The sequence below is a fragment of the Pseudomonas sp. WS 5503 genome, assembly GCF_012985385.1.
Lineage (GTDB): Bacteria > Pseudomonadota > Gammaproteobacteria > Pseudomonadales > Pseudomonadaceae > Aquipseudomonas > Aquipseudomonas paracarnis.
This window is the reverse complement of the sequence record NZ_JAAQWI010000001.1, coordinates 960,584-1,018,254: the sequence shown is the minus strand read 5'-3', so window position 1 is coordinate 1,018,254 and position 57,671 is coordinate 960,584. Positions and strand designations below refer to the sequence as shown.

The 57,671-nt window shown below is 60.8% G+C and carries 50 protein-coding genes, 1 other RNA gene and 1 pseudogene (1 of these 52 cut by a window edge); 33 read left to right on the top strand and 19 right to left on the bottom strand.

The window, feature by feature from the left end:
* Positions 1–101: 101 nt before the first annotated feature.
* A pseudogene (locus HBO10_RS04765) lies at positions 102–260 on the top strand (cell envelope biogenesis protein OmpA); the annotation flags it as partial.
* Positions 261–420: 160 nt separating this feature from the next.
* Here the strand turns inward: HBO10_RS04765 and HBO10_RS04760 are convergent.
* The 4 genes from HBO10_RS04760 to HBO10_RS04745 all read right to left on the bottom strand — a co-directional run bounded on the left by HBO10_RS04760 (position 421) and on the right by HBO10_RS04745 (position 3,868).
* Complete coding sequence (locus HBO10_RS04760; RefSeq protein WP_003188655.1) at positions 421–1,002, bottom strand: BON domain-containing protein; 582 nt, start codon at positions 1,000–1,002, stop codon at positions 421–423.
* On the bottom strand, positions 999–1,592 hold the full coding sequence (locus HBO10_RS04755) for a phosphoheptose isomerase (RefSeq protein ID WP_007904374.1): 594 nt from the start codon (positions 1,590–1,592) through the stop codon (positions 999–1,001). Before HBO10_RS04755 ends, HBO10_RS04760 begins: the two co-directional genes overlap by 4 nt.
* Positions 1,593–1,685: 93 nt before the next feature.
* A complete protein-coding gene (locus HBO10_RS04750) occupies positions 1,686–2,057 on the bottom strand; it encodes a YraN family protein (protein ID WP_034126335.1) in 372 nt (123 codons plus the stop codon).
* On the bottom strand, positions 2,057–3,868 hold the full coding sequence (locus HBO10_RS04745) for a penicillin-binding protein activator (RefSeq protein WP_034126336.1): 1,812 nt from the start codon (positions 3,866–3,868) through the stop codon (positions 2,057–2,059). The genes HBO10_RS04750 and HBO10_RS04745 overlap by 1 nt, the downstream gene beginning before the upstream one ends.
* A gap of 176 nt (positions 3,869–4,044) precedes the next feature.
* Here HBO10_RS04745 and rsmI point away from each other — a divergent pair, with 176 nt between their 5' ends.
* The 18 genes from rsmI (at position 4,045) to lpxC (ending at position 23,636) form a co-directional block, all read left to right on the top strand.
* Positions 4,045–4,950: a 16S rRNA (cytidine(1402)-2'-O)-methyltransferase gene (gene rsmI / locus HBO10_RS04740; RefSeq protein ID WP_152612704.1), complete on the top strand. Its 906-nt coding sequence runs from the start codon at positions 4,045–4,047 to the stop codon at positions 4,948–4,950.
* A 96-nt stretch (positions 4,951–5,046) separates the two neighbouring features.
* Positions 5,047–5,400: RNase P RNA component class A (gene rnpB / locus HBO10_RS04735), an RNA gene on the top strand.
* A 356-nt stretch (positions 5,401–5,756) separates the two neighbouring features.
* Positions 5,757–6,212, top strand: a complete 456-nt coding sequence (gene mraZ / locus HBO10_RS04730; protein ID WP_004371993.1) for a division/cell wall cluster transcriptional repressor MraZ — start codon at positions 5,757–5,759, stop codon at positions 6,210–6,212.
* A gap of 2 nt (positions 6,213–6,214) precedes the next feature.
* Positions 6,215–7,156, top strand: coding sequence for a 16S rRNA (cytosine(1402)-N(4))-methyltransferase RsmH (gene rsmH, locus HBO10_RS04725; protein ID WP_087149552.1), 942 nt, complete (start codon positions 6,215–6,217; stop codon positions 7,154–7,156).
* Positions 7,153–7,446 (top strand): cell division protein FtsL, encoded by a 294-nt coding sequence (ftsL, locus tag HBO10_RS04720; RefSeq protein ID WP_003188663.1) that lies wholly within the window; start codon positions 7,153–7,155, stop codon positions 7,444–7,446. Before rsmH ends, ftsL begins: the two co-directional genes overlap by 4 nt.
* Positions 7,446–9,188, top strand: a complete 1,743-nt coding sequence (locus tag HBO10_RS04715; RefSeq protein WP_019816949.1) for a penicillin-binding protein 2 — start codon at positions 7,446–7,448, stop codon at positions 9,186–9,188. The genes ftsL and HBO10_RS04715 overlap by 1 nt, the downstream gene beginning before the upstream one ends.
* Positions 9,188–10,651, top strand: coding sequence for a UDP-N-acetylmuramoyl-L-alanyl-D-glutamate--2,6-diaminopimelate ligase (locus HBO10_RS04710; protein ID WP_034126337.1), 1,464 nt, complete (start codon positions 9,188–9,190; stop codon positions 10,649–10,651). Before HBO10_RS04715 ends, HBO10_RS04710 begins: the two co-directional genes overlap by 1 nt.
* Positions 10,644–12,014, top strand: coding sequence for a UDP-N-acetylmuramoyl-tripeptide--D-alanyl-D-alanine ligase (murF, locus tag HBO10_RS04705; RefSeq protein WP_034126338.1), 1,371 nt, complete (start codon positions 10,644–10,646; stop codon positions 12,012–12,014). Before HBO10_RS04710 ends, murF begins: the two co-directional genes overlap by 8 nt.
* Positions 12,014–13,096, top strand: a complete 1,083-nt coding sequence (gene mraY, locus HBO10_RS04700; protein WP_003188670.1) for a phospho-N-acetylmuramoyl-pentapeptide-transferase — start codon at positions 12,014–12,016, stop codon at positions 13,094–13,096. Before murF ends, mraY begins: the two co-directional genes overlap by 1 nt.
* Positions 13,097–13,102: 6 nt before the next feature.
* Positions 13,103–14,449: a UDP-N-acetylmuramoyl-L-alanine--D-glutamate ligase gene (murD, locus tag HBO10_RS04695; protein ID WP_034126339.1), complete on the top strand. Its 1,347-nt coding sequence runs from the start codon at positions 13,103–13,105 to the stop codon at positions 14,447–14,449.
* Between the two features lie 8 nt (positions 14,450–14,457).
* Positions 14,458–15,669 carry a putative lipid II flippase FtsW gene (gene ftsW, locus HBO10_RS04690; RefSeq protein ID WP_161793210.1) on the top strand — a complete coding sequence of 404 codons (1,212 nt, stop codon included), beginning with the start codon at positions 14,458–14,460 and terminating at the stop codon, positions 15,667–15,669.
* A complete protein-coding gene (murG, locus tag HBO10_RS04685) occupies positions 15,659–16,729 on the top strand; it encodes an undecaprenyldiphospho-muramoylpentapeptide beta-N-acetylglucosaminyltransferase (protein ID WP_003188675.1) in 1,071 nt (356 codons plus the stop codon). The genes ftsW and murG overlap by 11 nt, the downstream gene beginning before the upstream one ends.
* Positions 16,722–18,170, top strand: coding sequence for a UDP-N-acetylmuramate--L-alanine ligase (gene murC, locus HBO10_RS04680; RefSeq protein ID WP_003188677.1), 1,449 nt, complete (start codon positions 16,722–16,724; stop codon positions 18,168–18,170). The genes murG and murC overlap by 8 nt, the downstream gene beginning before the upstream one ends.
* Positions 18,167–19,123: a D-alanine--D-alanine ligase gene (locus HBO10_RS04675; RefSeq protein WP_014716974.1), complete on the top strand. Its 957-nt coding sequence runs from the start codon at positions 18,167–18,169 to the stop codon at positions 19,121–19,123. The genes murC and HBO10_RS04675 overlap by 4 nt, the downstream gene beginning before the upstream one ends.
* Positions 19,124–19,127: 4 nt before the next feature.
* On the top strand, positions 19,128–19,997 hold the full coding sequence (locus HBO10_RS04670) for a cell division protein FtsQ/DivIB (RefSeq protein WP_019816943.1): 870 nt from the start codon (positions 19,128–19,130) through the stop codon (positions 19,995–19,997).
* Positions 19,998–20,012: 15 nt separating this feature from the next.
* Positions 20,013–21,275: a cell division protein FtsA gene (gene ftsA, locus HBO10_RS04665; protein ID WP_003188682.1), complete on the top strand. Its 1,263-nt coding sequence runs from the start codon at positions 20,013–20,015 to the stop codon at positions 21,273–21,275.
* A gap of 140 nt (positions 21,276–21,415) precedes the next feature.
* Positions 21,416–22,612: a cell division protein FtsZ gene (ftsZ, locus tag HBO10_RS04660; protein ID WP_003188685.1), complete on the top strand. Its 1,197-nt coding sequence runs from the start codon at positions 21,416–21,418 to the stop codon at positions 22,610–22,612.
* 112 nt (positions 22,613–22,724) lie between these two features.
* Entirely contained in the window at positions 22,725–23,636 is a 912-nt protein-coding gene (gene lpxC, locus HBO10_RS04655; protein ID WP_003171886.1) for a UDP-3-O-acyl-N-acetylglucosamine deacetylase, read from the top strand.
* 173 nt (positions 23,637–23,809) lie between these two features.
* Here the strand turns inward: lpxC and HBO10_RS04650 are convergent, their stop codons facing one another.
* Entirely contained in the window at positions 23,810–25,306 is a 1,497-nt protein-coding gene (locus HBO10_RS04650; protein WP_034126340.1) for a diguanylate cyclase, read from the bottom strand.
* A 102-nt stretch (positions 25,307–25,408) separates the two neighbouring features.
* Entirely contained in the window at positions 25,409–26,731 is a 1,323-nt protein-coding gene (locus HBO10_RS04645; RefSeq protein ID WP_034126341.1) for an OprD family porin, read from the bottom strand.
* A 461-nt stretch (positions 26,732–27,192) separates the two neighbouring features.
* Here HBO10_RS04645 and tssI point away from each other — a divergent pair, with 461 nt between their 5' ends.
* Genes tssI through HBO10_RS31655 form a run of 6 tightly spaced genes read left to right on the top strand, consistent with a single transcriptional unit; the run spans position 27,193 to position 35,283 of the window.
* Positions 27,193–29,130, top strand: a complete 1,938-nt coding sequence (gene tssI / locus HBO10_RS04640; protein WP_034126342.1) for a type VI secretion system tip protein TssI/VgrG — start codon at positions 27,193–27,195, stop codon at positions 29,128–29,130.
* Positions 29,131–29,175: 45 nt separating this feature from the next.
* Positions 29,176–29,604 carry a DcrB-related protein gene (locus HBO10_RS04635; protein WP_034126343.1) on the top strand — a complete coding sequence of 143 codons (429 nt, stop codon included), beginning with the start codon at positions 29,176–29,178 and terminating at the stop codon, positions 29,602–29,604.
* Positions 29,605–29,658: 54 nt separating this feature from the next.
* Positions 29,659–30,642 (top strand): PAAR domain-containing protein, encoded by a 984-nt coding sequence (locus HBO10_RS31225; protein WP_034126344.1) that lies wholly within the window; start codon positions 29,659–29,661, stop codon positions 30,640–30,642.
* Positions 30,587–34,297, top strand: a complete 3,711-nt coding sequence (locus HBO10_RS04630) for an RHS repeat-associated core domain-containing protein (protein WP_346343133.1) — start codon at positions 30,587–30,589, stop codon at positions 34,295–34,297. Before HBO10_RS31225 ends, HBO10_RS04630 begins: the two co-directional genes overlap by 56 nt.
* Positions 34,294–34,776 (top strand): hypothetical protein, encoded by a 483-nt coding sequence (locus HBO10_RS04625; protein ID WP_169921938.1) that lies wholly within the window; start codon positions 34,294–34,296, stop codon positions 34,774–34,776. The genes HBO10_RS04630 and HBO10_RS04625 overlap by 4 nt, the downstream gene beginning before the upstream one ends.
* Before the next feature lie 36 nt (positions 34,777–34,812).
* Positions 34,813–35,283, top strand: coding sequence for an RHS repeat domain-containing protein (locus HBO10_RS31655; RefSeq protein WP_146469929.1), 471 nt, complete (start codon positions 34,813–34,815; stop codon positions 35,281–35,283).
* A 29-nt stretch (positions 35,284–35,312) separates the two neighbouring features.
* Here the strand turns inward: HBO10_RS31655 and HBO10_RS04615 are convergent, their stop codons facing one another.
* The 4 genes from HBO10_RS04615 to HBO10_RS04600 are packed head-to-tail and all read right to left on the bottom strand — an operon-like array spanning position 35,313 to position 41,625.
* Entirely contained in the window at positions 35,313–36,677 is a 1,365-nt protein-coding gene (locus HBO10_RS04615) for a heavy metal sensor histidine kinase (protein ID WP_034126347.1), read from the bottom strand.
* Positions 36,667–37,359: a heavy metal response regulator transcription factor gene (locus HBO10_RS04610; protein ID WP_003188690.1), complete on the bottom strand. Its 693-nt coding sequence runs from the start codon at positions 37,357–37,359 to the stop codon at positions 36,667–36,669. The genes HBO10_RS04615 and HBO10_RS04610 overlap by 11 nt, the downstream gene beginning before the upstream one ends.
* A 7-nt stretch (positions 37,360–37,366) precedes the next feature.
* The gene (locus tag HBO10_RS04605; RefSeq protein ID WP_034126348.1) at positions 37,367–40,462 is read right to left on the bottom strand and encodes a multidrug efflux RND transporter permease subunit; all 3,096 of its coding nucleotides are present in this window, start codon (positions 40,460–40,462) and stop codon (positions 37,367–37,369) included.
* On the bottom strand, positions 40,459–41,625 hold the full coding sequence (locus HBO10_RS04600) for an efflux RND transporter periplasmic adaptor subunit (protein WP_034126349.1): 1,167 nt from the start codon (positions 41,623–41,625) through the stop codon (positions 40,459–40,461). The genes HBO10_RS04605 and HBO10_RS04600 overlap by 4 nt, the downstream gene beginning before the upstream one ends.
* Positions 41,626–41,839: 214 nt before the next feature.
* Here HBO10_RS04600 and HBO10_RS04595 point away from each other — a divergent pair, with 214 nt between their 5' ends.
* Both HBO10_RS04595 and HBO10_RS04590 read left to right on the top strand, forming a co-directional pair.
* Complete coding sequence (locus HBO10_RS04595) at positions 41,840–42,073, top strand: hypothetical protein (protein WP_034126350.1); 234 nt, start codon at positions 41,840–41,842, stop codon at positions 42,071–42,073.
* A 162-nt stretch (positions 42,074–42,235) separates the two neighbouring features.
* Complete coding sequence (locus HBO10_RS04590) at positions 42,236–43,018, top strand: transporter substrate-binding domain-containing protein (protein ID WP_034126351.1); 783 nt, start codon at positions 42,236–42,238, stop codon at positions 43,016–43,018.
* 262 nt (positions 43,019–43,280) lie between these two features.
* On the opposite strand, the gene HBO10_RS04585 is transcribed toward HBO10_RS04590, so the two are convergent.
* The 5 genes from HBO10_RS04585 to HBO10_RS04565 form a co-directional block, all read right to left on the bottom strand.
* On the bottom strand, positions 43,281–44,024 hold the full coding sequence (locus HBO10_RS04585) for a YkgJ family cysteine cluster protein (RefSeq protein ID WP_034126352.1): 744 nt from the start codon (positions 44,022–44,024) through the stop codon (positions 43,281–43,283).
* Between the two features lie 108 nt (positions 44,025–44,132).
* On the bottom strand, positions 44,133–44,615 hold the full coding sequence (locus tag HBO10_RS04580; RefSeq protein WP_034126353.1) for a GNAT family N-acetyltransferase: 483 nt from the start codon (positions 44,613–44,615) through the stop codon (positions 44,133–44,135).
* A gap of 3 nt (positions 44,616–44,618) precedes the next feature.
* A complete protein-coding gene (locus HBO10_RS04575; RefSeq protein ID WP_014716988.1) occupies positions 44,619–45,521 on the bottom strand; it encodes a chemotaxis protein in 903 nt (300 codons plus the stop codon).
* Between the two features lie 196 nt (positions 45,522–45,717).
* The gene (locus HBO10_RS04570) at positions 45,718–46,692 is read right to left on the bottom strand and encodes a D-glycerate dehydrogenase (protein WP_034126354.1); all 975 of its coding nucleotides are present in this window, start codon (positions 46,690–46,692) and stop codon (positions 45,718–45,720) included.
* Between the two features lie 144 nt (positions 46,693–46,836).
* A complete protein-coding gene (locus tag HBO10_RS04565) occupies positions 46,837–47,796 on the bottom strand; it encodes a LysR family transcriptional regulator (protein WP_034126355.1) in 960 nt (319 codons plus the stop codon).
* Positions 47,797–47,977: 181 nt separating this feature from the next.
* Between HBO10_RS04565 and HBO10_RS04560 the strand changes: the two genes are divergently transcribed.
* Genes HBO10_RS04560 through HBO10_RS04545 form a run of 4 tightly spaced genes read left to right on the top strand, consistent with a single transcriptional unit; the run spans position 47,978 to position 52,738 of the window.
* A complete protein-coding gene (locus HBO10_RS04560; RefSeq protein WP_034126356.1) occupies positions 47,978–49,489 on the top strand; it encodes an efflux transporter outer membrane subunit in 1,512 nt (503 codons plus the stop codon).
* Between the two features lie 10 nt (positions 49,490–49,499).
* Entirely contained in the window at positions 49,500–51,677 is a 2,178-nt protein-coding gene (locus tag HBO10_RS04555; protein WP_169921937.1) for an FUSC family protein, read from the top strand.
* Complete coding sequence (locus HBO10_RS04550) at positions 51,667–51,867, top strand: DUF1656 domain-containing protein (RefSeq protein WP_005784982.1); 201 nt, start codon at positions 51,667–51,669, stop codon at positions 51,865–51,867. Before HBO10_RS04555 ends, HBO10_RS04550 begins: the two co-directional genes overlap by 11 nt.
* Before the next feature lie 10 nt (positions 51,868–51,877).
* Entirely contained in the window at positions 51,878–52,738 is an 861-nt protein-coding gene (locus HBO10_RS04545; RefSeq protein ID WP_020301246.1) for an HlyD family secretion protein, read from the top strand.
* Between the two features lie 183 nt (positions 52,739–52,921).
* Here HBO10_RS04545 and HBO10_RS04540 read toward each other — a convergent pair whose 3' ends face one another.
* The gene (locus HBO10_RS04540; RefSeq protein WP_034126358.1) at positions 52,922–53,323 is read right to left on the bottom strand and encodes a hypothetical protein; all 402 of its coding nucleotides are present in this window, start codon (positions 53,321–53,323) and stop codon (positions 52,922–52,924) included.
* A complete protein-coding gene (locus HBO10_RS04535) occupies positions 53,316–54,503 on the bottom strand; it encodes an MFS transporter (RefSeq protein ID WP_034126359.1) in 1,188 nt (395 codons plus the stop codon). The genes HBO10_RS04540 and HBO10_RS04535 overlap by 8 nt, the downstream gene beginning before the upstream one ends.
* A 111-nt stretch (positions 54,504–54,614) precedes the next feature.
* On the opposite strand from HBO10_RS04535, the gene HBO10_RS04530 reads away from it, so the two are divergent.
* The gene (locus tag HBO10_RS04530) at positions 54,615–55,472 is read left to right on the top strand and encodes a LysR family transcriptional regulator (protein WP_034126360.1); all 858 of its coding nucleotides are present in this window, start codon (positions 54,615–54,617) and stop codon (positions 55,470–55,472) included.
* Here the strand turns inward: HBO10_RS04530 and HBO10_RS04525 are convergent.
* On the bottom strand, positions 55,469–56,281 hold the full coding sequence (locus HBO10_RS04525; protein ID WP_034126361.1) for an SDR family oxidoreductase: 813 nt from the start codon (positions 56,279–56,281) through the stop codon (positions 55,469–55,471). The genes HBO10_RS04530 and HBO10_RS04525 overlap by 4 nt on opposite strands.
* A gap of 14 nt (positions 56,282–56,295) precedes the next feature.
* On the bottom strand, positions 56,296–56,760 hold the full coding sequence (locus tag HBO10_RS04520; protein ID WP_034126362.1) for a hypothetical protein: 465 nt from the start codon (positions 56,758–56,760) through the stop codon (positions 56,296–56,298).
* 170 nt (positions 56,761–56,930) lie between these two features.
* On the opposite strand from HBO10_RS04520, the gene HBO10_RS04515 reads away from it, so the two are divergent.
* A protein-coding gene (locus tag HBO10_RS04515) for a Tc toxin subunit A (protein ID WP_169921936.1) crosses the window boundary here: on the top strand, positions 56,931–57,671 show its start. It continues 3,444 nt past the right edge of the window; the window shows 741 of its 4,185 coding nt (coding positions 1–741); it begins with the start codon at positions 56,931–56,933; its stop codon lies beyond the right edge, outside the window.

Below are 57,671 nucleotides of genomic sequence, written 5' to 3'. Positions count from 1 at the left end.
GCTCGGACGCTCCGCGTCCCACTCTTGGCGCAAAAGCTGAAGCTTGTGCGGTGACGCGGAGCGTCACGGGATGCGTTCCCACGCAGAGCGCGGGAACGATCCTTGCCAGCAACGCCGACGTGAATGGCCGTGCGCAGAACCGTCGCGTCGAAGTCAACCTCGGCCCGATCCCTGGCCAGCAATACGGCCAGCCTGGTCAGCAGCAGGCACCACAGCAGAACAACCAGTTCCAGGGCAATCCGTACCAGCAATACCAGTAAACCCTTTTTTGATCGTTCCCACGCTCTGCGTGGGAATGCCCGCTCGGACGCTCCGCGTCCCACTCTTGGCGCAAAAGCTGAAGCTTGTGCGGTGACGCGGAGCGTCACGGGATCCGTTCCCACGCAGAGCGTGGGAACGATCAGGCAGCTTCGATCTACATCAGTCGATGTATTCGAATACCTTGACGATCTTCTGTACGCCCGACACGCCTTGCACCAGGTTGGCGGCGCGGGTGGCTTCTGCCTGGGTCAGCAGGCCCATCATGTAGACGATGCCGTTATCGGTGACGATCTTGATTCGCGAGCCTGGCACTGCACTGTCGGTCAGCATCTGGGCCTTGATCTTGGTGGTCAGCAAGGCATCGTTGCTGATGGCCAGCAGAGTGATCGGGTCCATGACTTGTAGTTCGTTGTGGACCTTCTTGACGCGTTGCACGCCGGCAGCGGCTTGCTCGGCCTGGGCCTTGAGATCGGCGCGGGGTGTTTGGCCTGCCAGCAGGACCACGCCGTTGAAGCTGGTCACCACGATGCGCGAGGCACCGTTGCCCAGGTCGGTAGCAGCCTTGGCGACGTTGACCTTAACCTTGGTTTCGATCAGCGAATCATCAATGGTGCTGCCGAAGGTGCGCGTGCCCCGGTCGTCCTGAATAGGGGTGTCCCGTGTAGCGGTGATAGCCGAGCTGCAGCCGCTGATGGCGACGCACAGCGTAATGGCCAAAAGACTGAGGCGATTAACGGTCATTCTTCACTCCCGAACAGTTGGCTGTCGATCAGATCGCACAGGCAGTGGATCGCCAGCAGATGAACTTCTTGGATACGTGCAGTGACATTGGCCGGGACGCGAATCTCCACGTCCTCGGGCAGCAGCAGCGAAGCCATGCCGCCGCCGTCGCGACCGGTCAAGGCTACGACAATCATTTCGCGATCATGTGCGGCCTGGATCGCTTGAATAATATTTGCCGAGTTGCCGCTGGTGGAAATCGCCAGCAATACATCGCCCGGCTGGCCTAGGGCGCGGATCTGCTTGGAGAAGATTTCGTTGTAGCTGTAGTCGTTGGCGATCGAAGTGATCGTCGACGAGTCGGTGGTCAATGCAATGGCCGGCAGGCTCGGGCGCTCGCGTTCGAAACGGTTGAGCAGCTCGGAGGAAAAATGCTGGGCATCGCCGGCCGAACCACCGTTGCCGCACGAAAGCATTTTGCCTTCGTTGAGCAAGGCATTGACCATGACCTGACTGGCTTGCTCGATGTGCGGTGCAAGTACGTCCATCGCCTGTTGCTTGGTGTCGATGCTGGCCTGGAAAAGCTGGCGAATTCGGGATTGCATGTCCATCTGTGTGACCTTAAGTAGCGCGGCTGTTTGGCACAGGTAGTGTGCAGCCCGCAATGCAAAGAGCAAAAGTGAGTGGTGAGGGTGCCCGGCGAATCAGCTGTCGAAGGCATTTTTAAGCCAGGTCAGATCAGCTGTGCCTGACGGGGTGCTTTCCATTGCAACCACATCGAAACGGCAGGGGCGGTCAGCCCAGCGATGCTCTTTTTGCAGGAAAAACTGCGCAGCGAGTATCAGCTTTTGACGCTTGCGCTCGTCGATACTGGCGAGCGCGCCACCCCATTGTGCGTGTTTTCTGTAGCGGACTTCGACGAATACTACTGTATCGCCGTCAAGCATGACCAGATCAAGCTCGCCGCGTCTACATAACCAGTTCTGCGCCAGAAGGCGCAGACCCTGTTGTTGCAGGTAATCGAGAGCATGCAGTTCGGCATCCTTGCCGCTTTGTGCGCTGGACCGCTGGGGCATCAGCGCGGGGTATCGGGCAGGCGCTGTATTTCGCCGCCGACGAACTTCGCCCAAGGCATCTGGCGGTCCACGCGCTGGTTGGCGCTGATGCCCAGGTTGCCCGAGAGGCCGTCGACACGGGTGTCAGGCAGTGCCTTGAGCTGGCCCAGGCGTGGTGCCAGGCGATAGGCATCGACGCCCATTGCGTAAAGGCGGCCCAGGCTGCCATTGGCTTGCGGCCATTGCGCCGCAACCTGGTTGCGCAGTGGGTCGGTGGTGTTGAGCAACCAAGGGGTTTCGCAGAACATCACGTTGGTCATGTCCAGGTACTGGTTACGGTCACCGCTGGCACTGAACACGTGGGAGGTTGCGTACACCGGCACATCGCCGGCGTATTGGAAGTTCAGGGTCGGCTTGATCTGCTGGGCCAATTGTGGCGTGACGGCCAGGAAGATGAACTCGATGTCCTGGCGACGCGAAGGCTGGGCGGCTACGTCGGTGCCTACTGTGCTTTGCAGGCTCTTGGCGCGGCCTTCGCTCTTGCGCAGTTGGAACAGATCGGCGATCTGCTGGGCCAAGGCAACAGGCTGATCGACATATTCAACGCCCATGACGGTGCCGCCATTGGCTTCCCAATCCTGGCGGAACGCTTTATAGACACGCTCACCCCATTCGCCACGGGGCACCATGGCGGCGGCGCGGTGCAGGCCGTCGGCACGGGCACGGCGCGACACTTCGCGGGCTTCGTCTTCAGCGGCCAAGCCGAACTGGAACAACTGCGCCGGGCCCTGATCGGTCTCGCTGTAGTTCAGGGCGAGGGTGGTGATCGGCAACTGCGGGCGTGCGCTGAGTTGCTTGACCAGCGGTTTTTCCAGCGGGCCGACGACCAGTTGCACGCCGGCGGCCTGGGCCTTGGCGTAGAAGTCGTCGAGGGAGCCCAGGCGCGAGCTGTCATAGAACTCGATGACCGGTGGCTTCTGCCCGGCTTGCTCAGCCTGGTAGTGAGCCGCCATGAAGCCTTCGCGCAGCGCTTTGCCCACAGCCGCCAGCGGCCCTTCCTGCGGCAGCAGCAGGGCGATCTTGTTCAGGGGCTGGCTGGCCAGTTCCTTGAGCTTGGTCAGCGGCGCTGGCAGTTGCACTGCAGCCGGGTGGCCCGGGTTCTGTGCGCGCCAGGTGTCGATGGCGGCTTGTTGTTGCTCCAGCGTACCGGCGCCCTTGACCGCCTGGGCCAGGGTGATCCAGCCATCGAGTGTCGGGTTGCCAGTGGCTTGCAGCTGTTCGGCTGGCAGCGCGGCAATCAATACCCAGATGGCCTCGTGGTTGTTGTTGGCAGCCTCACCCGTCAGCAGGGGCGCCATGGACACCCGCTCGCGAGCGGCGGCGAGGGTCTGCCCATCGGCTTCATAGGCACGTGCATGTACGGTACCGGTGCGGATCTGCTGGTCGGTCGGCAACTCCTTCAGGCTTTGCAGGCTGGGGTGGTTCAGCGCTGCCAAGGCCGCCTTGGGCTGGTTGCGCCCCATGGCCAGTTCTGCGGCCAGGGTGCTGGCAAATACTTGCGCGGCTGGCTTCAGGGCGTCCAGGGGCACTTGCGCAAGGATCTGCGAGGAGCGGCCGGGGTTGTTCTGCTGGTAAGCCAGGTCTGCCGCGCTCAGGCGCAGCAACGCGGCTTTTTCTGGCGTCTTGGCGTTCGTCGCCTGTTCGAGCAGTTGCTCGATACTGGCGTCGGGCGTGCGTGGCAGTTCGCCAAGACTGGAGGAGGGCGAACTGGCGCAAGCAGCCAGCAAGGCAGCGAGGCAGAGGGCGGAGAGCAGCCGCAGGCAAGCGATCATGTAAGTGTTCCTGATACCGATCAAATTAGCGTGGAAGTGTACCCAAGCACTGGCCCAGGCGCGATGTTCATGGCGTTAAACCGTGGATTTAGGTCGTGCAAATGTTGTGTTTAGCTAATGGTGGCTGAAACGGCATCGGCCGTGATGGCATATTTTCAAGGCGTCTACGCGCTACAATGTGGCTTTTGCCAACCATCGAGGTGTGCGCTTTGACTGCTCCAGGTCCTTTGAATTCCACTGCTGGCTCGCTTTTTGTGGTGGCGACGCCCATTGGCAACCTGGACGACATCAGTGCCCGGGCGCTGAAAGTGTTGCGCGAGGTGAAATTGATCGCGGCAGAAGACACGCGGCACTCCCAACGGTTGATGCAGCATTTTGGTATCAGCACGCCATTAGCGGCCTGCCACGAACACAACGAACGTGAAGAGGGTAGCCGCTTTATCACACGTCTTTTGGCGGGTGATGACGTCGCGCTGATTTCCGACGCGGGCACGCCCCTGATTTCCGATCCTGGTTACCACCTGGTCCGCCAGGCCCGTGCCGCAGGTATCAATGTAGTGCCTGTTCCGGGAGCCTGCGCGCTGATTGCTGCATTATCGGCCGCCGGGTTGCCCTCGGACCGCTTTATCTTCGAAGGCTTCCTGCCCGCCAAGGCTGTAGGGCGTCGGGCGCGTCTGCAGGCACTTAAAGAAGAACCGCGCACCTTGATCTTCTATGAGGCTCCGCATCGTATCCTTGAATGCCTGCAAGACATGGAGCTGGAGTTCGGCGGTGAGCGTCTGGCCTTGCTGGCCCGAGAGTTGACCAAGACCTTCGAAACCCTCAAGGGGTTGCCGCTGGAGGAGCTGCGAGCGTTTGTCGAGGGCGACAGCAATCAGCAACGTGGCGAATGCGTGGTGTTGGTAGCAGGCTGGACCGCGCCGGAGAATGAAGATGCGGTGGGCAGCGAGGCGATGCGCGTCCTCGATTTGTTGCTCAAGGAAATGCCACTCAAGCGCGCCGCCGCCCTGGCAGCGGAAATTACCGGCGTGCGCAAGAATGTGTTGTATCAGGTCGCGCTCGATAAGCAGAAGGCCGAATAGTTCCAGGGGCAAATCTGTATTTCGTCTGAACGTGATGGCAATGCCGCACTTTTAATACTTGTCCTCAAGCCGCCGTGCCGTTAACCTGCGCGGCGGAGAGTCGATTGGACAGTCGCTGCCTTCTATGAAAATTAGGGGGGGGAGGAAAGTCCGGGCTCCATAGGGCGAAGTGCCAGGTAATGCCTGGGAGGCGTGAGCCTACGGAAAGTGCCACAGAAAATAACCGCCTAAGCACTTCGGTGCCGGTAAGGGTGAAAAGGTGCGGTAAGAGCGCACCGCACGACTGGCAACAGTTCGTGGCTAGGTAAACCCCACTTGGAGCAAGACCAAATAGGGTCCCAAGGCGTGGCCCGCGCTGGGACCGGGTAGGTTGCTAAAGATGTCCAGTGATGGCCATCGTAGACGAATGACTGTTCAAGACAGAACCCGGCTTACAGATCGACTCTCCACCTTTTTTTCCTTGCGTTCGAATCTCGTGCGCAAACCCGGTAGTAACGCAAGAATCCCTCCCTGCCAAATCATTGGCAGATGCATCTTCGTAATACCAAAAAAATCTTACTCTTAATAAATTACTTTAACTTTAGCCTCTAGCTCTCTGAGCTATTTGCCGTTGTTGAGTCAAAAACATCGCCAAACTCTCGTTTCTCCTCCTTTTGCACTCCTAAATCTCCGTTCTGTAAGGCTTTTCCTTGAATACGCGCCTTGACGGTGTGGTGGGCGCATTCCTATAGTGTGCGCAAGTGGCGGAAAGTGGCACAAAGTGGGTTTTTTGAACGTAAAACGCTAAAATTTGGAGAAACGCATCTGTGTTTCGCGGAGCTAACGCTATCAGTCTCGATGCAAAAGGCCGTCTCGCCATGCCGAGCCGGTATCGTGACGAGCTCATTTCGCGAAGTTCAGGGCAGTTAATCATCACGATTGACGCCGTTGACCCCTGTTTATGTGTTTACCCTCTCGATGAGTGGGAGTTAATTGAAACCAAGTTGCGCGCGCTGCCTTCATTGCGTGAAGAAAACCGCCGCCTCCAGCGTTTGCTGATCGGTAATGCCGTTGACCTTGAACTCGATGGCAGCGGTCGTTTCTTGGTGCCGCCGCGACTGCGCGAGTATGCCAGGCTCGACAAGCGCGCAATGCTGGTAGGCCAACTGAACAAGTTCCAATTGTGGGACGAAGATGCCTGGGATGCTGTGTCTGCAGCGGACCTGGCTGCTATTCAACAACCGGGCGCCATGCCTGATGAACTGCGTGATTTGATCCTGTGACTATTGATAGCGGCTTTAACCACATCACCGTACTGCTTGACGAAGCCGTTGAGGCTCTCGCCGTACGTGCCGATGGCTGCTATGTCGATGGCACATTCGGCAGGGGCGGGCATAGCCGGTTGATACTCAGCCAGCTCGGGTCCGACGGCAAACTCCTCGGGTTCGACAAAGACCCTCAAGCGATTGCCACCGGGCAAGCGCTAGCGGCCGAAGACGGCCGCTTTGTCGTTGTGCAGCGCAGCTTTGCCGAGCTGGGTGCCGAAGTTGCCGAGCGCGGTATGGCGGGCAAGGTGGCCGGGGTTCTGCTCGACCTGGGCGTGTCTTCGCCACAGCTCGACGACCCGGAGCGCGGCTTCAGCTTCATGAACGACGGCCCCCTCGATATGCGTATGGACCCCACTCGTGGGGTCAGTGCCGCACAGTTCATCGCCACCGCGCCGGTAGAAGAAATCGCCCGTGTGTTCAAGGAATACGGTGAAGAGCGCTTCGCCGGTCGAATGGCGCGTGCCGTGGTCGAGCGCCGCGAAATCCAGCCGTTCGAACGCACCGCTGACCTGGCCGAAGTGCTCAAGGTCGCCAACCCTGCCTGGGAAAAGGGCAAGAACCCGGCCACCCGCGCATTCCAAGGGTTGCGCATTCACGTCAATAACGAATTGGGCGATCTGGAAGCCGGCCTCGAAGCCGCTCTGGATGCTTTGGAAGTGGGCGGTCGCCTGGTGGTGATCAGCTTCCACTCCCTGGAAGACCGCATCGTCAAACTCTTCATGCGTCGTCTGGTAAAGGGTGAGTCCGATAACCTGCCGCGTAACCTGCCGGTGCGTTTCGAAGCCTTCGTGCCGAAAATCAAAATCCATGGCAAAGCGCAGTTCGCTTCCGAAGCCGAACTCAAGGCCAACCCACGTTCCCGTAGCGCCGTCATGCGTGTTGCGGAGAAATTGCGGTGAGCAAGCTTTTCGCCAAGCCCCTCCCGGGCGGCAGCTTCTTTATGTTGCTGCTGTTTGTCGGCGTGCTGGTGTCCGCGATAGCGGTGTCCTACAGCGCCCACTGGAACCGTCAGTTGCTCAATACCCTTTACGGGGAATTGAGCGTGCGCGACAAAGCCCAGGCAGAATGGGGCCGGTTGATTCTTGAGCAAAGCACCTGGACGGCCCACAGCCGTATCGAAGTGCTGGCTACCGAACAGTTGAAGATGCACATCCCAGGCGCGGCTGAAGTTCGCATGGTGGCGCCATGATGAAACTCGAAGGGGCACTCTACCCATGGCGCTTTCGCCTGATGCTCGGCTTGCTGGCATTGATGGTGGGCGCGATCGTCTGGCGCATCTTCGATCTTCAGGTCGTCGACCGCGACTTCCTGATCGGCCAGGGTGACGCTCGCAGCCTGCGGCACATCCCGATTCCTGCACACCGTGGCCTGATCACCGACCGTAACGGCGAGCCTCTGGCCGTCAGTACCCCGGTGACCACCCTGTGGGCCAACGCCAAAGAGCTGCAAGTTGCCAAGGACAAGTGGCCTGAACTGGCCGCTGCCCTCGGGCAGGACCGCAAGGCCCTGACCGAACGCCTGGAAGCCCAGGCCAATAAAGAATTCATCTACCTGGTTCGTGGGCTTACCCCTGAGCAAGGCCAGCAAGTGCTCGATCTCAAAATTCCCGGCGTCTACGGCATCGAGGAATTTCGGCGTTTCTACCCGGCCGGTGAAACCACCGCGCACATGGTGGGGTTCACCGACATCGATGACCACGGCCGCGAAGGGGTCGAACTGGCCTATGACGAATGGCTGGCCGGGGTTCCGGGCAAGCGTCAGGTCATCAAGGATCGGCGCGGCAGACTGATCAAGGACGTCCAGGTCACCAAGAACGCCAAGGCCGGCAAGCCTCTGGCGTTGTCGATCGATTTGCGTCTGCAATATCTGGCCAACCGCGAACTGCGTAACGCGATCATCGAGAACGGCGCCAAGGCCGGCAGCCTGGTGATCATGGATGTGAAGACTGGCGAGATCCTCGCCATGGTCAACCAGCCCACCTACAACCCGAACAACCGCCGCAACCTGCAGCCGGCGATGATGCGTAACCGCGCGATGATCGACGTGTTCGAACCCGGTTCGACCATGAAAGCCATCTCCATGAGCGCTGCCCTGGAAACCGGCCGCTGGAAACCCAGCGACAAGGTCGAGGTTTACCCAGGCACCTTGCAGTTGGGCAAGTACACCATTCGTGACGTGTCCCGCACCGAGGGGCCAGTGCTGGACCTGACCGGCATCCTGATCAACTCCAGTAACGTCGGCATGAGCAAGGTTGCTTTCGATATCGGCGGCGAGACCATCTATCACCTGGCGCAAAAGATCGGCCTGGGGCAACCCACCGGCCTCGACTTCCCGGGCGAGCGGGTCGGTAACCTGCCGAACTACCGCGAGTGGAGAAAAGCCGAGACTGCCACGCTGTCCTACGGCTACGGCCTGTCGGTGACCGCCATCCAGTTGGCCCACGCGTTCTCGGTATTGGCCAATAACGGCCGTATGGTTCCGCTGAGCCTGATCCACGTCGACGAAGCGCCAAAAGCCACCCAAGTGATCCCGGAAAACGTCGCCAAGACCATGCAAGGCATGCTGCAACAAGTGATCGAGGCACCGCGTGGCGTATTCCGCGCCCAGGTGCCGGCGTACCACGTTGCTGGCAAGTCCGGTACGGCGCGTAAGACCTCGGTGGGCACCAAGGGCTATGCCGAAAACTCCTACCGTTCTTTGTTCGCCGGCTTCGGCCCGATGAGCGACCCACGCTATGCCATCGTCGTGGTCATCGACGAGCCTAGTAAAGCCGGCTACTTCGGTGGCCTGGTTTCGGCGCCGGTGTTCAGCAAAGTGATGTCCGGCACCCTGCGCTTGATGAATATCACGCCGGACAACCTGCCGCCGACGCAACAAGCCAACGCTGGTCCACCGGCTGCCGCTGTTAAAGCCAATGGAGGGCGCGGCTGATGTCTCTTAGCCTGAACAAGATTTTTGCCCATGCCGGCCACGATCTGCTGATTCGTGAGCTGACGCTGGATAGCCGTAATGTACGCGCCGGTGACCTGTTCCTGGCGGTACCTGGCGGCAAGCTCGATGGCCGTGCGCATATCGCCGATGCCCTGCAACGCGGTGCGGCTGCGGTCGCCTATGAAGTGGAAGGCGCCACCGTGCTGCCGATCACCGATGTGCCGTTGATTCCGGTCAAGGGCCTGGCAGCGCAGTTGTCCGACATCGCCGGGCGTTTCTACGGTGACCCGAGCCGTCAACTCAACCTGGTGGGCGTGACTGGCACCAACGGCAAGACCAGTGTGACCCAGTTGGTTGCCCAGGCTTTGGACCTGCTGGGTCAGCACTGCGGCATCGTCGGCACCCTGGGCACCGGTTTCTATGGCGCGCTGCAAAGCGGCCTGCACACCACGCCAAACCCGATTGCCGTACAAGCGACCCTGGCCGACCTGAAAAAGGCCGGTGCCAAGGCGGTAGCCATGGAAGTGTCTTCCCATGGCCTGGACCAAGGGCGTGTCACCGCACTGGCTTTTGACGTGGCCGTGATGACCAACCTGTCCCGCGATCACCTCGACTACCACGGCACCATGGAGGCGTACGCCGCCGCCAAGGCCAAGCTGTTTGCCTGGAATGACCTGAAGTGCCGGGTGGTCAACCTCGACGACGCATTCGGCCGCCAACTGGCGGGCGAAGACAGCGATGCGCGCCTGATCAGCTATAGCCTGCAAGATGCCAGTGCCTACCTGTACTGCCGCGAAGCCCAATTCAATGATGAAGGCGTGCGCGCCACGTTGGTGACGCCGCAGGGCGAGCACCACTTGCGCAGTGCCTTGCTTGGGCGGTTCAACCTGAGCAACGTGCTCGCCGCTATCGGTGCACTGCTGGGCCTGGACTACGCCCTGGATGAAATCCTGCGGGTATTGCCGAAGCTGGAAGGCCCGGCCGGTCGCATGCAGCGCCTGGGTGGCGGCACGCAACCGTTGGTGGTGGTCGATTACGCCCACACCCCGGATGCCCTGGAAAAAGTCCTCGAAGCGCTGCGCCCACATGCCAAAGGCAAACTGCTTTGCCTGTTCGGTTGCGGCGGTGATCGCGATCGCGGCAAGCGCCCGTTGATGGCCGAAATTGTCGAGCGCTTGGCCGATGGCGTACTCGTCACCGACGATAACCCGCGCAGCGAAGACCCGAGCCAGATTTTCGACGACATCCGTGTCGGTTTCAAAGACGCCTCCAACGTCACTTTTGTGGCTGGTCGCGGCGCCGCCATTGCCCAGTTGATCGCCGGTGCCGGCGCGGACGACGTAGTGGTGCTCGCGGGTAAAGGCCACGAGGACTATCAGGAAATCAACGGTGAGCGCCATGCCTTCTCCGATCTGGTCGAGGCGGATCACGCCCTGACCGCCTGGGAGGTCGCCCATGCTTAAGGCGATGACGTTCAGCGAACTGGCCCAGTCCCTGTCGGCCCGTGTGCTGTCGAGCGACTGCACATTCACCGGCGTCAGTATCGACAGTCGTAACATCCAGCCGGGGCAGCTGTTTGTCGCCCTGGCCGGCCCGCGTTTCGATGGTCACGACTACCTCAACGACGTTGCCGCCAAAGGTGCCGTCGGTGCCTTGGTGCAGCGTGAAGTGGCCGATTCTGCCTTGCCGCAATTGCTGGTAGCCGACACCCGCCTGGCCCTGGGCCAACTGGGTGCGCTTAACCGTGCTGCTTTTGATAAGCCGGTGGCGGCCATTACCGGTTCCAGCGGCAAGACCACGGTCAAGGAACTGCTTGCTGGCGTCTTGCGTACGCGCGGGCCGGTACTCGCGACCCGTGGCAACCTGAACAATGATTTCGGCGCACCGCTGACCCTGCTCGAACTGGCCCCGGAACACACGGCGGCAGTGATTGAACTGGGGGCTTCGCGCATCGGCGAAATCGCCTATACCGTGGCGCTGACCCAGCCTCACGTGGCGATCATCAACAACGCCGGTACCGCCCATGTCGGTGAGTTCGGCGGCCCGGAAAAAATCGTCGAAGCCAAGGGCGAAATCCTTGAGGGCCTCGACGCCTCGGGCACTGCGGTACTGAACCTGGATGACAAGGCCTTCGAGACTTGGCGTGTACGCGCCGCCGGTCGCAAGGTCCTGACGTTTGCAGTGCTGAATGCCGCAGCCGATTTCCACGCCTCCAACATCAATGTCGATGCCCGTGGCTGCCCGTCCTTCACTTTGCACACCCCGCAAGGTGATGAGCACGTGCAGTTGAACCTGCTGGGTAACCACAACGTCGCCAACGCCTTGGCCGCCGCCGCTGCCGCCCATGCCCTGGGCGTGTCGCTGTTCGGTATTGCCACCGGCCTGGGCGCGGTGCAGCCGGTCAAGGGCCGCACCGTGGCGCAACTGGCTGGCAACGGCATGCGCGTGATTGATGACACTTACAACGCCAACCCGTCCTCCATCAATGCCGCTGTGGACCTGCTCAAAGGCTTTGATGGGCGCAAGGTGCTGGTGCTGGGCGATATCGGCGAATTGGGCGATTGGGCTGAACAGGGCCACCGTGAAGTCGGCGCCTATGCCGCCGGCAAAGTGGACGCGCTCTACGCCGTTGGCACAAACATGGCCCATGCGGTCAACGCTTTCGGCCCTGGCGCGCGGCATTTCCCGAGCCAGGCCGAGCTGATCCAGGCGTTGACGGCGGCTGAACATGACAAACACACAACCATTTTGATCAAGGGATCGCGCAGCGCGGTGATGGAAAACGTCGTCGCAGCCTTGTGTGGCTCAAGTACGGAGAAACATTAATGCTGCTGCTGCTGGCTGAGTATCTGCAACAGTTCCACAAAGGCTTCGCGGTCTTCCAGTACCTGACCCTGCGCGGGATCCTGGGTGTGCTGACCGCGCTGTCTTTGTCACTGTTCCTGGGGCCGTGGATGATCCGCACCCTGCAGAACCTGCAAATTGGTCAATCGGTTCGTAACGACGGCCCGCAGTCGCACCTGTCCAAGTCCGGCACGCCGACCATGGGCGGTGCGCTGATCCTGTCGTCCATCGGCGTCAGCACCTTGCTCTGGGCCGACCTGCATAACCGCTACGTGTGGGTGGTGTTGCTGGTGACCCTGCTGTTCGGTGCCATCGGCTGGGTGGATGACTACCGCAAAGTGATCGAGAAAAACTCCAAGGGGCTGCCAAGCCGCTGGAAGTATTTCTGGCAGTCGGTGTTCGGCCTGGCCGCCGCGATATTCCTGTACACCACCGCGCCAAGTGCCGTGGAAACCACCTTGATCATCCCGATGCTCAAGGATGTGAGCATCCCGCTGGGTGTGGGCTTTGTGGTGCTGACCTATTTCGTGATCGTCGGCTCCAGCAACGCGGTGAACCTGACCGACGGCCTCGACGGCCTGGCGATCATGCCGACGGTGATGGTGGGCGGTGCGCTCGGCATCTTCTGCTACCTCTCGGGTAACGTGAAATTCGCTGAATACCTGCTGATTCCTTATGTGCCGGGCGCCGGTGAGTTGATCGTGTTCTGCGGCGCCTTGATCGGTGCCGGCCTGGGGTTCCTGTGGTTCAACACCTACCCGGCACAAGTCTTCATGGGCGACGTCGGCGCACTGGCGCTGGGCGCAGCCTTGGGCACCATCGCGGTGATCGTTCGCCAGGAAATCGTGCTGTTCATCATGGGCGGTGTGTTCGTGATGGAAACCCTGTCGGTGGTCATCCAGGTGGCGTCCTTCAAGTTGACCGGGCGTCGTGTGTTCCGCATGGCGCCGATTCACCACCACTTTGAACTCAAGGGCTGGCCTGAGCCACGCGTGATTGTCCGCTTCTGGATCATCACCGTGATTCTGGTACTGGTCGGCCTTGCCACCCTGAAACTGAGGTAGAAACGAGTGTCCCTGATCGCTTCAGACCACTTCCGCATCGTTGTCGGCCTCGGCAAGAGCGGCATGTCCCTGGTTCGCTTCCTGGCGAACCGGGGCACGTCGTTTGCCGTGGCCGATACGCGGGAAAATCCACCGGAGCTGGTCACGCTGCGCCGTGACTACCCGCACGTGGAAGTGCGTTGTGGCGAGCTGGATGTCGAGTTTCTGTGTCGTGCCGACGAGCTCTACGTGAGCCCGGGCCTGGCCCTGGCGACACCGGCCCTGCAAGCAGCTGCGGCCCGTGGCGTGAAGCTGTCTGGCGATATCGACCTGTTCGCACGCAACGCGAAGGCGCCGATCGTGGCCATCAGCGGTTCCAACGCCAAAAGCACCGTTACCACTCTGGTCGGCGAGATGGCAGCGGCGGCGGGCAAGCGTGTGGCCGTCGGCGGCAATCTTGGCGTGCCGGCTCTGGACCTGCTCAGCGACGACGTCGAGCTGTATGTGATGGAATTGTCGAGCTTCCAGCTGGAAACCACCCACGACCTGGGCGCTGAAGTGGCGACGGTATTGAACGTCAGCGAAGACCATATGGACCGCTACAGCGGCCTGCCGGCTTATCACCTGGCCAAGCACCGAATCTTCCGTGGCGCCAGGCAATTTGTCGTCAACCGCCAGGATGCCCTGAGCCGTCCGCTGATGGGCGAGGGCATGCCCTGCTGGACCTTCGGCCTCGGCAAACCGGACTTCAAAGGCTTCGGCATTCGTGAAGAGAACGGCGAGAAGTACCTGGCGTTCGAATTCCAGAACCTGATGCCGGTACGCGAACTGAAAATCCGTGGCGCACACAACCAGTCCAATGCCCTGGCGGCCTTGGCACTCGGTCACGCGGTTGGCCTGCCATTCGACGCCATGCTCGCGAGCCTGCGCACGTTTGCCGGGCTTGAGCATCGCTGCCAATGGGTGCGCGATCTCAATGACGTCAGCTATTACAACGACTCCAAAGCCACCAACGTCGGTGCAGCCCTGGCGGCCATCGAAGGCCTGGGTGCCGATATCGACGGCAAGCTGGTGCTGATCGCCGGTGGTGATGGCAAGGGTGCCGACTTCAAGGACCTTAAAGCGCCAGTGGCCGCCCATTGCCGCGCCGTGGTGCTGATGGGCCGCGATTCGGACCTGATCGCCGCCGCCCTCGGTGACGCTGTACCGCAAGTACGCGCAGCTTCCCTGGACGACGCCATTGCCCAGAGCAAAGCCCTGGCCCAGCCTGGCGATGCGGTGTTGCTGTCGCCCGCGTGCGCCAGCTTCGACATGTTCAAGAACTATGAAGAGCGCGGCCAACTGTTCGCCCGCGCCGTGGAGGCTTTGGCATGAGCCTCAATCTGAGAAACATCATCAAGCCATACCCGTCGCCGATCATTACCGGGCGCGGCATTGACCTTGATTTCCCTATGCTCGCCGGTTGCCTGGCGCTGCTCGGCCTGGGCCTGGTGATGATCACTTCGGCGTCCTCCGAAGTGGCTGCCGTGCAGTCGGGCAACACGCTGTACATGATGATCCGCCACCTGGTGTACCTGGTGATCGGCCTGGGCGCCTGCATCGTCACCATGATGATTCCGATTGCCACCTGGCAGCGACTGGGTTGGTTGATGCTGATCGGTGCGTTCGGCTTGCTGGTCATGGTGATCGTCCCGGGCATTGGCCGCGAGGTGAACGGTTCGATGCGCTGGATCGGCTTCGGCGCGTTCAACGTGCAGCCTTCGGAAATCGCCAAGGTGTTCGTGGTGATCTACCTCGCCGGTTACCTGGTGCGCCGTCAGAAAGAAGTACGCGAAAGCTGGATGGGCTTCTTCAAGCCGTTCATCGTGCTGCTGCCCATGGCTGGCCTGCTGCTGATGGAGCCCGACTTCGGCGCCACGGTGGTCATGATGGGCGCTGCGGCGGCCATGCTGTTCCTGGGTGGGGTCGGGCTGTTCCGCTTCACCTTGATGGTGGTGCTGGCAGTCGCGGCCGTGACCATCCTGGTGCAGGCGCAACCCTACCGGATGGCGCGTCTGATTACTTTTACCGACCCCTGGTCCGACCAGTTCGGCTCCGGCTACCAGTTGACCCAGGCGCTGATTGCCTTCGGTCGAGGCGAGTGGCTGGGTGTGGGCCTGGGCAACAGTGTGCAGAAGCAGTTTTACCTGCCGGAAGCCCACACCGACTTCGTGTTCTCGGTATTGGCCGAAGAGTTGGGTGTGGTGGGTTCGCTGTGCACCGTGGCACTGTTTGTATTCGTCTGTGTGCGCGCCATGTACATCGGCTTGTGGGCAGAGAAGGCCAAGCAGTTCTTCGCCGCCTACGTTGCCTATGGGTTGGCCTTCCTGTGGATCGGCCAGTTCCTGATCAACATCGGTGTGAACGTCGGCCTGCTGCCGACCAAGGGCTTGACCTTGCCGTTCCTCAGTTACGGCGGCAGCTCGTTGGTGATTTGCTGCGCCTGTCTCGGGTTGTTGCTGCGTATCGAGTGGGAGAGTCGCACCCACCTGGGCAGCGAAGAGATGGAGTTCAGCGAGAGCGACTTCGCCGAGGAGCCGACTCATGGGCGCTAACGTGCTGATCATGGCGGGCGGTACCGGGGGGCATGTGTTCCCGGCCCTGGCCTGCGCCCGTGAATTCCAGAACCGTGGCTACACCGTGCACTGGCTGGGTACGCCCCGTGGCATCGAAAACGAATTGGTGCCCAATGCCGGTTTGCCGCTGCATTTGATCAACGTCACCGGGTTGCGCGGCAAGAGCAAGTTGTCATTGCTCAAGGCGCCGTTCGTGTTGCTCAAGGCGGTCATGCAGGCGCGCAAGATCATTCGCGAGTTGAAGCCGGTGTGTGTGCTTGGCTTTGGTGGTTATGTGACCGGCCCTGGTGGCGTTGCGGCGAAACTCGCGGGCGTGCCGGTGATCGTCCATGAACAGAACGCCGTCGCCGGTACCGCCAACCGCCTGCTGGTGCCATTGGCCGCGCGGGTGTGTGAAGCCTTTCCGAAAACCTTCGCCGCCTCCGACAAGCTTCGCACCACCGGTAACCCGGTGCGTACCGAACTGTTCATGGCCATTGCGCGTGACGCGCTGGCGGGGCGCAAGGCTCACCTGCTGATCCTGGGCGGAAGCCTGGGTGCTGAGCCACTGAATAAATTGCTGCCTGAAGCCGTTGCGCAACTTCCTGAGGATGTGCGCCCGGAGATCTTCCACCAGGCCGGCAAGAACCACGATGAAGTCACCGCCGCGCGTTATCGCGAGGCCGGTGTAGAGGCCAATGTACAGCCCTTCATCAAAGACATGGCCCAAGCCTATGGCTGGGCCGACCTGGTGGTCTGCCGCGCTGGTGCGCTGACCGTCAGTGAACTGGCGGCCGCCGGTCTGCCGTCCTTGCTGGTGCCTTTGCCCCACGCCATCGACGATCACCAGACCCGCAACGCCGAATATTTGGCCGGGGAGGGCGCTGCCTTCCTGCTGCCGCAAAGAACGACTGGCGCCGCCGATTTGGCCGCACGCCTGACCGAGGTTTTGATGCAACCGGAACGACTCAACAGCATGGCGAGCACCGCAAGCCGCCTGGCCAAACCTGACGCAACCCGCACCGTGGTCGATATCTGCCTGGAGGTGGCCCATGGTTGAGAATCAGAAAGCCATGCCGCAACCCGAGATGCGCCGCATCCGTCGTATTCACTTCGTCGGTATCGGTGGCGTGGGCATGTGCGGGATTGCCGAAGTGTTGCTGAACCTGGGCTACCAGGTGTCCGGCTCGGACTTGAAAGAGTCGCCGGTCACCGAGCGCCTGAAGTCCTTTGGCGCACAGATCTTCATCGGCCACCGTGCCGAGAACGCCGCCGAGGCTGATGTGCTGGTGGTGTCCAGCGCCGTGAACACGTCCAACCCGGAAGTGGCCACCGCCCTTGAGCGCCGTATCCCTGTGGTACCGCGTGCCGAGATGCTTGCCGAGCTGATGCGCTATCGCCACGGCATCGCCGTCGCCGGTACCCATGGCAAGACCACCACCACCAGCCTGATCGCCTCGGTGTTCGCCGCCGGTGGCCTGGACCCGACCTTCGTCATCGGTGGCCGCCTGAATGCAGCTGGCACCAATGCCCAGCTGGGTACCAGCCGCTACCTGATCGCCGAAGCCGATGAAAGTGACGCGAGCTTCCTGCACCTGCAACCGCTGGTTGCAGTCGTCACCAACATCGACGAAGACCACATGGCGACCTACGACGGCGACTTCAACAAGTTGAAGAAAACCTTCGTCGACTTCCTGCACAACCTGCCGTTCTACGGGTTGGCGGTGGTGTGCCTGGACGACCCGGTGGTGCGTGAAATCCTGCCCCAGGTCAAACGCCCTACCGTGACCTACGGCTTCAGCGAAGACGCCGACGTGCGCGCAATCAATGTGCGCCAGGAAGGCATGCAAACCTTCTTCACCGTGCTGCGCCCCGATCGCGAGCCTCTGGACGTGTCGGTGAACATGCCGGGCAATCACAACGTGCTGAACTCTTTGGCGACCATCTGCATTGCCACCGATGAAGGCGTCAGCGATGAAGCCATCGTCGAGGGCCTGTCGCGCTTTGCCGGTGTGGGCCGTCGCTTCCAGGTCTACGGCCAACTGCCAGTCGAAGGCGGTGACGTGATGCTGGTGGACGACTACGGGCACCACCCGACCGAAGTTGCGGCCGTTATCAAGGCCGTGCGCGGTGGTTGGCCGGAGCGCAGGCTGGTGATGGTGTACCAGCCGCACCGCTACAGCCGCACCCGCGACCTGTACGACGATTTCGTCAATGTACTGGCCGATGCCAACGTGCTGCTGCTGATGGAAGTCTACCCGGCCGGTGAAGAACCGATTCCGGGCGCTGACAGCCGCAAGCTGTGCAACAGCATCCGCCAGCGCGGCCAGTTGGACCCGATCTACATCGAGCGTGGCGTGGACCTGGCGCCTATCGTCAAGCCGCTGTTGCGTGCTGGTGACATCCTGCTGTGCCAGGGGGCCGGTGATATCGGTGGCCTTGCGCCCAAATTGCTGGCGAGCCCGCTGTTTGCAGCCGCCGCCAAGGGGAAGTCGAAATGACCACTGATTACGGCTCCCTGTTTTCCACCCTTGCGCCTGCCGACTTCGGTCGCGTGGCCGTGTTGTTCGGCGGCAAGAGCGCCGAGCGCGAAGTGTCGCTCAAGTCCGGCAATGCGGTGCTTGAGGCGCTGCAAAGTGCTGGCGTGAACGCGTTCGGTATCGATGTGGGCGATGACTTCCTTGCCCGCCTGCAGGCCGAGAAGATCGACCGTGCCTTTCTCATTCTTCACGGCCGCGGCGGTGAAGACGGCAGCATGCAGGGCCTGCTTGAATGCGCCGGCATCCCTTACACCGGCAGCGGCATCCTCGCGTCGGCCTTGGCGATGGACAAGTTGCGCACCAAGCAGGTGTGGCACAGCCTGGGCATTCCGACCCCACGTCACGCCGTACTGTGCAGTGAAGACGATTGTATTTCTGCGGCCAAGGAACTGGGCCTGCCTTTGATCGTCAAACCAGCCCATGAAGGCTCCAGTATCGGCATGGCCAAAGTGAACTCGGCCGCCGAATTGATCGACGCATGGAAAGCGGCAAGTACCTACGATTCGCAAGTGTTGGTGGAACAGTGGATTTCCGGTCCCGAGTACACCATCGCCACCCTGCGTGGCCAGGTATTGCCGCCCATCGCTTTGGGCACGCCCCACACCTTTTATGACTACGACGCCAAGTACCTGGCTTCCGATACTCAGTACCGGATCCCGTGTGGGCTCGAAGCAACCAAGGAACAGGAATTGATGGACCTCACGGCGAAAGCCTGTGAGGCGCTGGGTATCGCCGGTTGGGCGCGGGCAGACGTGATGCAGGATGACCAAGGGAATTTCTGGTTCCTTGAAGTCAACACCGCACCGGGCATGACCGACCACAGCCTGGTTCCCATGGCAGCCCGTGCCGCCGGTCTGGATTTCCAGCAGTTAGTGCTGGCGATCCTGGCCGACAGCATTGAGCCAAGAGGCTAAACACATGAACGGCGCATCGCTTCGTCATCAGCCCCCACAAGCACCGAGCCGCAAGCCGGTGCCACGGGGTGCAAGCCGAATGGTGGCTAAAGAGCCGATGTCGGCGCGCCTGCCAAAAGCCAACTTTGGTTTTATCAAGGCGCTGTTCTGGCCGGTGCTGCTGGTGGTGCTGGGCTTTGGCACGTACGAAGGCGCGCAGCGTCTGTTGCCGTATGCCGACCGGCCGATCACCAAGATCAGCGTGCAGGGCGACTTGAGCTACATCAGCCAGCAAGCGGTACAGCAGCGCATCGGCCCATACCTGGCGGCGAGCTTCTTTACCATCGACCTGGCCGGCATGCGCTCGGAGCTGGAACAGATGCCGTGGATCGCCCACGCCGAAGTTCGCCGAGTATGGCCGGACCAGGTCACGATTCGCCTGGAAGAACAACTGCCCGTGGCCCGTTGGGGCGATGAAGCGCTGTTGAACAACCAGGGCCAGGCGTTCACTCCGCGTGAGCTGGCCAACTATGAACACCTGCCGCAGCTGTTCGGGCCGCAGCGGGCGCAGCAGCAAGTGATGCAGCAGTACCAGGCCTTGAGCCAGATGCTGCGGCCACTGGGCTTCTCCATTGCACGCCTGGAATTGCGTGAGCGGGGCAGCTGGTTTTTGACGACCGGGGCAGGCAGTTCCGGCCCGGGCATCGAGTTGTTGCTGGGACGCGACCGCTTGGTGGAAAAGATGCGCCGCTTTATTGCCATCTATGAAAAAACCTTGAAAGAACAGATTACGAACATTGCGAGCGTCGACCTGCGTTACGCCAACGGCCTGGCCGTCGGCTGGCGTACACCGGCTGCGCCCACGGCAGCACAACCCGCTGTCGCGAAGAATTAAGAAGAGGCAGGACCCATGGCAAACGTGCAAAGCGGCAAAATGATCGTCGGTCTCGATATCGGCACCTCCAAGGTGGTGGCGCTGGTGGGCGAGGTCGGGGAAGACGGCGCGATCGAAATCGTCGGTATTGGCACGCATCCGTCCCGGGGCCTGAAGAAGGGCGTGGTGGTGAACATCGAGTCCACCGTGCAATCGATCCAGCGCGCCATCGAAGAAGCGCAGCTGATGGCCGGTTGCCGGATTCACTCGGCGTTCGTCGGCGTGGCTGGCAACCACATCCGCAGCCTGAACTCCCACGGCATCGTGGCGATCCGCGACCGTGAAGTCAGCTCGGCCGACCTTGAGCGCGTCCTCGACGCTGCCCAGGCCGTGGCGATCCCGGCGGACCAGCGCGTGCTGCACACCCTGCCGCAGGACTACGTGATCGACAACCAGGAAGGCGTGCGCGAGCCCCTGGGCATGTCGGGCGTTCGCCTGGAAGCTAAGGTCCACGTGGTGACCTGCGCCGTCAACGCCGCACAGAACATTGAAAAATGCGTGCGCCGCTGCGGCCTGGAAATCGACGACATCATTCTCGAGCAGTTGGCCTCGGCCTACTCGGTCCTGACCGACGACGAAAAAGAACTGGGCGTGTGCCTGGTGGACATTGGCGGCGGCACCACCGACATCGCGATCTTCACCGAGGGTGCGATCCGTCACACCGCCGTGATCCCGATTGCCGGCGACCAGGTCACCAACGACATCGCCATGGCGCTGCGCACACCGACCCAGTACGCCGAAGAAATCAAGATCCGCTACGCCTGCGCCCTGGCCAAGCTGGCCGGTGCCGGCGAGACCATCAAGGTGCCAAGTGTGGGCGACCGTCCACCGCGCGAACTGTCGCGCCAGGCCCTGGCCGAAGTGGTCGAGCCACGCTACGACGAACTGTTCACCCTGATCCAGGCTGAACTGCGCCGCAGCGGCTACGAAGATTTGATCCCGGCCGGCATCGTGCTGACCGGTGGCACCTCGAAGATGGAAGGCGCGGTCGAGTTGGCCGAGGAAATCTTCCACATGCCGGTGCGCCTGGGCGTGCCCCATGGCGTGAAGGGCCTGGGCGACGTGGTGCGTAACCCGATTTATTCCACCGGTGTGGGCTTGCTGTTGTACGGGCTGCAAAAGCAGACCGACGGCATTTCCCTGTCGGGCCCGAGCATCCGTGACAGCTACCGCAGCGACGACGAGGCGAAAGCGCCGTTGTTCGAGCGGCTGCAGGCTTGGGTAAAAGGAAACTTCTGACGAAGTTAGCTTCAAGCGACAAGTTACAAGCTTCAAGAGTACGGCGTTTCAAGCTTGCAGCTAATAGCTTGCAACTTGTAACTCCTACGGCAGTAGGCGTAGTAGGCGAAAAAACTAGAGAAAATGAAAGGAGAGGGAACATGTTCGAACTCGTAGACAACATCCCCGCTAGCCCGGTTATCAAAGTAATCGGTGTCGGCGGTGGCGGCGGCAACGCTGTCAACCACATGGTCAAGAGCAACATTGAAGGCGTTGAGTTCATCTGCGCCAACACTGATGCCCAGGCGCTCAAAAGCATCGGCGCGCGGACCATCCTGCAATTGGGCACCGCGGTGACCAAAGGCCTCGGCGCTGGCGCCAATCCGGAAGTCGGCCGTCAAGCCGCCCTGGAAGACCGCGAGCGTATTGCCGAAGTGCTGCAAGGCACCAACATGGTGTTCATCACCACCGGCATGGGCGGCGGTACCGGTACCGGTGCTGCACCGATCATTGCCGAAGTGGCCAAGGAAATGGGGATTCTGACCGTTGCTGTCGTGACGCGTCCGTTCCCGTTCGAAGGCCGCAAGCGCATGCAGATCGCCGACGAAGGTATCCGTCTGCTGTCTGAAAGCGTCGACTCGTTGATCACCATCCCCAACGAGAAACTGCTGACCATCCTGGGCAAGGACGCAAGCCTGCTGTCTGCGTTCGCCAAGGCTGACGATGTACTGGCCGGTGCCGTTCGCGGTATCTCCGACATCATCAAGCGTCCGGGCATGATCAACGTCGACTTTGCCGACGTACGTACGGTCATGAGCGAAATGGGCATGGCGATGATGGGCACTGGCTGCGCCAGCGGTCCGAACCGTGCACGCGAAGCCACCGAAGCGGCCATCCGCAACCCGTTGCTCGAAGACGTGAACCTGCAAGGCGCACGCGGCATCCTGGTGAACATCACCGCCGGTCCCGACCTGTCCCTGGGTGAGTACTCCGACGTGGGTAGCATCATCGAAGCCTTCGCGTCCGAGCACGCCATGGTCAAAGTCGGTACCGTTATTGATCCGGACATGCGCGATGAGCTGCATGTAACCGTGGTTGCTACCGGCCTGGGTGCAAAAATCGAGAAGCCTGTGAAGGTCATCGACAACACCCTGCACACCAGCCAGGCCAGCCAGGCAGCTGCCGCTCCAGCCCCTGCTCGCCAGGAACTGCCGTCGGTCAACTACCGTGACCTGGACCGTCCGACCGTGATGCGCAACCAGGCTCAGGCCGGTGCTGCGGCGTCCCGTAGCCCGAATCCGCAAGATGACCTGGACTATCTGGACATCCCGGCATTCCTGCGTCGTCAGGCCGATTAATGGAATGTATCAGGGCTATGAAGGTGATTGGTGTTCAGCAAAGGTCTGGTCTGCTATTATCGCCAGCCTTTGTTGATACCAGTTCGCAATTTGCGCTGAAGCGGTCCAAGCCATGATTAAACAACGCACCCTGAAGAATATTATTCGTGCCACAGGTGTAGGTCTGCACTCCGGGGAGAAGGTATACCTGACCCTCAAGCCTGCACCTGTCGACACCGGCATCGTGTTTGTGCGTGCCGACCTGGACCCTGTGGTGCAGATTCCTGCTCGCGCGGAAAACGTTGGCGAAACCACTATGTCGACCACATTGGTCAACGGTGACGTCAAAGTGGACACGGTGGAGCACTTGCTCTCGGCCATGGCTGGCCTGGGCATCGATAACGCCTACGTCGAGCTCTCCGCGTCCGAAGTCCCGATCATGGATGGCAGCGCTGGCCCCTTCGTATTCTTGATTCAATCTGCCGGCCTGGAAGAACAGGACGCAGCCAAGAAGTTCATTCGCATTCTGCGGGAAGTGACAGTAGAAGACGGCGACAAGCGCGCCACCTTCGTCCCGTTCGAAGGCTTTAAAGTGAGCTTTGAGATCGATTTCGATCACCCGGTATTCCGTGACCGCACCCAAAGTGCAAGCGTGGATTTTTCCAGCACTTCGTTTGTAAAAGAAGTCAGCCGCGCCCGCACCTTTGGTTTCATGAGTGACATCGAGTACCTGCGCAAGCACAACCTCGCACTCGGCGGCAGCGTGGAAAACGCCATTGTGGTCGACGCGGATGGTGTACTGAACGAAGACGGCCTTCGCTATGAAGACGAATTCGTGAAGCACAAGATCCTCGATGCAATCGGTGACCTCTACCTGCTGGGCAATAGCCTGATAGGCGAGTTCAAAGGCTTCAAGTCGGGCCACGCCCTTAACAACCAGCTGCTGCGCAAGTTGATTGAGCAGACAGACGCTTGGGAAGTCGTGACCTTCGAAGATGCCAGCACCGCACCGATCTCTTACATGCGTCCCGTTGCGGCGGTGTAAGTAACAACTCTCTTTCTTTAGTTTTGAAAGGCTGCCTTCGGGTGGCCTTTTTTTATGCCCGACGAATATCCAAATGTGGGAGCTGGCTTGCCTGCGATAGCGGCCTGGCCGTTAGCTTATAGGTAGCTGACCCACCGCCATCGCAGGCAAGCCAGCTCCCACACCTGACCTCATCAGTTTGAGGTTTTTGAAGCATCCACTATCCGGTTACGGCCGCTGTGCTTGGCCTGATACAGCGCCTGGTCAGCCTTGAGCAGCAGGTCTTCAAGGGAGATACGGCTGTGCTTCTGCCAGGTACTCAGGCCGATGCTTACGGTGATCGGTTGCTCATCCCCGGCCACTCTCGGCAAGTGCTGGACCCCCTTGCGGATATGCTCGGCGATCACCCACGCGCCCTTGGCGTCGGTATTGGGCAGCACCACCGCGAACTCTTCACCGCCATAACGCGCCGCCAGGTCGGCAGGGCGGCGGATATGGCTGGCGATCACATGCGCGACTGCACGCAACGCCTCATCGCCGCCCTGGTGACCATGGCGGTCGTTGAAGGCCTTGAAGTGGTCCACATCGATCATCAGTACGCTCAACGACTCGGTGGAGCGTTGTGCCCGTTCCCATTCCAGCCGCAAGCGTTCGTCCAGCGTGCGACGGTTGGCCAGGCCGGTAAGGGCGTCGGTGGCTGCCAGTTCTGACAGCACCTGTTCAGCCCGATGGCGGCGGCGCAACTCCATGCACAGTGCCCAAGTCAGCCACAACAGGCCCACGCACAACACTCCGGTCGCGATGCTGACCAGCCACGCCGCACGCCGCCAGGGGGCGAACATTTCATCGCTGGACAAGGCCACCGCCACGATCAGCGGCAAGTTGCCCACATTCGAAAAACTGTAGAGCCGTGCCTGGCGATCGACACTGGAGATACTTTGGAAGCTGCCGTCCCGTTCGCGCAGCATGCGCGCCACATTCGGGCGCTGGCTCAGGTCCTTGTCGACGATATCTGCTTCCAGCAGAGGCTCTTGCGCCAGCAGGATGCCTTGGTGGTTGAGCAGGTTGATGGTGCTGTTGCTGCCGATGTTCGAGCTGCTGAACAACTGATGAAAGTACGACAGGCGCATGGACGCGACCGCCACTCCAAGGAAGCGCCCATCCGGTGATGAAACGCGACGGCTGAACGCGATGCGCCAAGGGTCGGCACACTGGCAGCGCGCCATGAACGGGCGGCTGATATACAAGCCCAGGTCGGGGTTGGTGCGGTGCGCCCGAAAATAGTCCCGGTCGGCAAAGTTACCCAGCTTGGGCGTGAGCAGGGAGGAATCGGCAATCACCTCGCCAGCCGGGTCCAACAGCAGGATATCGCCCTTGTAGGGCGCCGCTGCGGAACGATCGAACAGCACCAAATGACGGATGCTATCTGAAACGTCTTGCAGGTCGGTGCGCTCGGTGGCGCTGATCAAGCCTTTGAGGGCCATGTCGTAAAGTTCGACATTGCGCAGCACATCAGCGTCGATCAATTGAGTGATGGTGTTGGCGGTGCGCTTGGCCGTCTGCAGGGTGTTGGCATGTTCACGAATCAGCAGCGCAGTGACGACCCCCACGATCAGCAACACCGTGAGCGTGCTGCCCAGGATCAGCAGGCGCTCCGGGCGGCGGTTGGGGCGGGTAGGGCTTGAACTCATCGGGCACACTTCTGCATTGAGAATGCCCTTAGCGTAGTAGCAACTCTTAAATATGGCGCAAAGCCAACCTGTAGGAGCGAGCAAGCTCGCTCCTACCTGTACTCAGAACACGTTGATCGGGTAATCCACGATCACACGATATTCATCCACATCGCGGTCCACTGCAGAGTAGCCATTGCTGCCGCGATTGGTCGCCCATTGCAGGCGCACGGCCAAGTCCTTGGCCTTGCCGCCCTGCACCACATATTTCAGGTCGATATCGCGCTCCCAGTGCTTGGCGTCCTTGCCATCGGCGCTGTACCAGTTGCTGTAGCCACGACTGTTGGGGTCGACCTTGGTCAGGTCGGTCTTGCCGCTGATGTAGGACACGGCGGACGTCAGGCCGGGCACGCCGAGGCCGGCGAAGTCGTAGGCGTACTTGAGCTTCCAGGAGCGCTCGTTGGGCCCGTTGAAATCCGAGTACTGCTGGGAGTTGTCCAGGTACACGCTGTCGCCCTGGGTGATGTAGTCGAACGGCGTGTTGCCATTGACCCGCTGATAAGTCGCCGTGACGCTGTGGTTGCCCACGCCCACGGTGAAATGCAGGCTGTAGGTGTTGTTGTCGATATCCCCCAGCAGCGATTGGCCGGTGTCCTGGGTATGGTAGTAGTGCAGGCCGGGCGTCAGGCTGACCAGGTTGTTCAGGGCATAGGTGTATTCCACGTCGTAGTAATACTGGTGCCAGACGTCCTTGAGTTCGGAGGCGTACAGGTTGCTGGTCAGCCCCTCGATCCCGCTGAACGACACGCCAGCCCAGTCCAGGTGCTGGCTGTCGGTGTTGGCGGGCAGCGTGCCGTAGCTGGTGCCGATGCGCCGATGGCCGCTCTGGTTGTAGAGCTTGGTGAAACTGGCCTGGCCACCTTCGATCATCCAGCCGTCAAAGCTGTGGTTGGTCAGGCTCACGCCACGGAAAGTCTGCGGCAACATGCGCGTCATGCCGCCGGCGATCACCGGGTTGTTGAGGAACAGGTCGCCGGCTTTCAGTTCGGTGTCGAAGGCGCGCAGCTTCAAGGTGCCGCCAGCCGTCGAGAACGAACCCGGCGCTTTGCCGTTGCCGCTGCCATACGGAAGGATGCTGGAACCATCCGTACCACCACCGCCGTCGAGCTTGAGGCCGAGCATGGCATTGACGTCCAGGCCGAAGCCGACGGTGCCCTGGGTGTAGCCGGATTCGAAGGTGCCGATAAAGCCCTGGCCCCATTCCTTGCTGTCATCGGTATGAATATCGCGTCGGTCGCGGTTCATGTAGTAGTTGCGGGTGTTGATCGTGAGGTGTGAACCCTCGACGAAACCTTCAACGGGCGGGGCGTCTGCCGCGTGGGCAAGCGGGATGATCGTTGCTGCGATTGCGAGGAATAACGGGGTGAACGTCAGCGAGTTCTTCACCGGTGGAGCTCCTTTGGTCAATCATGAACGGCCAGTGTCGTGGGGTGTGCCCGGCCTTTTTTCACGGCAAAAAAAAGCCGCTGAAGTCAGCGGCTTTAAGACAGATTCCCAGTGTAGAGCCCTGGAAATAAGTCGAGGGAAATTCGGGTGAGTGGTCAGCTGCCTTTGCCGTCGCGCTCATCGATGCGTCAAAGTAACGCAGGCGAGCGGTGCGATACAGAGTGTAACAAGATAATAACTATTGCCCAAACCGCAACAGTTGACCTCTGGCGTGGACCTTCAAGCTATCGATTGATTTGCCTACAGTTGTACGGCTTTACTCTGAGTAGTACAGAAAGGTCTGACAGCTCTTTGTAGCTGCGTGGGTAAGAGACCTCTCGATTTCCTCCGCACCATTGAAGTGCTAGATCACAGCTTCCTAGGATTACGTCTTGTCTCAGGCGTATTACAAGGATGCCCTCATGCCCCGTCAAAGTGACCTGCGTTACACCTTCGAACCGCTGCGGGGCGATCCCTTCGAAGTGGTCTCGTTCACCCTTGAAGAAGGCTTGTCCCAGCCCTTCAAACTCGAACTGGAACTGGTCAGTCACCACCCGGCCATCGACTTCTACCGCATGCTCGACCTGGCCGCAGTGTTCACCATTTGGCGCGACGACACTCCGGTACGCTACGTCCATGGCCTGGTCAGCCTGTTCCAACAGGGCGATACCGGTTTTCGCCGAACCCGCTACACCGCCGTGGTCGAACCGACTCTGAAGCGTTTCGATCTGCGCTCCAACTGGCGCATCTTCCAGGCCCAGACCGTGCCAGACATCATCACCAGCATGCTGGCCGAGCACAAACTGACCGACATCCGCAGCGAAATCTGCTTCGAACACCAACCCCGCGAATACTGCGTGCAGGCCGGTGAAACCGACCTCGATTTCATCGCCCGCCTCGCCGCCGAAGAAGGCCTGCTCTACACCTTCGAACACCGCGCCGACGGCCATACCCTCGTGCTCACCGACCGCGTCGGCGGCCTCGGCACCATCGGCACCCACACCGACTGCCCGGTGATCTACCAGCCCATGGGAGGTGGCGACTCCAAGGAGCCAGCGTTAAACCGCTTCCACTACACCGAACAAGTGCGCACCGCACGCCAGGTGCAGCGCGACTACACCTTCACCCACCCGCGCTACGACCAACAGCACACCGCCACCGGCGACCAGGACTTGAAAAACCAGCACAAGGACTACGAACGTTACGACTACCCCGGCCGCTACAAACGCGACATTGCTGGCAAGCCCTTCACCAAGACGCGCCTAACGGCGCTACGCAACGACGCCAAACTGGCCCATGTCGAAGGCGACGATGAACGCCTGCAACCGGGGTTGGCCTTCGACCTCAACGATCATCCCCGCGAAGACTTCAACGACCGCTGGCGCACCATCGCCATAAAACACGAAGGCAAGCAGCACACCAGCTTGCAGGAAGAATCGTTCGGCAGCGGCCTCGGTACCTCTTACTCGTTGAAAGCCAGCGCCATCCGCTGGACCTCGGACTGGAAAGCGCCGCTGCCCCCCAAACCCTGCATCGATGGCCCGCAGATCGCCACGGTAGTTGGCCCGCCGGGGGAAGAGATCTATTGCGATGAATGGGGCCGGGTCAAGGTGCAGTTTCCATGGGATCGTGCGGACAAAAACAACGACCACAGCTCGTGCTGGATCCGCGTCACCCAAGGCTGGGCCGGGGCGACCTGGGGCTCCATCGCGATCCCGCGTGTAGGTCAGGAGTTAGTGATCAGCCACCTGGACGGAGATCCTGACCAGCCGATCGCCACTGGGACCGCCTACAGACAGACCAACCTGCCGCCCTACGAGCTGCCTAAACACAAGACGCGGATGACCATCAAGAGCCGCACCCATAAGGGCGAAGGTTTCAATGAGCTGCGCTTTGAGGATGAGCTGGGCCAGGAGGAAGTGTTTATCCATGCCCAGAAAGATCAGAACACCATCGTCAAGAACAACCAGACCCAATCCATTGGCGCCGACCGAAGCAGCCAGGTCGGCCAGGACGAAACCATCACTGTTGGCCGTACCCGCATGCGGGTGGTGAAGGCCAACGACACGTTGAAAGTAGGCGGCAGCAAAAGTGACTCGGTCGCCGACGAATACACCGTCGAAGTGGGCAACGCGTTACGCCTGAAATGCGGCAAGACGGTGATCGAATTGCACGCCAACGGCACCCTGAATATCACCTGCGAGAACTTCAATATCACCGGGTTGAAGTCCGGCCAAATCAACACCCCCGACGGCATGTTGGATCTCAATGTGGAAGGTGGTACCGCTGCCGTTGCGGCTGACGGGCGAGCTGCCAGTGCGCTCCAAGACCAAGCGAACAGCCACTTCCAGCAGGACTGAGACTCCGATCACTGACCTGTATTTCCCCAAACAAGGAACACCTGAATGGCCAGATACCTGACTCAGGATCTCAACGTCGATCTCGGCGATGAGATGCCCGAAGACACCACGCTGAACATGCTCCAGTTTCGCGAACGGCAAACGACCTTGGTCATCGCTCGCAGTGCGCTGCCCGAGCACCAGACCTTGGATGAGGCTTACGCGTTTCAACTGAACTTGCTGCACAAGCGGCTCGCTGCGTTGACCTGCACTGACCCAGTAACCGTTTTTATTGGGAAAGACAAGCCAGTCGAAGGTCGCGAAGCCGTGCTCCAGTTTACGCACGCAAACAAGCCGATGTACCAGCTTCAGTTGGCCTGCCAACTGCCTGGGCAACAACGCCTGCTGGTCCTGAATTACAGCAAACATAGCGCGCTTAGCGAAGCAGACATCGGCCATTGGCGCGCGATCAAAGACAGCCTGCACTTTGCCTGATCAGGTCACTCATTCCATTTGCCTGCACGCCCGTTAAGCAAGGAGCACACACCAATGGCGCAGAACGTACACGCCGCCAGGGAGGGAGACGCGATCCTTCACCCACCACTCGCTGCCGAGCTGATGAGCGCATTGGCAGAAGCGGTTGTCTACGCCGCAGCTACTGCTGTTGTTGCGGCGGCTATCGCCGGCACTGTTGTCGCGGTTGTGGGTACGGGCGGTGCGGCGGCAGTACTTGTCCCTGTGATTGCTGGAGCACTGGTAGGCGGTGCCAGCATGATTCCAATAGGCGACAAGAGCATTGGTGAAGCCATCACCGATGGGTGTGACTCTCTCGCCAACAGCGTGTTCCCGGCAGAACCTTTCGGCAAGATTGAAAGCGGCTCGCAAAATACCCACGTCAACGGAAAACCCGCTGCTCGGGCCGCTGGACGCAGCTCAGAGGGTGGCAGCGAGGACGCTTCCGAAGAACAGGCAGAACCGTCATTTCTGGACAATATCGGCGCAATGGCGATGTCCGCCGCGCCCATGCTCATGCCGGTACTCGGGCTGGGCATGGCGATCTACGACATCTTCAACCCGCCGGTCACCACGCCAGCAGCCCCGGGAACACAACCGGCAGACCAAGATGAGATCACTTGCGAACGCCATCCGCCCATGCCGATTGGCTACATCGCGCAGGGGTCCAGCAAGGTCTTCATCAACGGGCAGCCTGCCGCCCGAGCCGGCGACAAGACCACGTGCGATGCAACCATCGACAGCGATGCCAATGTGTCTCCCAACGTGCGCATAGGTGGCGAGCCACTGACCGTGCGGGATATCCGCAATGGCAAAAGCAAGATTGCGCAATTCACCGGCATGGTGGCGGGGATGTTGATCTCGCGCAAAATCAAGCTTCGCCCGACCAAAGGGCAGCCCCAAACCGCTACCACGCATTCGTCCGTGCAAAGGCAGCCCGGTGATTGTTTCAACCGGAAGCAAAGTGCTGGGAGGACCGGAGGATCACGACTTCACCTTGCCGGGGTTGCTTCCCATTGAATGGGCCAGAGGTTATGACAGCAATGACCTGCGCAGCGACGGCCTGTTCGGCATGGGCTGGAGCGTGCCCTACGAAGTGGAAATCCTACGCGTGCCCCACCCCGAGGGCGGCGAGTTGTGGATCTATGTCGATGACGAAGGCACCCGCCTGGAACTGGGTCGGCTAAAGGCGAACGATGCCTTTGTCAGCGTTCTCGATGGGTTAGCGTTCTTTCAACTTGAAGACGGGCAGACCGTGGTCGAGGACATCTACACCGGTCTCTACCAAGTCTTCCAGACTGACCCGCACAACCCGAAACGCTCACGCCTGATCAAGCTGGGTGATCGCAACCTGAATACCGTAGGGCTTCTCTACGATCAGACCGGTCGGCTGCACTACGTGTGCGACGGTTTGAGCCGAACCACCATCCGACTGAGCTATGACACGCAGCACCCGAAGCGGGTCAGCCAAGTGGGTCGGCTCTATATCAGGCTTGGCGATGATCCGCAGATCGAACACACCGAAGTCCTTGCCAGCTATCGCTATACCCAAAGCGGCCAACTGCAGGAGGTGCTCGATGCCACCGGCCAGGTCTTGCGTAGCTTCACCTACACGGCGCATGGCTACCTCGGTAGCCACACCCTGCCCAGTGGCGCGACTCGACAGTATCAATGGCAACGTTTCGAAGTTCCTGCGCAACGTCCTCAATCAGTGCGCGCAGATGGCAGCCTCTGCAACTTCCCTCCGCTGCTGGAGCCTCTGCCTGACCATGAGTGGCGCGTCATTCGCCATTGGGGCAGTGATGGCGAAGAATACCGCTTCGATTACGACCTGGAAAAAGGCGAAACCCGCGTTACCGACAGCCTCGGTCGCCAGGACCATTACTACTGGGGGCCGTTCTACGAGATTTACAAACACATCGACCCCATGGGCCATTGTTGGCAAGACGATGTACTGGCCGGCCAACTGCTCAAGAGCATTGACCCGCAGGGCGGCGAGTGGCAATACGGCTACGACGAACTCGGCCGCCTGATCGAAACCCGCGACCCAATTGGCCGCTACGAACGGGTCCGTTACACCCGCCACTGGGCGTTACCCCTGAGCATTACCGACGGCGCCGGGCGCACTCAACGTTTCGGTTATGACAGCCAGGGCAATCTGCTGTGGGAGCAAGATCCTCTCGGCCGAAAGACCCAGTACCGTTACGACAGCCAAGGCCAAGTCCAATGCATCCTCGACCCGCTGGACAAGCACAAATACCTGCGCTGGAACGCCCATGGACAGTTACTCAGCTACCGCGACTGCTCCAACGCCGAAACCCACTACCGCTATAATCGGCGCGGCCAACTCAGCGAAGCTATCAATGCCCGTGGCGAACACACCCACTATCGGTATGACACCCGCGGCTACCTGATCGAAAGCCAGCGCCCGGACGGCCGCATCGACCGCTACGATATTGACGCCGCCGGCCACCTCATTGCCTATACCGACCCGGCCCAGCGCATCACCCGCCTGCGTTACGACCACAGTGGCCGGCTAATCCGCCGGATTGACGCCCTCGGCCACAGTGTCGAGTTTGACTACGACGCCTATGGCCGCCTGCTGCACTTGAGCAATGAAAACCGCGAACGCTACCGCTTCGAATGGGACGTGCTGGACCGCCTGCTGGCCCAGCAGGACCTGGATGGCAGCGGGCGCATCTACCAGTACAACCCGTTGGACGATGTCACCGCCATCCACCACATCCCCGCGCCGAATGCCGAACCTGAGCTGGATGGCAAGGACAGCGCCGAACCGCACAGGCCACTGGTACATCATTTCGAGCGTGACGCCCTCGGCCGCCTGATCCGCAAACGCACCGACGATGGCATCACCGAGTATGCCTACGACAATGCCGACAACCTGCTGGCGATCAACTTCACCGACATACGAGGTGACCAGCAGCGGCTCGACTACACCTACGATGCCCTCGGCCAGTTGCTCAGTGAGACCAACAGCGCCGGACTTCTGCAGTACGACTACGATGAACTGGGCAACCTGCAAACCCTGACCCTGCCCGATCAGCGCCAACTTAACCACCTGTACTACGGCAGCGGCCACCTGCATCAAATCAACCTGGGTGGCCGGGTGATCAGCGATTTCGAGCGAGATGCACTGCACGACGAAGTGCTGCGCACCCAGGGCGCCCTGCACACCCGCACGCGCTACGACCGCAGCGGCCGCCTCAGCCAGAAAGCCCTGCACTACCAGCAGGTGGCCCGTGAGGTGCTGCCGCTGTTGCAGAAGGACTACCAGTACGACGCCAGCGATAATCTGGTGGCCGAGATACTGACCCAGACCCAGCGTCCTGGCGGTAGCCGCCCGACCCCAGCAGCCAATGACGACAGCCTGATCGGGCGTTTTCATAACCAATCATCGACCGGCAAAAGCTACCAAGGCAGCGCCCAATACGGCTACAACCCGGTCGAGCAAATCCAGAGCGTGCACCGCAACAGCCCGGCGTCGCTGGGCCAGCACATCGAGAGCCTCAACTACGACGCGGCCGGCAACCTGTTCGATGGCTACCGGGTTAATGGGTTGATTAAGCACAACCGGGTGCATGTGTATCAGGACAAACGTTATCGCTATGACCGCTTTGGGCGGCTGAGCGAAAAGCGCATCGGCAGCAGCCGGATCCAGCATTTCGAGTACGACGCGGAACACCGGCTGACCTGTATCCGCCAGCAGCAGGGATCAATGGCCCAGCGCATTGTTTTCAACTACGACCCGTTGGGGCGGCGTATCAGCAAGCAGGTATATAAAGACGACGCCAGCGAACCCAATAATCGCACGCTGTTCCACTGGCAAGGGTTGCGGCTGTTGGAAGAGGTGCAGGACGGCCGATCCAGCCTTTACGTGTTTGCCGATCCGGGCAGCTATGAACCGCTAGCCCGCCTTGATGGCAAGGCGGGCAGCGAGACGATCTTCTACTTCCATACCAACCTGGCCGGACTGCCGGAACAGCTGACCGACACGGACGGCACCACGGTGTGGCATAGCGAATACCAGGCGTGGGGCAGGACGCGGGACGAATGGCATGATCAGCAGCCAGGGCGTGAACAGAACCTGCGTTTTCAGGGGCAGTACCTTGACCGCGAAACCGGGCTGCACTACAACACCTTCAGGTTTTATGATCCGGATGTAGGGCGGTTTACCCAGCCGGATCCGATTGGGTTGGCGGGTGGGCTGAACCTCTACCAATATGCGCCGAACGCGATTGGGTGGTTTGATCCACTCGGCTGGATGCCTTTTTGGAAACCTTTAAAACACGACGGAATGGGTCATCATCCGTTTCCAAGGGCACATGCCAACTCGCACGGCTATCCTGAGCTAGGAAGTAAACTAGATTCCCCTTCTTGGTATCCAAACAAAGTTGAAGGTTCCGATACACTACATAAAAAATTTCACGCAGAAATAAGCAAGCAAGGCGTTCCTTTTAGTACAAAATTTGACGGGACATCCAAAGCCTTAATCAACAAAATTGCCAAAGCATACGAAGGCTTTCCTGAAAAAGGAATGTTAAAAATACCAAGAACTGGTGAAATTTTAGCAAAAAACATTACAATCAGAGAAGCTTTCTTAAAAATAGTTGGCAAAAACTCTAACTCCAAATCAAACTCAGGATGCGACCTATGAAAAATGCAGCAACCATCTCACTGTATGAACCAGGGATAGTTCTATTTGACCCGATACAGCTTTCAGGCTACTTAAAACTTTTTAAACCCAACCTCAAAGACGTTTTCGACTTTTTTATTAATAATGAAGAAGCTGGAAAAAAAGCCGTTACTATGGGTATCGTGTTTCCAATCTATGAAGTCCCCGAAAGGGAGTATTCGATTTTTATAGCGCACCCTGCCAACCCCATAACTCAAGGTGCAACCCAAGTATGCCACTACTCCAACCTACCTATAGAAATAACCTCCGGAATATTAATTGCCGCCGACCTCAACGCCCTTATCGACTGGGATGAGTTTTTTTTCACAAACTATCTAGAGAACTACAAAAAAAACTCGACAACAATGACTACCTACAAGTCAAGCCTGGTCGCTACCGAATGGATATCTCAGGTTACACTAACTTGCCGAAGCCACTGTCAAACTACGGATACGAATTAAAACTTACTTCAACAGACACTCTGCCAAAAATCAGTAATTATAAAGACGTCTCGGACTTCGATTTTTCAATGGATTAAGATTTTATCTATTTGGCGAGGAGCCATCCCCCATTATTACACCCCGCCGCTATACCAATTCGAACGTGATGCCCTCGTCCGCTTGATTCTCAAACGCACCGACGATGGCATCACCGAGTATGCCTATGACACTGCCGACAACCTGCTGACGATCAATTTCACCGACATCCGAGGTGACCAACAGGGTCTCAACTATATCTACGACGCCCTCGGTCAGTTGCTTAGCGAGACCAACAGCGCCGGCCTTCTGCGGTACGACTACGACGAGCTAGGCAACCTGCAAACCCTGACCCTGCCCGACCAGCGCCAACTCAACCACCTGTACTACGGCAGCGGTCACCTGCATCAAATCAACCTGGGCGGCCGGGTGATCAGCGATTTCGAGCGCGGAGCATTGCACGACGAAGTGCTGAGCACTCGCACGAGCTAGAGCAACGGTAAACTGTTCAGCGAACGCAGTTATACCGGCAGGGTGATACCAAACGTATTGCCACCGCCCTCACTGCGCACAAACACACCCCCCCCATGCATCAACGCAATCGCCTTAACGATCGCCAGCCCCAGCCCGTGATTGGCCCCGCTATTGCTGCGCGATGCATCCACGCGGTAGAAACGTTCAAACAGGCGTGGCAAGTGTTCGCTGGCAATCGCATCGCCGGGGTTGGTCACGCCGATTGCCACCTGCTTCTCCTGCACCTGGATATGCACGTCGATAATCTGTCCGGGTGCGGTGTGTTGCACGGCATTGCTCAGCAGGTTGATCAGCGCACGCCGCAGGTGGGCCTTTTCGATCTGCACCAGGGCATCGCCGTCCACGTGCACCTGAACCTGGGCGTCTTCGAGGATAAAATCCAGATAGTCGAGGGTGGTGGCCACTTCATCGGCCAGGGAGCATTCGATCAGCTTGGTGGCTTTGCTGCCCTGGTCGGCGCTGGCGAGGAACAGCATGTCGTTGATGATCGAGCGCAGCCGTTCCAGCTCCTCCAGGTTCGATTGCAGTACCTCGAAATAGTGTTCGGCCGAACGCCCGCGTGTCAGCGCGACTTGGGTCTGGCCGATCAGGTTGGTCAGCGGCGAGCGCAGTTCATGGGCCACGTCGGCGTTGAACGATTCCAGGCGCGAATAGGCTTGCTCCACACGGTCGAGGGTGGCATTGAACGAATTGACGAACAGGCTCAATTCCGGCGGCAGCGGCGACAGTTGCAAGCGCCCGGAGAGTTTGGGCGGGGCGAGTTTCTGAGCCTCATCGGAGAGTTTTTCCAGTGGCTTAAGGCCGATACGCGCAACCCAGAAGCCCAACACCGAGGCCAGCACCACACCGACCAGCGCCAGGCTGATCAGCGCGACCAGCAAGTGATGCTGAGTGGCGCGGAAGTTTTCGGTGTCGATGGCGATCATAAAGCGCAACGCCGGGCGCTGGTCCTTGGACGCGAATTGGCTGACCAGCACCTTGAACGGATAAGCGTGACCGGGCAGGCGCAGGTCGCGCTTGCCTGCCGGGCCCTGTGCAAAGGCGCGGATTTGTGCATCCGGGTCGCCGTATTCATAGCTCGGGTCGCTGCTGACCACCCAGAATCGAATGCGCTTGTCTTCTTCCCCCAGCAGCTTGAGCTTGGCCTTTATCTTGACCCAATGCTCCGGCGTGCCGAAGCGGTTCACCGACGACTCCAGCACGCTATAGCGCGCATCCAGTTCGGCCCCCGGCAACAACCCCAGGCCGCGATCCACTTGCTGGTACAGCGCGCCGCCGATCAACACGAAGATCAGCAGCGCCACCAGGGTAAACATGCCGCTCAGGCGCAGGGCGATGGAATTAGCGACCACTGTGGTTTTCCTGCATGCGGTTCTCCAGCACATAGCCCATGCCACGAATGGTGTGCAGCAGCTTGTGTTCGAACGGCCCGTCGAGCTTGGCGCGCAGGCGCTTGATCGCCACTTCCACCACGTTGGCATCGCTGTCGAAATTGATGTCCCAGACCATCTCGGCAATCGCAGTCTTGGACAGGATCTCGCCCTGGCGCCGCGCCAATACGCTGAGCAGCGAGAACTCCTTGGCGGTCAGGTCCAGGCGCAGGCCGTTACGGCTGGCCTTGCGACTGATCAGGTCGATCCACAGGTCTGCGACGGTGACCTGCACCGGTTCATGGCCGCCGCTGCGGCGGGTCAGGGCTTGCAGGCGGGCCACCAGTTCCAGGAACGAAAACGGCTTGCCCAGATAATCGTCGGCGCCTTCGCGCAGGCCGCGGATGCGGTCTTCAACGCGCTCGCGAGCGGTGAGCATGATCACCGGCGTCTGCTTGCGGGCGCGTAAGGCACGCAACACACCGAAGCCATCCAGGCCGGGCAGCATCACGTCGAGCACGATCACGGCGTAATCGTTTTCCAGCGCCAGGTGCAGGCCCTCGATACCTTCCCGGGCCACATCGACGGTGTAGCCTTGCTCGGTCAGGCCGCGGTGCAGGTAGTCCGCGGTTTTTTCTTCATCTTCAATAATCAGGACGCGCATGACCGCCTCAGTGTGTGGTCGCCAGCGTCAGCGCTGGTTTGGGCCTGTGGAAAAAACGTTCAAGGTACAAGTATATGACCGGCGTGGTGAACAGCGTCAGCGCCTGGCTCACCAGCAAGCCACCGACCACCGCGATGCCCAGCGGCTGGCGCAGTTCCGCCCCAGGGCCTGCGCCGAGCATCAACGGAACCGCACCGAGCAACGCAGCAAGGGTGGTCATGATGATCGGCCGGAACCGCGTGACGCAGGCTTCATAAATCGCATCTTCGGGTGACAGCCCGCGTACCCGCTGCGCCTCCAGGGCGAAGTCGATCATCAAGATACCGTTTTTTTTCACGATGCCGATCAGCAGCACCAGGCCGATCAAGGCCATGATCGAAAAGTCCTGGCCCAGCAGCCACAGCATGATCAGCGCACCGAGGCCCGCCGAGGGCAGGGTGGAAATGATCGTCAGCGGGTGCACAAAACTCTCATACAGCACACCCAGGATAATGTAGACCGCTACCAGCGCCGCGAGGATCAGCCAGGGTTGGCTGGCCAGCGAGCTCTGGAACGCCTGGGCCGCACCCTGGAAGTTGCCGATGATTGTGCTCGGCATCCCTATTTCGTTCTTGGCCTGGTCGAGCATGATCACTGCGTCGCCCAGGGCCACGCCGGGCGCGAGGTTGAATGACAGGTTGGCGGCGGGGAACATGCCGTCATGGCTGATGGACAACGGCCCGACTGTGGGCGGGTCGACTTTGGCCAAGGCCGACAGCGGCACCATTTCATTGGTCAGTGGCGAGCGCAGGTAAAAATAGTCGAGGCTTTCGGCCTTGCCGCGCTGTTGGCTGTCCAGTTCAAGTATCACTTGGTACTGGTTGATCTCGGTCTGGAACTCGTTGATCTGGCGCTGGCCGAAGGCGTCGTACAACGCCTGGTCGACATCGGTGGCGGTCAGGCCGAAGCGGGCCGCGGCCTGGCGGTCGATGCTGATGTGGGTAATGCTGCCGCCCAGTTGCAGGTCGTTGGACAGGTCGCGAAACGCCGGGTTGCTGCGCAGTTTCTCGGTGAGGCGTTGGGTCCAGGTGTTGAGCGTCGGGCCGTCGTTGCTCTTGAGCACGTATTGGTACTGGGCGCGGCTGGGGCCGGAGCTCAGGTTGATGTCCTGGCCGGCGCGCAGGTACAGCACGATACCGGGCACCTTCGCCAGTTGCGGGCGCAGGCGGTCGATAAACTGGCTGGCGGACACGTCGCGATCACCGCGATCTTTCAGGGCAATCCAGAAGCGCCCGTTGGCGATGGTCTGGTTGCTGCCGGTGACGCCCACCGAGTGGGAAAACGCCAGCACCGCGGGGTCAGCCTTGACGATGTCCGCCAGGGTCTTGTGCTTGGCGACCATGTCCTTGTACGACACGTCGGCCGCCGCTTCGCTGGTGCCGAGCACGAAACCGGTGTCTTGCACCGGGAAGAATCCCTTGGGAATGAACACATAGCCGACCACAGCCAGGGCCAGGGTTACCACGAAGATCGCGGCCATGCTGCGTTGGTGCGCCAGGGCACGGCGCAGGTTGCGCGCATAGCTGGCCAGCAGGCGTTCGCTGAAGCTGGGTTTGGCGTGGGCAGGGTAGGTAGGGGCACGCATGAACAAGGCGGCCAGCGTCGGTGCCAATGTCAGCGAAACCACCACTGAAATCAGAATGGTCGCGGTGGCCGTCAACGCAAACTCCTTGAACAACCGTCCGACCACCCCGCCCATGAACAGCAGCGGAATAAACGCCGCCACCAGCGAGAAGCTGATGGATACCACGGTAAAGCCAATTTCACCCGAGCCCTTGATCGCTGCTTCGCGCTTGCCCAGGCCTGCCTCCAGGTGCCGATGGATGTTCTCCACCACCACAATCGCATCGTCCACCACAAAGCCCACGGCGATCACGATGGCCACCAGGGTCAGGTTGTTCAGGCTGAACCCCATCACATACATCAGGGCGAAACTGGCCACCAGCGAGACACCCAGCACCGCAGACACAATCAGCGTCGCCGACAGTTGACGCAGGAACAACGCCATCACCGCCACCACCAGCAGGATGGCGATCAGCAGGGTCATTTCCACTTCATGCAGTGAGGCGCGGATAGTCTTGGTGCGATCGGTCAACACGCTGACCTGCACCGAGGCCGGCAACATGCCTTGCAGGCGCGGCAGCTCGGCTTGAATGCGGTCGACGGTGTCGACGATGTTGGCGCCGGGCTGGCGCGAAATTACCAAGTTCACCCCAGGCGTATCGCCGGACCAGGCTTGTACGTAGGCGTTTTCCGAGCCGTTGACGACGTTGGCGATATCGCGCAGTTGAACTGGCGCACCGTTCTTGTAGGAAACGATCAGTTGGCCGTATTCCTCAGGGTGAAACAGCTGGTCGTTGGTCGACAGGGTGGACACGCTGTTTTCGCCATAGATCGCGCCCTTGGCCAGGTTGAGGCTCGACTGCTGGATGACCAGGCGTATATCGGCGAGCGTCAGGCCAATGGCCGCGAGCTTGTCAGGGGAGGCCTGCACGCGAATCGCCGGGCGTTGCTGGCCGGTGATGTTGATCTGGCCGACGCCGTCGATCTGGCTGATCTGGCGCGCCAGCAGGGTTTCCACGTAGTCGCTCAGCTCGGTGCTGGGCATGCTGCTGGAACTGACGCTGAGGATCAACACCGGGCTGTCTGCCGGGTTGACCTTCCTCCAGGTAGGCAAGCTCGGCATGTCGCTGGGCAGCTTGCCGGACGCGGTGTTGATCGCGGCCTGGACTTCCTGGGCGGCGGTGTCGATGCTTTTTTCCAGGGTGAACTGCAGGGTCAAGAGGCTGGAGCCCAAGGCGCTGCTGGAGGTCATCTGCGTCATGCCGGGGATGGCGCTGAACTGCACCTCCAGGGGCGTGGCCACCGATGAGGCCATGGTGTCCGGGCTGGCGCCGGGCAGTTGCGCGGTGACCTGTATTGTCGGGAATTCCGCTTCCGGCAGTGGCGCGACGGCCAAGTTCGGGAAGGCAATAATCCCCAGCAACACCAACGCGAAGGTCAACAGCAGGGTGGCGACCGGGTGATCAACGCACCAGGCCGAGGGCGACCGGCTTGCGCTCATGGCTGCACCTGGGCATCGGCGGTGTGGATCACTTGCGGCGGCTCCTTGAGCACCTCCACCTGCGCACCGGCCTTGAGCCGAGATTGCCCATCGCTGACCAGCACATCGCCGGCCCGCACGCCTTTGATGATATTGATGTCGCTGTTCTGGTAGGCGACTTGCACCGGTACCACCTCGACTTTGTCAGCGTTTACGCGGTACACGAAATGTGAGTCCAGCCCACGCTGCACCACGGTCGGCGGTACCACCAGGGCGTCCTTGTCGAGGGCCGTCTGGATTTTGATGGTCACCAGTTGTCCCGGCCATAGCTTATGCGCCGGGTTGCTGAACTCGGCCTTGGCCCGCAGGGTGCCGGTGGTGGAGCTGATTTGGTTGTCGATCAGGCTCAGGTGGCCTTCGCCGAGCAGGTCGCCGGTCTGGCCATCGGTGTCGGCGCCCAGGTAGGCGTCGACGGTGGCCCGGGTGGGGGCGGCGATCAGGCCCTGCAAGGTTGGCAGCATCTGCTGTGGCAGCGAGAACTCAACGGCAATCGGGTCGAGTTGGGTGACGGTAAACAGCCCCTGGGTGTCGCTCATGCGCAGGAAGTTGCCTTCGTCCACGTTGCGGATGCCCACGCGGCCACTGACCGGGGAGCGAATCTGGGTATAGGAAGTTTGTACTTGAGCCGCATCAATGGCCGCCTGATTGCCCTGCACCGTGGCCTTGAGCTGGTTGACCAGTGCCTGTTGCTGGTCATAGGTCTGTTTCGACACACCGTCGTCGATGCTTAGCGCCTTGTAACGCTTGAGATTGACCAATGCCACTTGCAACTGTGCCTGGCTTTCGCCCAATTGCGCCTTGGCCTGGTCGAGGCTGGCGCGGATCGAGCGGTCGTCGATGGTAGCCAACAGATCGCCAGCTTTCACCGATTGGCCTTCCTTGACCAGCAACTGGGTGAGGATGCCGTCGATCTGCGGGCGAATCACCACGCTGTGCAACGACAGCACTGAGCCTATGCCGCTGACAAACCTGGGAACGTCCTGTTGCGCGACGCTCACTACCCGTACCGGGATTGCCGTGGGCGCTGCCAGGCGGGGCTTGGCAGGCCGTGTTACTGCCCAGGCGGCCACCGCTAATACCAAGAGGATGCCCACCATCAGGGCCGAGTTTCGTTTTATCTGCATGGGAGGCGCCGGGGCGCAGTTGCACGTTTTAAGCTGCAAGCTGCCAGTTGAAGGTTGGGTAGCTGCTTTATAGCCCGGTAATGCGGTCAGCACGGTGACGCCAAACTGACAGCCGCGACAGCTAGCGCTTTTTACTTGTGGCTTGAAGCTTACCGCTTGCCGCTTTGCCCCCGTATACTGGCGCTTTTACGCCTATCGCTGCGCCGGAGCCCCTATGACTTCCCCAACCCAACCCCCTGTCGACGCGGCTGACCTCGTCGATTCGGCCACCGCCGACGGCGTTGAAAAAGCCGAGATCCCGGCGTTCAAGTTCCCCTTCAAACCGGGTGAGCTGGCTGGCGCCAAGAATGCCAGCCAGCCCTGGTACAAAGGCGGCGCCAAGAACGGCCATACCAAGACGCCAGGCATGGCGCCTCCGGGCACTCGCCGCTCCATGGGTAAACGCTAAGATTAAAGCGTTGCGTGCGTTATAGGCAGTTGCCTACATCGCCCGTGGACATTTCTGCTTGTAGGTCCGCGACCGATTCTTGAAAGCTTGCACAGCGTTTGCTTCGTCCCGATGACGCTCATCGGGGCGTGGTGAGTCAGCTTTCCGGAAAAGGACATTCCCGTGGCCCTGATACACCTTTGTGCGGTGCTTGCCCTCTTGCTCTCGACAAGTGTCGTTGCCGCCGACGTTCAACCGCGGCGTGAAATCCGTTTCGCCGTCGCTGCACATTTTCCGCCTTTTCAAAGCCGCAATTCCCAAGGGCAATTGGTGGGGCTGAACATCGAACTGGGCAATGCCCTGTGCGAGCAGCTCAATGTGCGCTGTACCTGGGTTGACCAGATCGTCATGGAAAATTTCCCCGCCCTTGAGGCCAGGCAGTTCGACGCGATCATGGGCATGGCGCCCACCTGCAGTCGACGGCGACGGGTGAGTTTCACCCGTGATCTCTACCCGATCACCACTCGGCTGGTGGCGCGTAAAACCTCGGGCCTGCGCCCTAATCGACGGTCGCTCAGGGGCAAGCGTGTCGGGGTGCTGGTGCGCAGTAATCGGGAAGCTTTTGCCCTGTCGCAGTGGGCGCCGGCAGGGGTAATCATCAGGAGTTTCTGGCTCAACGACCAACTGGTGCAGAGCCTGGTTTCGGGCGATATTGACGCGACCCTTCAAGGCGCCGTGGAGATCCGAGAGGCCCTGCTAGACACGCCCCAGGGCTTGGACTTCAATTTCATGGGGCCGCCTGTGTCGTCTGGCCTGCTGGGTAATAGCGTGGCGATTGCAGTGCGAAAAACCGATACCGCGTTGCGTAATGAGCTTAATCACGCGTTTGAACAACTGATGCACAATGGCGAATACCAACGCATCCTCCAGCCCTATCGCCTCGATGTGTTGCCTGCCCATCCATGAGCGCTATTGTGTGAGTGCAACTCTGTTCCCGAGAGGCGCCTATCTACCTGACACTCCGAGCTCCAAATGTGGGAGCTGGCTTGCCTGCGATGATGGCCTGACAGCCTGCGACTATCTAGCTGACACCCCACAGTTGGATCGAGGGGCGTCAGGGAAATTTTCGTCGAATGGTAGGCCGTCGCGGGAGCAAGCTCCCTCGCCACAGGTCCAGCGTCGCGCTGAAGTTGAGTAGATACCTACGCCAAAATAAGGCCGTAGTAGCCTAAGCCGCCCTCAACGAGATAAACGCATAATTGGCCGGCACCTCGGTGGCAATGCGCGCCCCGGCATCCAGCACCTGTTCAGCGATGTCCATCCCCGACACATGAAACACCCATTCATTGGCCATTGCCGGCAGTTCAACCGCCTGTTCAATGGCCTGGGCAAACGCCTGCATGTCCGGCAGGTACGCGGTAAACCCGTCGCCCTTGAGTGCGGTCGTGCGAATGCCAAGCAACGCGCACACCGCTTCTTTGGTCTGCACGTCATCACGGTCGGCCTGGCGTGAACGGCGAATCAGCTCGGCCAGTTGCGCATCCATCAACTCACCACCGACGATCAGTGCAGGGCCTTGCTCCCAGGATTCCGGCGGGCAGTCCTTGGCGCTTGGGTTCAGTGGGATATGCGGGTTGATCTCCATCGGGTAGATGCGGCACACCAGCGGGCGCCGTTCGTAGATGCGGCAGCGGTTGTCTTCGTCAAGATTCCGGCAGCGTCCGGCGTTGTAGGCGGCAAAGGTAATTGCCACAAACGCCTCGGTATTGCCGCTGGGCACGATCACTGAGCGGCGCTCGGCATGTTCCCGTTGTTGCAGGGGCAGGCCCAGGCCGTTACCCAGAAAGCCCTCCACCAGAACGATGACGTTACCGCCGTCCGCCGCCCAGCTGCGGGCTTCTTCGAGGGTCAGGGGCACATGATGGTCGCTGCAGCATTTACCGCAACCGACGCAGGAAAAGTGTGTGTTCATGGCGGATCTGTCACCAGGCAAGGTCAGAGGGCACGCTTGAGGGGTGACGGGTTTTTACCTCTATCTACCGCTCAGGGGCTCTGGAAGCAAGTTATGCGCCAGTGAGGATCAGCCCTTGGATACGATGTCGCGCAGCACAAATCGCATGCCCGCACTTTCATACAGTTGCCGGGCGCGCAGGTTGCTCTCCAGCACCTTGAGGTCCACATAGGGTTCACCGCGCTGCTTGAATACCTGGAAGCTGTGCAGCAGCAAGGCGCGGCCCAGCCCTTGGCCTTGGGCGCAGGGGTGTACGGCCAGGTTCTTGATAAAGGCGCTGGTCCAGCATTGGGCCACTGCGAGGACACCGTCGTGGTTACTGGCCACCAGGCACAGCGTCGGGTCGTACTCGGCATCGGTGACGAACTGCTGGCGCCACTCCTCCAGGTGGCCGACACGGCCGCCGCCCTGGTCCTGGGTCATGCGCAGCACGGCATGGATCGCCGGGGCCAGTTCATCGCGATAATGATCCAGCCGGGTATCCGCTGGCCACTGCGGGGCGGGCAGGCTGCCGGTGAGGTCGCGACGCAGCAGCTGGTAATACTCGCCCAAGGCTTACAGGCCCTTTTGCGCCACGGTTTGTGCGGCGACGACCAGGCATTTGGTCAATTCTGGGGATGAGAATTTGGTGAGTACTGAGTCGGCACCGGCCAGGCGTGCTTTTTCGCTGTTCATCGCGCTGTCCAGGGAGGTGTGCAACAGCACGTAGAGGTCCTTGAAATCCGGGGTTTCGCGCAGGGTGCGGGTGAGGGCGTAGCCGTCCATCTCAGACATCTCGATGTCCGACACCACCACGTTGATCTGTTCAACCGTGCCTTGCAGCTCCAGCAACACGTCGATGGCTTCCTTGGCGCTGCGGGCGGTGTGGCAGGTCAGGCCGAGGTTGCGCAGGGTGTGGACCGATTGCTGCAAAGCCACCTGGCTGTCGTCCACCACCAGGATGCGGGCGTTTCCCAGCACTTCGGCTTCTTCCATGGTCAGGTCGGTCGGCGCCGCTTCAATCGGTGCCGGGGCGATGCCATGGATGACTTTCTCGATATCCAGCACCTGCACCAGCCCACCTTCCACCTGGGTCACCCCGGTGATAAACGCCCGATTGCCGCCGGAGCCGTAGGGAGGCGGGCGGATATCGGTGGTCAGGCAATGCACGATCTTGCTCACCGCCTGCACGTGCAGGCCCTGTTTGGAGCGGCTGACATCGGTGACGATCAGGCAGCCGCCATCCGGGTCTTGCAAGGGCATTTCACCCAGGGCGCGGCTCAAGTCGATCACCGACAACGAAGCGCCGCGCAAGGTGGCGATGCCTTTGACGTGCGGGTGGGACTCCGGCAGCTTGGTCAACGGCGGGCAGGGGATGATCTCGCTGACTTTCAACAGGTTGATGGCCATCAGCTTGCCGCTGCGCAAGGTAAAGAGCAGAAGCGAGAGTGAGTCTGCGCGGGCTTTGGTGGTGGACATAAAAACCTTCTGTGGATCAGGGATGACGATCTATAGAGAGTTATCGACTTGGCTGGCCTGGGCTTTAACCGGATTTTTGTGTGGGGCACTGTTTATGTGGGAGCTGGCTTGCCTGCGATAGCAATCTGTCAGTCAGCTATTGAGTGACAGATGTACCGCTATCGCAGGCAAGCCAGCTCCCACATAAAGTCCAGTATCAGCCCTTCCAGGCCTGTGGGTTCACCAGATCCTGCGGGCGTTGGCCCAGCAGGGCGCTGCGCAGGTTGTCCACGGCGCGGTTGGCCATGGCTTCGCGGGTTTCACCGGTCGCCGAACCAATATGCGGCAGGGTCACCGCATTGCTCAGCTGGAACAACGGCGATTCAGCCAGCGGTTCCTTTTCGTACACATCCAGCCCGGCACCACGAATACGCTGGGTTTGCAGGGCTTCGACCAGCGCAGGCTCATCCACTACTGGCCCACGGGAGATATTGATCAGGATCGCGCTGGACTTCATCAACCCCAGCTCCCGGGTGCTGATCAGGTGATGGGTCTTGTCGCTCAACGGCACCACCAGGCAGACGAAATCCGCCTCGGCCAGCAACTGCTCCAGGCTGCGAAACTGCGCGCCCAGTTCCTGCTCCAGCGCGGTCTTGCGGCTATTGCCGCTGTAAAGGATCGGCATATTGAAGCCCAGGCGCCCACGCCGGGCCACGGCCGCGCCGATATTGCCCATACCGACGATGCCCAGGGTCTTGCCGTGCACATCGCAACCAAACAAAGGCGCGCCCACGCTGGCTTTCCATTGGCCGGCCTTGGTCCAGGCGTCCAGCTCGGCCACCCGGCGGGCGCTGCTCATCAGCAGGGCGAAGGCCAGGTCGGCGGTGCTTTCGGTGAGCACATCAGGGGTGTTGGTGAGCAGGATCCCGCGCTCGTTGAGGTACGGCACGTCGTAGTTGTCGTAGCCCACCGACACGCTGGACACCACCTCCAGCTTGCTCGCGCTTTCAAGCTGCTCGCGGCCCAGCTTGCGGCCCACGCCGATCAAGCCATGGGCATGGGGCAGGGCTTCGTTGAACTGTGCGTTGATGTCACCCAACTTGGGGGTGGGCACGATCACCTCGAAATCCTGTTGCAGGCGTTCGATCATCGGTGGGGTGATACGGCTGAAGGCCAGGACAGTCTTTTTCATGGCAGAACTCCACTCAACATGTGGGAGCTGGCTTGCCTGCGATGACGGTGTGTCAGCCACTATTGTGTTGGCTGATCCACCGTCATCGCAGGCAAACCAGCTCCCACAATGAATTTATAGGGGGTGGGAAGCAGCATTTCAAAATCAGTTCGCCATCCGCACACCACCGCTCAACTCATACGCCACCAACTCCGCCTGGTGCGCCGCCAGAATTTCCGGCAACGAACCGCGCAGGTATTCCACCCAGGTCTTGATCTTCGCATCCAGGTATTGGCGCGAAGGATAGATGGCGTACAGGTTCAATTCCTGGGACCGGTAGGTCGGCATCACCCGCACCAGTGTGCCGTTGCGCAGCCCTTCGATGGCGGCGTACACCGGCAGCAGGCCGACGCCCATGCCGCTGGTGATCGCGGTTTTCATCGCATCGGCCGAGTTCACCAGGAAGGGCGAGCTGTTGATCGCCACGCTTTCCTGGCCTTCAGGGCCGTTGAAGGTCCATTTGTCCAGCTGGACCACCGGGCTGACCAGGCGCAGGCACGCATGGTTGAGCAAGTCCTGGGGCCGTTGTGCGCAGCCCTTGGCCTTGACGTAGTCCGGCGAGGCGCAGGCGATGCTGTAGGTGATGCCCAGGCGCTGGGACACGAAACCTGAGTCCGGCAGTTCGCTGGCCAGCACGATGGACACGTCGTAGCCCTCGTCAAGCAGGTCCGGCACGCGGTTGGCCAGGGTCAGGTCGAAGGTCACGTCGGGATGGGTGCGGCGGTAGCGGGCAATGGCGTCAATAACGAAATGCTGGCCGATGCCGGTCATGGTGTGCACTTTCAACTGCCCGGCCGGGCGCGCATGGGCGTCACTGGCTTCGGCCTCGGCCTCCTCGACATAGGCGAGGATCTGCTCGCAGCGCAGCAAATAGCGTTTGCCGGCTTCGGTCAGCGCGATGCGCCGGGTGGTGCGGTTGAGCAAGCGGGTTTGCAGGTGGGCCTCAAGGTTGGAGACCGCGCGCGAGACGTTGGCCGTGGTGGTGTCCAGTTGCACGGCGGCGGCGGTGAAGCTGCCGGCTTCGGCCACGCAACTGAAGGCGCGCATGTTTTGCAAAGTGTCCATGGAGTGTTCTCAAGGGAGATAGCAAATTGTGACAGAAAGTTACGCTTTCAGTGATCCCTACCAACGGATTATCGCCTGAACGGTAACAAAGATTCACAGGAATGCCAGCTTATAGTCCTCCCTGGCGCCGCCTAGAATTGCGCCACCTCTCCCGCAACACCCTCTCAGGAATTCGCTTGCCGTGCCGCGTCGCATCAGCAGAGAGCTGAAGACTCTCAGTGTTTGGGCCTTAACGTCAGTCATCAGCGGTTGCATCGGAACCGGAGGAATCGCCCCGCAGAGCCAGGCGATCAACGCCAATAGCCTGGCCACCGACGCCGCGATCCAGAGCGCCGCCCGCGACGCCCACTGGCCCACCGCCCAATGGTGGCAGGCCTACGGCGACCCGCAGCTCAACCGTTGGGTCGAACTCGCCACCCGCAACAGCCCCAGCCTGGCCGTGGCCGCCGCCCGTGTACGGCAAGCCCGAGCGCTGGCCGGGGTGGCCGAGTCGGCCGAGTCGCTGCAGATCAACAGCGACACCACCCTCAAGCGCCACAACTGGCCGAAGGATCAGTTCTACGGTCCTGGCGAATTGAGCGGCGCCAACACCTGGGACAACAATTCGTCCCTGGGACTGAGCTACGCCCTCGACCTGTGGGGCCGGGAAAGCAACACGACCGAACGTGCGGTCGACCTGGCGCACATGAGCGCCGCCGAAGCGCGCCTGGCCCAGCTCGAACTGCAAAACAACGTGGTGCGCGCCTATATCCAGCTGTCGTTGCAGTACGCCAACCGCGACATCGCGGCCGCCACCCTGGCCCAGCAACAGCAGATCCTGGACCTGGCCAACAAACGCCTGAGCGCCGGGATCGGCACTCACTTTGACGTCAGCCAAGCCGAAACCCCGCTGCCGGAGACCCATCGCCAACTGGATGCCCTGGATGAGGAAATCGCCCTGAGCCGTAACCAACTGGCGGCGTTGGCCGGCAAGGGCCCGGGGGAGGGCGCGCAATTGCAGCGCCCGACCCTGGCCCTCGCCGCGCCGTTGAAGTTGCCTTCCAGCCTGCCCGCGCAGTTGCTCGGCCAACGCCCGGATGTGGTTGCCAGCCGCTGGCAGGTAGCAGCCCAGGCACGGGGTATCGATGTGGCTCATGCAGGCTTCTATCCCAACGTCGACCTGGTCGGCAGCCTTGGCTACATGGCCACTGGGGGCGGCATGCTGGAATTCCTGGCTGGGAAGAAATTCAACTACAACGTCGGCCCGGCGATCACCTTGCCGATCTTCGACGGCGGCCGCCTGCGTGCGCAATTGGGTGAAGCCAGTGCCGGCTACGACATCGCGGTGGCCCAGTACAACCAGACCCTGGTCAATGCGCTCAAGGGCATCAGCGACCAGTTGATCCGCCGCGAGTCCATGGACAAACAGTCGGCCTTCGCCGCGCAGTCGGTGGCCTCGGCGCAGAAAACCTACGACATCGCCATGGTCGCCTATCAACGTGGCCTCACTGACTACCTCAACGTGCTCAACGCCCAAACCTTGTTGTTTCGCCAGCAGCAGATCGAACAACAGGTGCAGGCGGCTCGCCTCAGCGCCCATGCCGAGCTGGTGACCGCCTTGGGCGGCGGCCTCGGTGCTGGCGATGATGTGCCCACGGCTGCCAAGACACTCCCAAGCAAGACTCCGGCGGCGCTCGCCGTGTTTGATCACTGAGTAGGCCTTGATGACTCCCTTGCCTGCACCGCTGCGCTGGCTGTATTCCCTTGAGTGGCGCCGTGGTTTCTTCGACTGGGCACGCAGTGATGGCGTGACCTGGGTGTATATCTTCAAAGTGCTGGTCGCTGCGTTCCTGACGCTGTGGCTGGCCATGCGCCTGGAACTGCCGCAACCGCGCACGGCGATGATCACCGTATTTATCGTGATGCAGCCCCAGAGCGGCCAGGTGTTCGCCAAGAGTTTCTACCGTTTCCTAGGGACCTTGGCAGGCTCGGCGGTGATGGTGCTGTTGATCGCCTTGTTTGCGCAGAACACCGAACTGTTCCTGGGGGCGCTGGCGATCTGGGTCGGCATTTGCACCGCCGGTGCCACGCGCAACCGCAACTTTCGCGCCTATGGGTTCGTGCTCGCCGGCTACACCGCGGCGATGGTCGGCCTGCCGGCCCTGGCCCACCCGGACGGCGCCTTCATGGCGGCGGTGTGGCGGGTGCTGGAAATTTCCCTGGGGATACTGTGCTCGACACTGGTCAGCGCCGCCATCCTGCCGCAGACCTCCAGCGCCGCCATGCGCAACGCGCTGTACCAGCGCTTCGGCGTGTTCGCATTGTTCGTGACCGACGGCCTGCGCGGGCGCAGCCAGCGCGAAGGCTTCGAGGCCAGCAACGTGCGCTTTATTGCCGAAGCCGTGGGCCTGGAAGGCTTGCGTAGCGTCACCGTGTTTGAGGACCCGCACATGCGTCGGCGCAACGGGCGGCTCAGTCGCCTCAACAGCGAATTCATGAGCATCACCACACGCTTCAACGCCTTGCACCAATTGCTCGAACGCTTGCGCGCCGATGAGGCCGACCACGTGGTGGCAGCGATCAAACCCGGCCTGCAAGACCTGGCCGAAGTGCTCGACAGCATCTCTGGCCGCGCCCTCACCAGCCCCGATGCCGCGCGCCTGGTCAACCAACTGAGCGCCTACAAGGACGGCCTGCCCGCCAAGGTGCGCAGCCTGCGGGCGAGCTTCCAGGAGGACAACCCGACGGACGCCGAGCAGTTGGATTTCCACACTGCCTACGAGCTGCTGTACCGTTTCGTCGACGACCTGCACAACTACGCGCAAACCCACGCCTCCCTGGCCGAGCATCGCCATGCACGGGAGGATTGGCACGAAGCCTACACGCCAAAGACCAACTGGTTGGCCTGTGCCGCTGCCGGGGTGCGCGCCTCGTTTATCCTGGTTGTGCTGGGCAGTTACTGGGTGGCCACGGCCTGGCCCAGCGGCGCCACCATGACCCTGATCGCGGCGGCCACGGTGGGCCTGTCTGCTGCCACGCCCAACCCCAAGCGCATGGCGTTCCAGATGGCCTGCGGCACCTTGATCGGCGCCTTGGTCGGCTTTGTCGAAATGTTCTTTGTGTTCCCCTGGATCGACGGTTTCCCGCTGCTGTGCGTGATGCTCGCGCCGGTGATCATCTTCGGGGCCTTTCTGTCTTCACGCCCGCAATACGCCGGTGTGGGCGTGGGCCTGCTGATCTTCTTCAGCACCGGTTCGGTGCCGGACAACCTTACGGTCTACAACCCTTACACCTTTATCAACGACTACATCGCCATGGTCATCGGCATGCTGGTGTGCGCGGCGGCGGGGGCGATCATTCTGCCGCCCAACAGCCGCTGGTTGTGGCGCCGCCTGGAGCAAGACCTGCGTGAGCAAGTGGTGTATGCCATCAGCGGCAAGCTCAAGGGCCTGGCATCGAGCTTTGAAAGCCGCACCCGCGACCTGCTGCACCAGGCGTATGGCCTCGCGGCCGGCGAGCCGCAGGTGCAGCGCGATTTGCTGCGCTGGATGTTCGTGGTGCTGGAGGTCGGCCACGCGATCATCGAGCTGCGCAAGGAGCAGGCGATTTTGCCGGTGCACCCGGCGTATGCCGAATCGCAGCCGTGGCGCCAGGCGATCCGCGTGATGGGGCGCTCGCTGGTGCGGCTGTTCCTGCAACCCAGCGCCAGCAACCTAGAGCGCGGGTTGATTGCCGTCGACCATGCGATCAGCCGTGTGCAGGCCACCGACGAACCCTTCGCCCCGCACTTCGACACCTCGGCCCTGCGCCGTGTGAAGAGCTACCTGCACTTTATTCGCACCTCGTTGCTCGACCCGCAATCGCCTCTGGCCGCCCTCAAAGGAGCCCCGAATGCCTCGTGAAATTGCATTCCACGGCATCTATATGCCGACCATGACCCTGATGTTCTTGATCGCAGCCGGGCTGGCCTGGGCGATTGATCGCTTCCTGGCCGGGTTCGACCTGTACCGTTTCTTCTGGCACCCGGCGCTGCTGCGCCTTAGCCTGTTCGCTTGCCTGTTCGGCGCCCTGGCGCTGAGCGTCTACCGTTGAGAATGCCCCGATGAAAAAGTTTTTCAGCCTGCTCGCCACCTTGCTGGTTCTGGCGTTGGCGATCTGGATTGGCCGCACGTTGTGGGTGCACTACATGCAAACGCCGTGGACCCGCGATGGTCGGGTGCGCGCCGACATTATCAATGTGGCGGCTGACGTCACCGGCGAAGTGGTGGACGTACCGGTACGCGATAACCAGTTGGTGAAAAAAGGCGACCTGCTGATGCAGATCGACCCCGAGCACTACCGCATTGCCGTCAAGCAAGCGCAATCGCTGGTGGCTTCACGCAAGGCCACCTGGGAAATGCGCAAGGTCAACGCGCACCGCCGCGCCGACCTCGACGCCCTGGTGATCTCCAGGGAAAACCGCGACGACGCCAGCAACATCGCCGACTCGGCCCTGGCCGATTATCAGCACGCCCTGGCGCAACTGGAGGCCGCCGAACTCAACTTGAAACGCACGCGAGTGCTGGCGGCGGTGGACGGTTATGTCACCAACCTCAACGTGCACCGTGGCGACTATGCGCGTATCGGCGAAGCGAAAATGGCCGTGGTGGATATGAACTCGTTCTGGGTGTATGGCTTCTTCGAAGAAACCAAACTGCCCCACGTGAAGGTGGGCGACAAAGCCGATATGCAATTGATGAGCGGCGAGACCTTGAAGGGCCATGTGGAAAGCATCTCGCGCGGCATCTACGACCGCGACAACCCCGAGAGCCGTGAACTGATCGCCGATGTGAACCCGACCTTCAACTGGGTGCGCTTGGCCCAGCGTGTGCCGGTGCGCATTCACATTGATGAAGTGCCGGAGGGCGTGTTGTTGGCGGCGGGGATTACCTGCACGGTGATCGTCAACCCAACACAAAACTAAAAAATGTGGGAGGGGCAAGCCCTAATGCCAGTCAGTCAAGGCTTTTGTAGGAGCGAGCTTGCTCGCGAAAAACTCATAGGCGCCGCGTTCATTCAGGAAGCACGCGTTATCGTTGAGGTTTTTCGCGAGCAAGCTCGCTCCTACAGTGGGCGATGTAAGCCCCCTCATACATTTAGACCCGCGTCAGGCTTTGATAAAGGTTTCATGCAAGTGCCGCCACAGCAGCGCGCCACTGGCCTGTTTCTCGAACACCACGGTGGCGCGGCGGTCGGTCTGGGTGCCACTGTCGTCAATCTGATGCTCGCGATACGTGACCGTCGCGCCGCGTGCATGGCGGTCGATGCCGGTCATTTCACTCAGGGTGATTTTCAGTCCCGGACGCATCCCGCCCAGGCGCGTGAACAAGGCATTGACCCCGGCCGTGTTGACCCGCGTACCGGTGGCGGGCGCCACCATGCTGAACTCGGGTGAGAAGCGCGCCAGCAGATTTTCCAGCGTGCCCTCAGGCGCAACGCCGGCAAACCATTGTTCGATCTCGACGTGGGTCTGGATCACTTCTTCAAAAAAATCGCTGTAGTCAATCATGTTTGGGCTCGCTGCAAGGGTGAAGCAGCGCGCGTACCCTGGAAGAATCCAGGCGCAACACTGCGAAAAGCGGCAACAGGGTCAGAGCTGCCGCCATCGTGAAGGTAATCGCGAAGGAATCCAACGCCGACAGTACTGCACTGAGCACGGCGGCGCCCACGCAGAAACTCACTTGCCGGTTCATGTTCCACAACGCGCTGGCGTGGCCCATGCGCTCGGCGGGAATATCCAGAAAGGCCAGGGTTTGTGCGGTGCTGCTGCACAAGCTGCCGCCCAGGCCCATCAAGACGTAGGCCGCAATAATCAGCGTCGGCTCGTTGAGCAGCAGGATACCGCCGCATTGCAGCGCCATGCCGGCCAGTAACAAGGGTTTGGGGCCAAAGCGATTGAAGAGTCGCTTGCTCAGGTAGATCGCCACGGCCGAGGCCAGTGCCCACGGCAGCATGAGCGCGCCGGTCTGGGTGGCGTCATACTCCAGGCCACGCACGTAGAGGATGGCGATCAGGCTGGTGCCGATAAATACCCCCGGAATACACAGGTAAACCAGCATTGCCACGCGCAGCATCGGGCTGGCGGCTTGTTTGAACACACTGCCCAGGTCCAGGGGCGGGCGCTCGGTTAAAGGCACATCGGGTTTTATCCACAGCAGCGCCAGCAGCAGCGTCACTAGCGCCAGAGGCAGGTTGGCGTAGAAAATCCAACGCCAGGACAGGCTGTCGACAATCACCCCACCCAACGCCGGGGACAGCGCTGGCACCAGCAACGCCACCGACATCACCCGCGCTGTCAATTGGCTGCGCTCGGCCGCGGGAAAGTGTCGGTAAGCCATGGCTTGCCCCACCGGAATCAGTAAGCCGCCGCCGAGCCCCTGCAAGGCGCGCCAAGCTATCAACGCTTCGATGGAACCAGCCTGGCCGACCATCACCGATGCGCCGGCAAACAGCAGCAGGCTGGTAGCGATCAGGGTGCGCTCGCCCATGAGCGCCGCCAACCACACACTCAAGGGAATGATCACTGTCAGCCCGAGCATGTAGGCATTGCTGATCCACGCCAACTGGGTGACCGAGGCTTGCAATTCGCGAGCGATATCCGGGTAGGCGACGGTGGCGACAAACATGTTCACCAGGTCCAGGGCAAAGCCCAACAAAAAGATCCAGGCGACTTTCGAGCGGTAGGTCATGAACGCGTTCCTGCGAGTGGAGCCGGCAGGGTAGGCCGCACGCAGGGTTTGGGATACGTCGGTTTGCCTGCTAGTTTGTCAAAAATATTTTGACAAAGGAGGGCGTTCACCATGGTCAGCCTGGACCGTTTTGACACTTTCAAGGCCGTGGTCGAGGCCGGCTCGCTCACCGCTGCCGCGGACCTGCTGGGCCAGACTCGCGCCGTGGTCAGCTTCAACCTCAAGCGCCTGGAGGCGGAACTCGGCGTCACCCTGCTGACCCGCAACACCCGCCAACTGGCACTGACCGACGCGGGTGAGCGCTTCTACCTGCGCTGCACGCGCATGCTTGAAGAGGCCCGCCTGGCGGTAGAAGAAGCCCGCAGTGAACATGCCCAGCTCAAAGGCACCCTGCGCATCACCACCACTGTCGAATATGCCCTGGCCGTAGTTGCTCCGGCGGTAGAAGCCTTTCGACGCCTGCACCCGGACCTGAATATCCACTTGTCCACATCCTCCACCCACGCCGATCTGATCTCCGAACGTTTTGACGTGGCGATTCGGCTGGGGCGCTTGCTGGACTCCAATCACCGCGCCGTGCAGTTGTCCACAGTCGACGTGTTCGCCGTCGCGGCGCCGCAGTTTGCCGGGGTTCAAACCCTGGCTGAGTTGGAGCAGTTGCCCAGGCTGGGCCACGGCCGCTTGAGCGAACTGAGCGTCACCGACCCGGCAGGTCTCGAACACCCTTATCGAGCCGGCCCGTCAGCCTTGGTGGCCGACAGCGCGGCGGTCCTCCAGGCATTTGCGGTGCGCGGCCACGGTGTGGCGGTTTTACCGCAATGGTTGGTGCAGGGGGATGTCGACGCGGGACGCTTGGTGCGCCTGTTGGCGGACCACCGCTTTGCCCCGCAAGGGGTTTACGCGATGTATCCGGACACGCGGCATTTACCGCTGAAGGTGCGGGCGTTTATTGATTTCATGAAACCTTAGAGCCTACCGCCCAAGCCAAAGCGCTTCTTCAGCACCTTCTCCAACAACCCCTTGGGCAACAGCGCCGCCATCAACGGCAACGCGCGGCTGCCGTTGCCCGAACGCAACAGGCGCGGCGGTTGCGCTTGCTGCACCGCCTTGAGCACGTCTGCAGCAAACTCACTGGCCGGGGTTGGCTTGTCCTGGGACGCTTGGCTGCGTGCACGAATGCCCTCGCGCAATGGCCACCATGGCGACTGTTCCTGGATCAGTAACTCGGCCTGGGCGCCGGCATTCTTCGCAAAGCTTGTATTGATCGCACCGGGCTGCACTTCCATCACCCGCACGCCAAACGGTGCCAGCTCCATGCGCAGGGCGTCGCTCAAGGCATGTACGGCGGCTTTGGATGCGCAGTAGACGCCGGCGAACGGCGTCACCAGTACGCCGGAAACACTGCCGATATTCACCACCAGGCCCTTGCTGCGACGCAAGGCAGGGAACAGCGCCTGGGTTACGCCGACGATGGAAAACACATTGGTTTCGAATTGGCGTTGCATCGCCTCGGTACCGCCGTCGAGCAACGGGCCCATGGCGCCGTAGCCGGCGTTGTTGACCAGTACATCCAGCTCGCTCAATTGCCCGGCCAGGAGTTGTAAAGCGGCGCTGTCATTGACATCCAACTGCACAGCATTGAAGCCTGCGGCCGCGAGGGCGGCGACGTCATCGGGTTGGCGGGCGCTGGCCCATACCTCGAAGCCTGCGGCTTTGAACGCGTCGGCGAGGGCGCGGCCGATGCCGCTGGAGCAACCGGTGATCAGTACGTTGGGCATGGGTCCATCCTTTGTCAGTCCGAGAAACTGCCTTGCAGGTGCTCGGCGCGAAATTCCAGGGTTTGTGGGCGATAGCCGGGGCGCAGCGGCGGGGTGGGCAGGCAGTCATCCCAGGTGGCGCCCGCCTGCAACTCGCCGGGGCCGCGATAGCGTGGGGCGGCGTAGACATTGTCGGCCAGGTTGACCGTATCGCCCGGTGCGTAGGCGGCCACGCGCCAGCGCAGTTCGGTGAGCGGTACATCGTTGCCGTTGTTGAGGGTCAGTTTGAGCGGTCGGTCGGCGGGGCAGTCTTGCGGCGCGTAGGTGATGCGCAACTCAAGACGCGCCAGTTGTGACGCTTCGCGATTGTCCAGCCATACCACCCAAACCGCGACAAACCCCAGGCCGACGGCAGCGGCCAACGATACCGGCAGCGCCTTGGCCGGGTAGCGCAGCAGCAGGATCAGCCAGGTGATGATCAGGAGAACGCCGAAAAACATGGAGACCACCTCGAATAGGGAACGAGCATCCTAACTTAAGCGTAGGCGGGATTGGTTAGCTTGAGCATTGTGCTGGCCGGGCGCACGCCATCGCAGGCAAGCCAGCTCCCACAGGTTGACCCTATTCCAAGGGTGTACCCGGTCAAACTATGGGAGTGGGCTCGCCCGCGATGACTGACTTACTGAGCACAAGCATCGGCCTGCAAGCCATCAATGCAAGCTTCCACCAAAGCCAAGCCAGTTTCCGCCAACTGCAGACTCGTCCAATTCAGGTAGCTCTGGTGTTCGGCCGTTCCTCAGGTACCGTTCGTCGTTACTGTCAGAGTTCACAGGTTCTTTATTTTTTAGAACCACTCAGTTTGTTGGACGTAGCGGTGTATCTCTACCTGAGGGAATGCGTGGGCATGGACAACGACTCGAGAACTGACCGTCTGCTCCTTACGTTGGTCAACGAGCCCGAACGGCAAGCGGGCCTGGAAAAAGTCAGCTTCATCACCGCGATGCAGCAAATGGGCATGGCGTCGGTGTTCGACATCATCGCCCAACCCAAGCCCCACTTCGTCCAACGCCTGGGTGAGATCTGCGAGGCGGATGGCGAGGTGGCCTATGACAATGCCATGTGCTATGCGGTGCAGATCGGTCGGCTGTACCGTGAGCACCAGGTATCCAACGGCAGAACCCAGTACCAGGGCCAGCAGACCGGTGTGCGTGCGCTGGTCGATGTCGGGCCGAGTTTCCCGAACCTGTTCAAGGAAAACTGGGATGAGTTCTGCAAAGTGGGCGCGATGGCGGCGGTCGATTCGCCGGTGGCCTACCTCAGCGCTCAATATCGTTTCGCTACGCGCACCCTGGAAGGCTCCGGCCAGGGTGATCGGCCCAAGATTCTGTTGAGGACTCGGCGGCCCGATCTG

Bases quoted from the DNA above. Each gene is read 5' to 3' on its own strand.
- HBO10_RS04625 (WP_169921938.1), top strand. From the start codon at position 34,294: ATGAAAAATGCAGCAACCATCTCACTGTATGAACCAGGGATAGTTCTA.
- HBO10_RS04605 (WP_034126348.1), bottom strand. From the start codon at position 40,462: ATGAGCGCAAGCCGGTCGCCCTCGGCCTGGTGCGTTGATCACCCGGTC.
- ftsA (WP_003188682.1), top strand. From the start codon at position 20,013: ATGGCAAACGTGCAAAGCGGCAAAATGATCGTCGGTCTCGATATCGGC.
- HBO10_RS04670 (WP_019816943.1), top strand. From the start codon at position 19,128: ATGAACGGCGCATCGCTTCGTCATCAGCCCCCACAAGCACCGAGCCGC.
- murC (WP_003188677.1), top strand. From the start codon at position 16,722: ATGGTTGAGAATCAGAAAGCCATGCCGCAACCCGAGATGCGCCGCATC.
- HBO10_RS04595 (WP_034126350.1), top strand. From the start codon at position 41,840: ATGACTTCCCCAACCCAACCCCCTGTCGACGCGGCTGACCTCGTCGAT.
- HBO10_RS04760 (WP_003188655.1), bottom strand. From the start codon at position 1,002: ATGACCGTTAATCGCCTCAGTCTTTTGGCCATTACGCTGTGCGTCGCC.
- HBO10_RS04525 (WP_034126361.1), bottom strand. From the start codon at position 56,281: ATGCCCAACGTACTGATCACCGGTTGCTCCAGCGGCATCGGCCGCGCC.
- HBO10_RS04650 (WP_034126340.1), bottom strand. From the start codon at position 25,306: ATGAGTTCAAGCCCTACCCGCCCCAACCGCCGCCCGGAGCGCCTGCTG.
- tssI (WP_034126342.1), top strand. From the start codon at position 27,193: ATGCCCCGTCAAAGTGACCTGCGTTACACCTTCGAACCGCTGCGGGGC.
- ftsZ (WP_003188685.1), top strand. From the start codon at position 21,416: ATGTTCGAACTCGTAGACAACATCCCCGCTAGCCCGGTTATCAAAGTA.
- HBO10_RS04710 (WP_034126337.1), top strand. From the start codon at position 9,188: ATGTCTCTTAGCCTGAACAAGATTTTTGCCCATGCCGGCCACGATCTG.
- HBO10_RS04635 (WP_034126343.1), top strand. From the start codon at position 29,176: ATGGCCAGATACCTGACTCAGGATCTCAACGTCGATCTCGGCGATGAG.
- HBO10_RS04540 (WP_034126358.1), bottom strand. From the start codon at position 53,323: ATGATTGACTACAGCGATTTTTTTGAAGAAGTGATCCAGACCCACGTC.
- murF (WP_034126338.1), top strand. From the start codon at position 10,644: ATGCTTAAGGCGATGACGTTCAGCGAACTGGCCCAGTCCCTGTCGGCC.
- HBO10_RS04555 (WP_169921937.1), top strand. From the start codon at position 49,500: ATGACTCCCTTGCCTGCACCGCTGCGCTGGCTGTATTCCCTTGAGTGG.
- HBO10_RS04570 (WP_034126354.1), bottom strand. From the start codon at position 46,692: ATGAAAAAGACTGTCCTGGCCTTCAGCCGTATCACCCCACCGATGATC.
- HBO10_RS31225 (WP_034126344.1), top strand. From the start codon at position 29,659: ATGGCGCAGAACGTACACGCCGCCAGGGAGGGAGACGCGATCCTTCAC.
- HBO10_RS04675 (WP_014716974.1), top strand. From the start codon at position 18,167: ATGACCACTGATTACGGCTCCCTGTTTTCCACCCTTGCGCCTGCCGAC.
- HBO10_RS04610 (WP_003188690.1), bottom strand. From the start codon at position 37,359: ATGCGCGTCCTGATTATTGAAGATGAAGAAAAAACCGCGGACTACCTG.
- HBO10_RS04550 (WP_005784982.1), top strand. From the start codon at position 51,667: ATGCCTCGTGAAATTGCATTCCACGGCATCTATATGCCGACCATGACC.
- HBO10_RS04530 (WP_034126360.1), top strand. From the start codon at position 54,615: ATGGTCAGCCTGGACCGTTTTGACACTTTCAAGGCCGTGGTCGAGGCC.
- murG (WP_003188675.1), top strand. From the start codon at position 15,659: ATGGGCGCTAACGTGCTGATCATGGCGGGCGGTACCGGGGGGCATGTG.
- mraY (WP_003188670.1), top strand. From the start codon at position 12,014: ATGCTGCTGCTGCTGGCTGAGTATCTGCAACAGTTCCACAAAGGCTTC.
- rsmI (WP_152612704.1), top strand. From the start codon at position 4,045: ATGTGGCTTTTGCCAACCATCGAGGTGTGCGCTTTGACTGCTCCAGGT.
- HBO10_RS04585 (WP_034126352.1), bottom strand. From the start codon at position 44,024: ATGAACACACACTTTTCCTGCGTCGGTTGCGGTAAATGCTGCAGCGAC.
- HBO10_RS04545 (WP_020301246.1), top strand. From the start codon at position 51,878: ATGAAAAAGTTTTTCAGCCTGCTCGCCACCTTGCTGGTTCTGGCGTTG.
- HBO10_RS04535 (WP_034126359.1), bottom strand. From the start codon at position 54,503: ATGACCTACCGCTCGAAAGTCGCCTGGATCTTTTTGTTGGGCTTTGCC.
- HBO10_RS04745 (WP_034126336.1), bottom strand. From the start codon at position 3,868: ATGATCGCTTGCCTGCGGCTGCTCTCCGCCCTCTGCCTCGCTGCCTTG.
- HBO10_RS04520 (WP_034126362.1), bottom strand. From the start codon at position 56,760: ATGTTTTTCGGCGTTCTCCTGATCATCACCTGGCTGATCCTGCTGCTG.
- lpxC (WP_003171886.1), top strand. From the start codon at position 22,725: ATGATTAAACAACGCACCCTGAAGAATATTATTCGTGCCACAGGTGTA.
- HBO10_RS04715 (WP_019816949.1), top strand. From the start codon at position 7,446: ATGAAACTCGAAGGGGCACTCTACCCATGGCGCTTTCGCCTGATGCTC.
- HBO10_RS04600 (WP_034126349.1), bottom strand. From the start codon at position 41,625: ATGCAGATAAAACGAAACTCGGCCCTGATGGTGGGCATCCTCTTGGTA.
- HBO10_RS04565 (WP_034126355.1), bottom strand. From the start codon at position 47,796: ATGGACACTTTGCAAAACATGCGCGCCTTCAGTTGCGTGGCCGAAGCC.
- HBO10_RS04755 (WP_007904374.1), bottom strand. From the start codon at position 1,592: ATGGACATGCAATCCCGAATTCGCCAGCTTTTCCAGGCCAGCATCGAC.
- HBO10_RS04750 (WP_034126335.1), bottom strand. From the start codon at position 2,057: ATGCCCCAGCGGTCCAGCGCACAAAGCGGCAAGGATGCCGAACTGCAT.
- HBO10_RS04575 (WP_014716988.1), bottom strand. From the start codon at position 45,521: ATGTCCACCACCAAAGCCCGCGCAGACTCACTCTCGCTTCTGCTCTTT.